The sequence below is a fragment of the Duganella sp. genome, from assembly GCF_039595735.1.
Lineage (GTDB): Bacteria > Pseudomonadota > Gammaproteobacteria > Burkholderiales > Burkholderiaceae_D > Rugamonas.
This window is the reverse complement of the sequence record NZ_JBCNLB010000005.1, coordinates 53,919-111,204: the sequence shown is the minus strand read 5'-3', so window position 1 is coordinate 111,204 and position 57,286 is coordinate 53,919. Positions and strand designations below refer to the sequence as shown.

Annotated in this window: 49 protein-coding genes (2 of these 49 only partly in view); 24 read left to right on the top strand and 25 right to left on the bottom strand. The window is 63.3% G+C overall.

The genetic code is table 11. The features are described from left to right. The 4 genes from pip to ABDW57_RS12000 form a co-directional block, all read right to left on the bottom strand. Window positions 1-596, bottom strand: partial view of a prolyl aminopeptidase gene (gene pip / locus ABDW57_RS12015; protein ID WP_343730433.1) — the 5' portion only. 361 nt of this gene lie to the left of the window's left edge; the window shows 596 of its 957 coding nt (coding positions 1-596); the start codon lies at window positions 594-596; its stop codon lies beyond the left edge, outside the window. 91 nt (window positions 597-687) lie between these two features. After that, on the bottom strand, window positions 688-1,428 hold the full coding sequence (gene phbB, locus ABDW57_RS12010; RefSeq protein WP_343730432.1) for an acetoacetyl-CoA reductase: 741 nt from the start codon (window positions 1,426-1,428) through the stop codon (window positions 688-690). A gap of 79 nt (window positions 1,429-1,507) precedes the next feature. After that, the gene (locus tag ABDW57_RS12005) at window positions 1,508-2,686 is read right to left on the bottom strand and encodes an acetyl-CoA C-acetyltransferase (protein ID WP_343730431.1); all 1,179 of its coding nucleotides are present in this window, start codon (window positions 2,684-2,686) and stop codon (window positions 1,508-1,510) included. A 249-nt stretch (window positions 2,687-2,935) separates the two neighbouring features. Further along, entirely contained in the window at window positions 2,936-3,844 is a 909-nt protein-coding gene (locus tag ABDW57_RS12000; RefSeq protein ID WP_343730430.1) for a LysR family transcriptional regulator, read from the bottom strand. 107 nt (window positions 3,845-3,951) lie between these two features. Between ABDW57_RS12000 and metE the strand changes: the two genes are divergently transcribed. The 4 genes from metE (at window position 3,952) to minE (ending at window position 8,263) form a co-directional block, all read left to right on the top strand. Further along, on the top strand, window positions 3,952-6,279 hold the full coding sequence (gene metE / locus ABDW57_RS11995; protein WP_343730429.1) for a 5-methyltetrahydropteroyltriglutamate--homocysteine S-methyltransferase: 2,328 nt from the start codon (window positions 3,952-3,954) through the stop codon (window positions 6,277-6,279). A 114-nt stretch (window positions 6,280-6,393) separates the two neighbouring features. Further along, window positions 6,394-7,167, top strand: a complete 774-nt coding sequence (gene minC, locus ABDW57_RS11990; RefSeq protein WP_343730428.1) for a septum site-determining protein MinC — start codon at window positions 6,394-6,396, stop codon at window positions 7,165-7,167. Between the two features lie 26 nt (window positions 7,168-7,193). Continuing rightward, window positions 7,194-8,009, top strand: coding sequence for a septum site-determining protein MinD (minD, locus tag ABDW57_RS11985; RefSeq protein WP_343730427.1), 816 nt, complete (start codon window positions 7,194-7,196; stop codon window positions 8,007-8,009). A gap of 2 nt (window positions 8,010-8,011) precedes the next feature. Beyond that, window positions 8,012-8,263 carry a cell division topological specificity factor MinE gene (minE, locus tag ABDW57_RS11980; RefSeq protein ID WP_154377244.1) on the top strand — a complete coding sequence of 84 codons (252 nt, stop codon included), beginning with the start codon at window positions 8,012-8,014 and terminating at the stop codon, window positions 8,261-8,263. On the opposite strand, the gene ABDW57_RS11975 is transcribed toward minE, so the two are convergent. Next, window positions 8,260-8,778 (bottom strand): hypothetical protein, encoded by a 519-nt coding sequence (locus tag ABDW57_RS11975; RefSeq protein WP_343730426.1) that lies wholly within the window; start codon window positions 8,776-8,778, stop codon window positions 8,260-8,262. The genes minE and ABDW57_RS11975 overlap by 4 nt on opposite strands. A gap of 247 nt (window positions 8,779-9,025) precedes the next feature. Here ABDW57_RS11975 and ABDW57_RS11970 point away from each other — a divergent pair, with 247 nt between their 5' ends. From ABDW57_RS11970 to prmC, 5 genes are all read left to right on the top strand, one after another. After that, the gene (locus tag ABDW57_RS11970; RefSeq protein ID WP_343730425.1) at window positions 9,026-9,715 is read left to right on the top strand and encodes a response regulator transcription factor; all 690 of its coding nucleotides are present in this window, start codon (window positions 9,026-9,028) and stop codon (window positions 9,713-9,715) included. A 99-nt stretch (window positions 9,716-9,814) separates the two neighbouring features. Further along, complete coding sequence (hemA, locus tag ABDW57_RS11965; RefSeq protein WP_343730424.1) at window positions 9,815-11,089, top strand: glutamyl-tRNA reductase; 1,275 nt, start codon at window positions 9,815-9,817, stop codon at window positions 11,087-11,089. Window positions 11,090-11,157: 68 nt separating this feature from the next. Continuing rightward, a complete protein-coding gene (gene prfA, locus ABDW57_RS11960; protein WP_343730423.1) occupies window positions 11,158-12,234 on the top strand; it encodes a peptide chain release factor 1 in 1,077 nt (358 codons plus the stop codon). A gap of 64 nt (window positions 12,235-12,298) precedes the next feature. Next, window positions 12,299-12,769, top strand: coding sequence for a disulfide bond formation protein B (locus ABDW57_RS11955; protein WP_343730422.1), 471 nt, complete (start codon window positions 12,299-12,301; stop codon window positions 12,767-12,769). Continuing rightward, window positions 12,766-13,581: a peptide chain release factor N(5)-glutamine methyltransferase gene (prmC, locus tag ABDW57_RS11950; protein ID WP_343730421.1), complete on the top strand. Its 816-nt coding sequence runs from the start codon at window positions 12,766-12,768 to the stop codon at window positions 13,579-13,581. The genes ABDW57_RS11955 and prmC overlap by 4 nt, the downstream gene beginning before the upstream one ends. Here prmC and ABDW57_RS11945 read toward each other — a convergent pair. Next, on the bottom strand, window positions 13,571-14,485 hold the full coding sequence (locus ABDW57_RS11945; protein ID WP_343730420.1) for a hypothetical protein: 915 nt from the start codon (window positions 14,483-14,485) through the stop codon (window positions 13,571-13,573). The two genes, prmC and ABDW57_RS11945, sit on opposite strands and share 11 nt — an antisense overlap. A 156-nt stretch (window positions 14,486-14,641) precedes the next feature. Between ABDW57_RS11945 and gshA the strand changes: the two genes are divergently transcribed. Further along, complete coding sequence (gshA, locus tag ABDW57_RS11940) at window positions 14,642-16,243, top strand: glutamate--cysteine ligase (protein WP_343730419.1); 1,602 nt, start codon at window positions 14,642-14,644, stop codon at window positions 16,241-16,243. Next, the gene (locus tag ABDW57_RS11935; protein WP_343730418.1) at window positions 16,243-17,286 is read left to right on the top strand and encodes a histone deacetylase family protein; all 1,044 of its coding nucleotides are present in this window, start codon (window positions 16,243-16,245) and stop codon (window positions 17,284-17,286) included. Before gshA ends, ABDW57_RS11935 begins: the two co-directional genes overlap by 1 nt. Here ABDW57_RS11935 and ABDW57_RS11930 read toward each other — a convergent pair. The 5 genes from ABDW57_RS11930 to ABDW57_RS11910 form a co-directional block, all read right to left on the bottom strand. Next, the gene (locus tag ABDW57_RS11930) at window positions 17,252-18,304 is read right to left on the bottom strand and encodes a serine hydrolase (protein WP_343730417.1); all 1,053 of its coding nucleotides are present in this window, start codon (window positions 18,302-18,304) and stop codon (window positions 17,252-17,254) included. The genes ABDW57_RS11935 and ABDW57_RS11930 overlap by 35 nt on opposite strands. 26 nt (window positions 18,305-18,330) lie before the next feature. Continuing rightward, window positions 18,331-20,694, bottom strand: coding sequence for a sulfite reductase flavoprotein subunit alpha (locus ABDW57_RS11925; RefSeq protein WP_343730416.1), 2,364 nt, complete (start codon window positions 20,692-20,694; stop codon window positions 18,331-18,333). Next, window positions 20,691-22,748 carry a TonB-dependent siderophore receptor gene (locus ABDW57_RS11920; RefSeq protein WP_343730415.1) on the bottom strand — a complete coding sequence of 686 codons (2,058 nt, stop codon included), beginning with the start codon at window positions 22,746-22,748 and terminating at the stop codon, window positions 20,691-20,693. Before ABDW57_RS11920 ends, ABDW57_RS11925 begins: the two co-directional genes overlap by 4 nt. Before the next feature lie 82 nt (window positions 22,749-22,830). Further along, on the bottom strand, window positions 22,831-25,779 hold the full coding sequence (locus ABDW57_RS11915; RefSeq protein ID WP_343730414.1) for a glycosyl hydrolase 115 family protein: 2,949 nt from the start codon (window positions 25,777-25,779) through the stop codon (window positions 22,831-22,833). Window positions 25,780-25,873: 94 nt separating this feature from the next. Beyond that, a complete protein-coding gene (locus ABDW57_RS11910) occupies window positions 25,874-27,457 on the bottom strand; it encodes a hypothetical protein (protein WP_343730413.1) in 1,584 nt (527 codons plus the stop codon). A gap of 375 nt (window positions 27,458-27,832) precedes the next feature. Between ABDW57_RS11910 and ABDW57_RS11905 the strand changes: the two genes are divergently transcribed. Both ABDW57_RS11905 and ABDW57_RS11900 read left to right on the top strand, forming a co-directional pair. Continuing rightward, window positions 27,833-28,258: an organic hydroperoxide resistance protein gene (locus ABDW57_RS11905; protein ID WP_343730412.1), complete on the top strand. Its 426-nt coding sequence runs from the start codon at window positions 27,833-27,835 to the stop codon at window positions 28,256-28,258. Between the two features lie 42 nt (window positions 28,259-28,300). After that, window positions 28,301-28,768 carry a GNAT family N-acetyltransferase gene (locus ABDW57_RS11900; RefSeq protein ID WP_343730411.1) on the top strand — a complete coding sequence of 156 codons (468 nt, stop codon included), beginning with the start codon at window positions 28,301-28,303 and terminating at the stop codon, window positions 28,766-28,768. Here the strand turns inward: ABDW57_RS11900 and ABDW57_RS11895 are convergent. Beyond that, complete coding sequence (locus ABDW57_RS11895; RefSeq protein WP_343730410.1) at window positions 28,752-29,999, bottom strand: sensor histidine kinase; 1,248 nt, start codon at window positions 29,997-29,999, stop codon at window positions 28,752-28,754. The genes ABDW57_RS11900 and ABDW57_RS11895 overlap by 17 nt on opposite strands. Further along, entirely contained in the window at window positions 29,989-31,440 is a 1,452-nt protein-coding gene (locus ABDW57_RS11890; RefSeq protein WP_343730409.1) for a sigma-54 dependent transcriptional regulator, read from the bottom strand. The genes ABDW57_RS11895 and ABDW57_RS11890 overlap by 11 nt, the downstream gene beginning before the upstream one ends. Before the next feature lie 164 nt (window positions 31,441-31,604). Between ABDW57_RS11890 and ABDW57_RS11885 the strand changes: the two genes are divergently transcribed. From ABDW57_RS11885 to ABDW57_RS11875, 3 genes are read left to right on the top strand one after another with little or no spacing between them, the layout of a single operon-like run. After that, complete coding sequence (locus ABDW57_RS11885; protein ID WP_343730408.1) at window positions 31,605-32,894, top strand: efflux RND transporter periplasmic adaptor subunit; 1,290 nt, start codon at window positions 31,605-31,607, stop codon at window positions 32,892-32,894. A 32-nt stretch (window positions 32,895-32,926) separates the two neighbouring features. After that, window positions 32,927-33,607 (top strand): ABC transporter ATP-binding protein, encoded by a 681-nt coding sequence (locus ABDW57_RS11880; protein WP_343730407.1) that lies wholly within the window; start codon window positions 32,927-32,929, stop codon window positions 33,605-33,607. Then, window positions 33,604-35,988: an ABC transporter permease gene (locus ABDW57_RS11875; RefSeq protein WP_343730406.1), complete on the top strand. Its 2,385-nt coding sequence runs from the start codon at window positions 33,604-33,606 to the stop codon at window positions 35,986-35,988. The genes ABDW57_RS11880 and ABDW57_RS11875 overlap by 4 nt, the downstream gene beginning before the upstream one ends. Window positions 35,989-36,032: 44 nt before the next feature. On the opposite strand, the gene ABDW57_RS11870 is transcribed toward ABDW57_RS11875, so the two are convergent. Continuing rightward, window positions 36,033-36,869: an FKBP-type peptidyl-prolyl cis-trans isomerase gene (locus ABDW57_RS11870; protein WP_343730405.1), complete on the bottom strand. Its 837-nt coding sequence runs from the start codon at window positions 36,867-36,869 to the stop codon at window positions 36,033-36,035. Window positions 36,870-36,982: 113 nt separating this feature from the next. Beyond that, window positions 36,983-38,863, bottom strand: a complete 1,881-nt coding sequence (locus ABDW57_RS11865) for a potassium transporter Kup (protein ID WP_343730404.1) — start codon at window positions 38,861-38,863, stop codon at window positions 36,983-36,985. A gap of 206 nt (window positions 38,864-39,069) precedes the next feature. On the opposite strand from ABDW57_RS11865, the gene rarD reads away from it, so the two are divergent. Next, on the top strand, window positions 39,070-39,945 hold the full coding sequence (rarD, locus tag ABDW57_RS11860; RefSeq protein WP_343730403.1) for an EamA family transporter RarD: 876 nt from the start codon (window positions 39,070-39,072) through the stop codon (window positions 39,943-39,945). A gap of 73 nt (window positions 39,946-40,018) precedes the next feature. Next, complete coding sequence (ettA, locus tag ABDW57_RS11855; RefSeq protein ID WP_176646737.1) at window positions 40,019-41,686, top strand: energy-dependent translational throttle protein EttA; 1,668 nt, start codon at window positions 40,019-40,021, stop codon at window positions 41,684-41,686. A 292-nt stretch (window positions 41,687-41,978) separates the two neighbouring features. On the opposite strand, the gene ABDW57_RS11850 is transcribed toward ettA, so the two are convergent. The 3 genes from ABDW57_RS11850 to ABDW57_RS11840 all read right to left on the bottom strand — a co-directional run bounded on the left by ABDW57_RS11850 (window position 41,979) and on the right by ABDW57_RS11840 (window position 45,156). After that, entirely contained in the window at window positions 41,979-42,587 is a 609-nt protein-coding gene (locus ABDW57_RS11850; protein ID WP_343730402.1) for an outer membrane beta-barrel protein, read from the bottom strand. A 185-nt stretch (window positions 42,588-42,772) separates the two neighbouring features. Then, window positions 42,773-44,476 (bottom strand): methyl-accepting chemotaxis protein, encoded by a 1,704-nt coding sequence (locus ABDW57_RS11845; RefSeq protein ID WP_343730401.1) that lies wholly within the window; start codon window positions 44,474-44,476, stop codon window positions 42,773-42,775. An 83-nt stretch (window positions 44,477-44,559) separates the two neighbouring features. Next, complete coding sequence (locus ABDW57_RS11840) at window positions 44,560-45,156, bottom strand: alpha-ketoglutarate-dependent dioxygenase AlkB (protein ID WP_343730400.1); 597 nt, start codon at window positions 45,154-45,156, stop codon at window positions 44,560-44,562. Between the two features lie 42 nt (window positions 45,157-45,198). Here ABDW57_RS11840 and ABDW57_RS11835 point away from each other — a divergent pair, with 42 nt between their 5' ends. Further along, window positions 45,199-45,780: a molybdopterin-dependent oxidoreductase gene (locus ABDW57_RS11835; protein ID WP_343730399.1), complete on the top strand. Its 582-nt coding sequence runs from the start codon at window positions 45,199-45,201 to the stop codon at window positions 45,778-45,780. On the opposite strand, the gene ABDW57_RS11830 is transcribed toward ABDW57_RS11835, so the two are convergent. The 7 genes from ABDW57_RS11830 to ABDW57_RS11800 form a co-directional block, all read right to left on the bottom strand. Next, on the bottom strand, window positions 45,771-46,133 hold the full coding sequence (locus ABDW57_RS11830; protein WP_176646742.1) for a hypothetical protein: 363 nt from the start codon (window positions 46,131-46,133) through the stop codon (window positions 45,771-45,773). The two genes, ABDW57_RS11835 and ABDW57_RS11830, sit on opposite strands and share 10 nt — an antisense overlap. A 233-nt stretch (window positions 46,134-46,366) precedes the next feature. Further along, entirely contained in the window at window positions 46,367-47,191 is an 825-nt protein-coding gene (locus tag ABDW57_RS11825; RefSeq protein WP_343730398.1) for a Rossmann-like and DUF2520 domain-containing protein, read from the bottom strand. Further along, window positions 47,191-47,769, bottom strand: a complete 579-nt coding sequence (locus tag ABDW57_RS11820; RefSeq protein WP_343730397.1) for a DUF924 family protein — start codon at window positions 47,767-47,769, stop codon at window positions 47,191-47,193. The genes ABDW57_RS11825 and ABDW57_RS11820 overlap by 1 nt, the downstream gene beginning before the upstream one ends. Before the next feature lie 2 nt (window positions 47,770-47,771). Then, window positions 47,772-48,518, bottom strand: coding sequence for an MgtC/SapB family protein (locus ABDW57_RS11815; protein ID WP_343730396.1), 747 nt, complete (start codon window positions 48,516-48,518; stop codon window positions 47,772-47,774). A gap of 11 nt (window positions 48,519-48,529) precedes the next feature. After that, window positions 48,530-48,778 (bottom strand): hypothetical protein, encoded by a 249-nt coding sequence (locus tag ABDW57_RS11810; RefSeq protein WP_343730395.1) that lies wholly within the window; start codon window positions 48,776-48,778, stop codon window positions 48,530-48,532. Next, complete coding sequence (locus ABDW57_RS11805) at window positions 48,775-50,589, bottom strand: aminopeptidase P family protein (protein ID WP_343730394.1); 1,815 nt, start codon at window positions 50,587-50,589, stop codon at window positions 48,775-48,777. Before ABDW57_RS11805 ends, ABDW57_RS11810 begins: the two co-directional genes overlap by 4 nt. A 323-nt stretch (window positions 50,590-50,912) precedes the next feature. After that, window positions 50,913-51,524, bottom strand: coding sequence for a Crp/Fnr family transcriptional regulator (locus tag ABDW57_RS11800; protein ID WP_343730618.1), 612 nt, complete (start codon window positions 51,522-51,524; stop codon window positions 50,913-50,915). 189 nt (window positions 51,525-51,713) lie between these two features. Between ABDW57_RS11800 and ABDW57_RS11795 the strand changes: the two genes are divergently transcribed. The 5 genes in view from ABDW57_RS11795 to ABDW57_RS11775 are tightly spaced (at most 19 nt apart) and all read left to right on the top strand, a layout consistent with a single transcriptional unit that may run on beyond the window. Next, window positions 51,714-53,657 carry an AMP-binding protein gene (locus ABDW57_RS11795; RefSeq protein WP_343730393.1) on the top strand — a complete coding sequence of 648 codons (1,944 nt, stop codon included), beginning with the start codon at window positions 51,714-51,716 and terminating at the stop codon, window positions 53,655-53,657. Between the two features lie 14 nt (window positions 53,658-53,671). Then, a complete protein-coding gene (locus tag ABDW57_RS11790; RefSeq protein WP_343730392.1) occupies window positions 53,672-54,496 on the top strand; it encodes an ABC transporter ATP-binding protein in 825 nt (274 codons plus the stop codon). Continuing rightward, a complete protein-coding gene (locus ABDW57_RS11785; RefSeq protein ID WP_343730617.1) occupies window positions 54,492-55,388 on the top strand; it encodes a branched-chain amino acid ABC transporter permease in 897 nt (298 codons plus the stop codon). Before ABDW57_RS11790 ends, ABDW57_RS11785 begins: the two co-directional genes overlap by 5 nt. Window positions 55,389-55,391: 3 nt before the next feature. Next, window positions 55,392-56,450: a branched-chain amino acid ABC transporter permease gene (locus ABDW57_RS11780; protein WP_343730391.1), complete on the top strand. Its 1,059-nt coding sequence runs from the start codon at window positions 55,392-55,394 to the stop codon at window positions 56,448-56,450. A gap of 19 nt (window positions 56,451-56,469) precedes the next feature. Then, on the top strand, window positions 56,470-57,286 hold the 5' portion of the coding sequence (locus ABDW57_RS11775; RefSeq protein WP_343730390.1) for an ABC transporter substrate-binding protein. Its footprint extends 488 nt past the window's final position; 817 of the gene's 1,305 nt are visible here — the first part of the coding sequence; its start codon is at window positions 56,470-56,472; its stop codon lies off the right edge, out of view.

Here is a 57,286-nt window from a genome sequence, read left to right as displayed (position 1 = left end):
GCGCGCACCGCCGGCAGGTGCACCGCCGGGTCATCGCTCATGATGCGCTTCACATACGCCTGCAGCAGGTTGCCGCGTTCCTCCTCGGGGATCGGTGCGATGAATTCGGCGTGCACTTCCGGGTGGAACCATTGCGCACCGTCGAGGAACCAGTCGATCTCGGTTTGGGTGCACAAAAAGATGCCGCGCAACACAAAGCCGAGGCAGCGTTGCGGATGCGCTTCGCCGTAGGCCAGTGCCAGCGTCGAGCCCCAGGAGCCGCCAAACACCAGCCATTGCTCGATGTTGAACAGCACGCGCAGGCGCTCGATATCGGCGATCAGCAGCTGGGTGGTGTTGTTGCGGCACTCGCCCAGCGGCAGCGACTTGCCGGCGCCGCGCTGGTCGAACAGGATCACGCGGTACTGTTCCGGATCGAAAAAGCGGCGGTGCTGCGGCGACAGGCCGGCGCCGGGGCCGCCATGCAAAAAGATCACCGGGATGCCGTCGGGATTGCCCACTTCTTCCCAGTAAATGGTGTGCAGGTCATCCACCGCCAGCATGCCGGAACGGCTGGGCGTGATGGGCGGGAACAAGGCGGAACTGGGGTCAAGCATGGCTATCCTTTGAGCATCGATAGCAGATTGTACGAAAAAAAAGCCGGGATCGCGAACGAACCCGGCCCCTGTGTCGTAACGATGCCGCCGCTTAGGACATGTGCTGGCCGCCGTTGATGGCGATGTTGGCGCCGGTCACAAACGCGGCCTCATCCGAGGACAGATAGGCCACCAGACCGGCCACTTCTTCCGGCTTGCCCAGGCGGGCCATCGGAATTTGCGGGATGATCTTGGTGTCCAGCACGTCCTGCGGGATCTCCATCACCATCTTGGTGCCGATGTAGCCCGGCGAGATGGTGTTGACGGTGACGCCCTTGCGCGCCACTTCCAGCGCCAGCGCCTTGGTGAAGCCGTGCATGCCGGCCTTGGCGGCCGAATAGTTGGTCTGGCCGAACGCGCCTTTCTGGCCGTTGACCGACGAGATATTGATGATGCGGCCCCAGCCGCGTTCAACCATGCCGTCGCACACCGGCTTGGTCAGGTTGAAGACCGAATCCAGGTTGGTCTTGATGACCGCGTCCCAATTGACCTTGTCCATTTTCTTGAAGGTCATGTCGCGCGTGATGCCGGCATTGTTCACCAGCACATCCACCGGACCGATGTCTTTTTCGATCGCGGCGATGCACGCCTGGGCCGACTCATAATCAGCCACATCGCAGGGGTAAGCGCGGAAGTTGTAGCCCTGGTCACGGGTGGTGGCCAGCCATTGCTCAACTTTAGGATTGCCAGGGGAATACGTGGTGACGACGCAATAGCCTAGCGCTGACAGCTTGAAACAAATCGCTTCGCCCAGACCACCCATGCCACCGGTTACTAATGCAACTCTTGCCATTTTCGTCCCCTTGAAAAAACACCAAAAAATCGGAAAACACGGGCCGGCACATGCCGGCCCGCTTACAGCTTGCTTGTAGTTATGGACGCTCGATTGCCAGCGCCACGCCCATGCCGCCGCCGATGCACAGCGAGGCCAGGCCTTTTTTCGCGTCGCGGCGGATCATTTCGTGGATCAGGGTCACCAGCACGCGCGCGCCGGAGGCGCCGATCGGGTGGCCGATGGCGATCGCGCCGCCGTTGACGTTGATCTTGCTGGTATCCCAGCCCATTTCCTTGTTGACCGCCACCGCCTGCGCGGCGAAGGCTTCGTTAATTTCCAGCAGGTCCAGGTCGTCCGGGGTCCAGCCGGCCTTTTTCAGGCACAGCCTGGTGGCCGAGACCGGGCCCATGCCCATGTAGGCCGGGTCCAGGCCGGACGAGGCGTAGGCCTTGATTTTGGCCAGCACCGGCAGGCCCAGTTCCTTGGCCCTGGTGGCCGAGGTCATGATGACGGCGGCAGCGCCGTCGTTCAGACCCGAGGCATTGCCGGCGGTGACGGTGCCGTCCTTGGCGAAGGCCGGGCGCAGGCCGGCCAGGCCTTCCAGGGTCGAACCCGGTTTGATGTATTCGTCGCTGTCGAAGACGATGCTGCCTTTCTTCTGCACGATTTCCAGCGGCAGGATCTCATCCTTGAACTTGCCGGCTTTTTGCGCGGCTTCCGCTTTCAGCTGCGATTGCAGGGCGAATTCGTCCTGCTCGGCGCGCGAGATCTCATATTTCCTGGCGACGTTTTCAGCGGTGGTGCCCATGTGGTACTGGTTGTAGACGTCCCACAGGCCGTCAACGATCATGCTGTCCACGGCCTTGAAGTCGCCCATGCGGAAACCGTCGCGCGAGCCGGGGATCACGTGGGGCGAGGCGCTCATGTTTTCCTGGCCGCCGGCAATGACGATCTGGGCATCGCCAGCCTTGATGGCTTGTGCCGCCAGGTGGGTGGCTTTCAGGCCGGAGCCGCAGACATGGTTGATGGTGAAGCCGGGAATGGTGTTGGGCAGGCCGGCCTTGATGACGGCCTGACGGGCCGGGTTCTGGCCGACGCCGGCGGTCAGCACCTGACCGAGGATCGCTTCGCTGATCAGATTCGGGTCGAGGCCGATTTTGGCCACCAGGCCCTTGATCACATGTGCACCCAGCTCGGACGCAGGGGTCTTTGCCAGGCTACCGCCGAATTTACCCACACCAGTACGGCCAGCGGCCACGATAACTACATCATCCATTTGATTCTCCAATGCGCCGGCAGCAGCCGGCTAAGTTGAGCAACAACGCGAACTTTTATCATACGCCGTCCACACGCAGGGTGTAGCAGGTTTCGATGGTGCGTCGCCGCGAGGAATCGCCAGGATTTTTAGCAGCATCCGTGCCAGACGCACCACCGTCGGGCACCAATCGTATGCGCAGGTTTCAGCGCTTACCTTGATGCGCATCAAACCCTTTCATCACTATTTTGAAGAAATAGTAATTATTTGTCACGATAATAATTTGATACCATCCAGCGCGGCCGCGCATTGCTCGCGTATCACGTTGACGAAATCCAGCACGTAAGCCCGCTGTTTCTGCGCCTCCGGGACCGACACGAACAGGTCGCTCCACAGGCCCTGCTCGCCGATCGGCCGGGCAATCACATAGTCGTAATCGACGTAATTCTTGATTGCCCAGTTCGGCAAGGCGGCAATCCCGCGGCGGCTGGCCACCAATTGCAGCACCGCCACCGTCAGCTCGGCCGTGCGGCGCTGGAACTGCACCCCGGCCGGCCGCAGCACCTCGCGGATGAGGTCGATGCGTTCTGCAGGCACCGGGTAGGTGATCAGCGTTTCGCCTTCAAAATCAGCCGCTTGCAGGCGGCGCTGAGCGGCCAGGCGGTGCTTTTGCGCCATCACGGTCAGGATTTCAAAGCGGAACAAGGGGAAGGTGGCAAACTCGGGGCCGTAGGGCGAGCCGATCACCAGGTCCGCCTCGCCGCTGCGCAGCAGGTCGGCCGGTTCGCTGTGGAAGCCCGACACCAGATCGATCTCCACTTCCGGCCAGCGCTTGCGGAATTCGTCCATCACCGGCATCAGCCAGTCGAAACAGGTGTGGCACTCCAGCGCCACCCGCAACTGCCCGCTATCTCCCTGCATCAGGCGGGCAACTTCGCGCTCGGCGGTTTCAATTTCGGGCAGCAGCAGGTCGGCCAGCTTGAGCAGGCGGGCGCCGGTGGCGGTAAAGCCGATCGGCACCGATTTGCGTTCAAACAGCGGCCCGCCGTAGCGATCTTCCAGCAATTTGATCTGATGGGACAGGGCGGACTGCGTCAGGTTGAGCAGTTGGGCAGCACGCACGAGACTGCCGGCCGAGCGCAGCGCGCTCAGGGTGCGTAAGTGGCGTATCTCTAGCATGGTCTATTAATATTTTTCATGTGAACCCGCAAAATCTTTCGTTTTGATTATAGACCGGTTTGCCGCACACTTTATATCACCAATATTAAATGCGGATGACAGGCATCATGACCAACACTCATACAGCGATACACACCCATATTCCCGGCTTCCCCCGCATCGGCGCGGCGCGCGAGCTGAAGTTTGCGCTTGAAAAAAACTGGCGCGGCGAGCTGGACGAAGCGGGACTGGAAGCGGTCGGCAGCGCGCTGCGCGCCCGTCACTGGGCCTTGCAGCGCGACGCCGGACTGGATCTGGTGACGGTGGGCGATTTCGCGTTTTACGATCAGGTGGCCAACCATATCCAGCTGCTGGGCTGCGAACCGGCACGTTATGGCTTCAGTGCGGCGCAGTCGCAACTGCAGCGCTACTTCACCATGGCGCGCGGCCGCAGCGGCCAGCACGACGCCGGCTGCGGTTGCGCCCACGCGCACGGCGATGATGCCGCCGCGCTGGAAATGACCAAGTGGTTCGACACCAACTACCACTACCTCGTGCCGGAATTCACGCCCGACACCAGCTTCACCCTGTCCTGCGAGCGCCTGTTCGACGAGGTGACGGAAGCGCAAGCACTGGGCCACAAGGTCAAGGCCGCCCTGATCGGCCCGCTGACTTTCCTGTGGCTGGGCAAGGCGCGCGGCGCCGACCACTTTGACCGCCTCAGCCTGCTGGAGCAATTGCTGCCGGTCTACAGCCAGGTGCTGGACCGCCTGAAAGCCATGGGCGTGCCATGGGTGCAGATTGACGAGCCCATCCTCGGCCTCGACCTGCCGCCCGCCTGGCGCAGTGCCTTTGAAAACAGCTACTGGCAGCTGAACCAGGTCGGCGTGCCGCTGCTGCTGGCAACCTACTTCTCGTCGCTGGAAGAAAACCTCAGCCTGGCATGCCGCCTGCCGGTGGCCGGCCTGCACGTGGACGGCGTACGCGCGCCGCATGAACTGACCAGCATTGCCGACTGGCTGCCGGTCCACAAGGTGCTGTCGGTCGGCATCGTCGACGGCCGCAACGTCTGGCGCACCGACCTCGACGCCGCGCTGGCGGTGCTGGCGCCGATTGTGGAGAAGCGCGCCGGCAAACTGTGGCTGTCGACCTCCTGCTCGCTGCTGCACACGCCGTTCACGCTGGCTGCCGAAACCGCGCTGGACAGCGGCATCCGCCAGTGGCTGGCCTTCGCCACCGAAAAGCTGGACGAGCTGCACGTCCTCAAGCGCGCGCTGCATGGCGGGGACGCCAGCGCGGCGCTGGCCATGTCCCGCGCCGCCAGCGCCGACCGCCGCGCCAGCCCGCGCGTGCACCAGCCGGCCGTGCGCGAGCGCCTGCAAACCCTGCCCGCCGACGCCGACCAGCGCCGCTCGCCGTTCGCCCAGCGTCAGGCGCAGCAGCGCGCGCGCTTGCAGCTGCCGGACTTCCCGACCACCACCATCGGTTCCTTTCCGCAGACGCCGGCCATCCGCAGCGCCCGCGCCAGCTTCAAGCGCGGCGACCTCAGCCTGACCGAATACGAAGCGCAGATGCGCGCCGAAATCGCCTACGCCGTGCAGCGGCAGGAAGCGCTGGGCCTGGATGTGCTGGTGCACGGCGAGGCCGAGCGCAACGACATGGTCGAATACTTTGGCGAACAGCTGGAGGGCTTCGTCTTCACGCAGCTGGGCTGGGTGCAATCCTACGGCTCGCGCTGCGTCAAGCCGCCCATCATCTACGGCGACGTCCGCCGTCCGAAAGCCATGACCGTGGACTGGACCGTACACGCGCAAAGCCTGACCGGCAAGCCGATGAAAGGCATGCTGACCGGTCCCATCACCATCCTGCAATGGTCGTTCGTGCGCGACGACCAGCCGCGCGCGCGCACCGCGCTGCAGATCGCGCTGGCCATCCGCGACGAAGTGGCCGATCTGGAGCAGGCCGGCATCGGCATCATCCAGATCGACGAGCCGGCCGTGCGCGAAGGCTTGCCGCTGCGCCGCAGCCGCTGGGATGACTACCTGGATTGGGCCACGCGCGCGTTCCGCGTGTCGGCCAGCGCGGTGGCGGACCAGACCCAGATCCACACCCATATGTGCTACGCCGAGTTCAACGACATCCTGCCGCAGATTGCCGCCATGGATGCCGACGTCATCACCATCGAGACCAGCCGCTCGGACATGGAACTGCTGAACGGCTTCGGCCAGTTCCGCTACCCCAACGAGATCGGCCCCGGCGTGTACGACATCCACTCGCCGCGCGTGCCGGCGCAGGACGACATGGTGCGCCTGCTGCAGAAAGCCAGCGCCGTGATCCCGCCGGCCAACCTGTGGGTCAATCCGGACTGCGGCCTGAAGACGCGCGGCTGGGCGGAGACGGAAACCGCCTTGCGCAACATGGTGGCGGCCGCCCGCCAACTGCGCGCCATCTACTAAAACCCGCATATTTAAAGGCCCGCACGCGTGGCGGGCCTCCCCTTTCCGCATTTTCCACAGTAGAATGCTGGTGCCCGCGCATGCGCGCGAGGATAACCACTGATACTGTCGCCCATGTCCAAGAGCCTGTTTCAAAAGCCCATAGAAATCAAGATTTCCACCGTCGTCGCCGTTTCCGCCATCTTGTCGACGGCTGACAGCATCGCTCTCGACGCCGCGCTGGCCGAAATGACCGGCGGCACCGCCGACTTCTTCGAAGATGACCTGACCGTGATCGACGTTGCCGCCCTGCCCTCCGGCTGCGGCCAGATCGACTGGGGCAGCCTGATCGCGCTGCTGAAAAAATACCGCCTGAAACCGGTCGCCGTGCGCAATGCGCCGCCCGAGCTGGCGGAAGAAATCGCCGCCCACGGCCTGACGCTGGAACCGGCCAACGCCAAACCACGCGAAGAGGAAGCGGCGCCGGCGCCGAAACCGGCGCCGGCCCCGGTGGCCGTGGCTGCCGCCCAGGCCCAGCCGCCGGCGCCCGCCAGCAACGGCACCGACGTCATGATCATCGACACCCCGGTGCGCGCCGGCCAGCGCATCTATGCGCGCGGCTGCGACCTGGTGGTCACCGCCGTGGTCAACAACGGCGCCGAAATCATTGCCGACGGCAGCATCCACGTGTACAACACGCTCAACGGCCGCGCCCTGGCCGGCGCCTCGGGCAATGCCCAGGCCCGTATTTTTGCACTGAACATGGCGCCGGAGCTGGTCTCCATCGCCGGCGTCTACCGCACGTTTGAAGATGGCTTCCCCACCGAATATGCACGCGCGCCGGCGCAAATTCGCCTGGTCGGGGACCGAATCGATATATTATCTGTCAATACTGCTAACCGCGCTTAAGCACACCTCTCTGAAAAGGATTATTTGTGGCAAGAATTATTGTTGTAACGTCCGGCAAGGGCGGTGTAGGTAAAACGACGTCCAGCGCCAGCTTCTCCACCGGCCTGGCCATGCGCGGTCACAAGACCGCCGTCATCGACTTCGACGTCGGCCTGCGTAATCTGGACCTGATCATGGGCTGCGAACGCCGCGTGGTGTACGACCTGATCAATGTGATCAACAAGGAAGCGACCCTGACCCAGGCGCTGATCAAGGACAAGCACTGCGACAACCTGTTCATCCTGCCGGCGTCCCAGACGCGCGACAAGGATGCGCTGTCGGAAGACGGCGTGGAAGAAGTGCTGCACGAGCTGATCAACATGGGCTTCGAGTTCATCGTCTGCGACTCGCCGGCCGGCATCGAGCATGGCGCGCTGATGGCGCTGACTTTTGCCGATGAAGCCATCATCGTCACCAACCCGGAAGTGTCGTCGGTGCGCGATTCGGACCGCATCCTCGGCATCATCCAGGCCAAGTCGCGCCGCGCCCAGACCGGCGGCGAACCGGTCAAGGAGCACCTGCTGATCACCCGCTACTCGCCGAAGCGCGTGGAAGCGGACGAAATGCTGTCCTATGAAGATGTGCAGGAAATCCTGCGCATTCCCCTGATCGGCATCATTCCGGAATCGGAACAGGTGCTGCATGCTTCGAACCAGGGCAACCCGGCCATCCACTTCAAGGGCACCGACGTGGCGGAAGCTTACGAAGACGTGGTATCGCGCTTCCTGGGCAAGGAAATGCCGCTGCGCTTCACCACCTATGAAAAGCCGGGCCTGCTGCAGCGCATCTTTGGGAGCAAGTAATCATGGCACTGCTTTCTTTCCTGTTTCCGCCGAAACCGAAAACCGCCACCGCGGCCAAGGAACGGCTGCAGATCATCATCGCGCGCGAGCGCAACGGCCGCGCCGGCCCGGATTTCCTGCCGGCCCTGCACAAGGAACTGATCGAGGTGATTTCCAAGTACACCAAGGTCAACGCCGACGACATCAAGATCTCGCTGGACCGCCAGGGCAACCTGGAGGTGCTCGACGTCAACGTGGTGCTGCCGGACGCTTAAGCCTCGGCGGGCCGGTGCACGCCGGCCGCCAGTAATTCCTGCGCCACCTTGGCGCAGGCGTCCACGTGCTGGTAACCGATCTGGCGGAAGGCGAAAAAGCCGATGCCGGCCGAGGCCAGCTGACCGGCCAGCGGCACCAGCTTGCCGGCCTGGCGCGCCACCGCCTTGAAACCGGTCTTGCGCAACACCTGCATCACCACTTCCCGCGTCACCAGCTTCCCCACCAGCATGCCGCCAACGCCGATCGCCGCTTCATAGGCAATCAGGCGGAATTTCGGCTGCAAACGCTCGATTTGCTGTTCGGACAGACCAAATTCCTGATTGATATCGTCGATCAGCACGGCAAACAGGCGCAGGTCCGACACCACGTCCAGTCCCGGTATCGGCACCGCGGCCACCCCGGCCGACACCATGGCGCGGCGCCGCACCAGCTGGCGGCAGCGTTCGCGCACGCTGGCAATGTCACGTTCCGAGCCCGGCACCAGGGTCCAATTTGTGTCTTTTTTGCTGCTCATGCGCTCTCCCGGCCCGCACTGGGCGTTCTTGCCATTTTTCAACTTCTACATTGAATTCAGGGTTTTTCCAGTGTACCGTGTATTGAATGTGCTGAATGTGCGGGCACGCACGGGGGAAAACAAGCATTGCCAGAAAACCAATTATAGTGTCCATAGAAAAAATAAATTGGCTGTTTTGTTAATTCATTTGTAAATCTCTGTTATATTTGGCGTGACTTCTCCTTAACATTTTCCAGCAGGCAGCAGGATGAGAATTGCCGTACTCGACAACGACCGCAGTCAAGCCGATCTGATCTGCCAGGTGCTCACCTCGGCCGGCCATATATGCCACAGCTTCCAGACCGCCAAGGACGTGCTGGCGCAGCTGCGCAAGGACAGTTACGACATGCTGATCCTCGACTGGCAGGTGGTCGACCTGGGCGGTGCCGAGGTCATGCGCCGCGCCAAGGAAAAGCTGCCGGAAAACGCGCCCGTGCTGTTCCTGACCACCAGCTCCGGCGAGGACGACATCGTGGCCGGGCTGGCCGCCGGCGCCGACGATTACATGATCAAGCCGCTGCGCCGCAGTGAAATGGTGGCCCGCGTGCAAGCGCTGTTGCGCCGCGCCTACCCGGCGCAAAACGGCGCCGAATCGCTGCAATTTGGCCAATATGTGTTTGAAACCCGTCCCGGCCGCCTGCTGATGGATGGCATAGTGCTGGATGTAACCCACAAAGAGTTCTACCTGGCACTGTTATTTTTCCGCAACATCGGCCGTCCGCTGTCGCGCGCCTACATCCATGAGGCAGTGTGGATACGCGAAACCGCCGTACCGTCGCGCACCATGGACACCCACGTTTCGCGCGTGCGCAACAAGTTGCAATTAAAGCCAGAAAACGGCTTCCGCCTGGTGCCGGTCTACAGCTACGGCTACCGCCTGGAAAAGCTCGGCGCCTGAGCGGCGCTGGCTTGATGCTGCTATCGCTTTAGGCAGTCCATACGGCAACACCGGGGCACTCACGGTATAATGTCCGCATATCCATCGCCTGGACCCGAAATGCAGCTGCTTGCCGTCGGCCTCAACCACACCACCGCACCGGTCTCGCTCCGCGAGCAGCTGGCGTTCGCCCCTGAGCAGCTGGGGCAGGCGGTGATGGCGGCGCGCTCGTGGTTTGAGCGCATCGACCACCGCGGTTCCGACGAAGCGGCCATCCTCTCGACCTGCAACCGCACCGAGTTGTACGCCGCCAGCACCGTGCCCGACCCGCTCGACGCCGGCGCCCATTTCCTGGCCGATTTCCACCAGCTCAATTACGCCGAACTGCGCCCGCACCTGTACATGCTGCCGCAGCACGACGCCGTGCGCCACACCTTCCGCGTCGCCTCCGGGCTGGACTCGATGGTGCTGGGCGAAACCCAGATCCTCGGCCAGATCAAGGACGCCATCCGCACCGCCGATGAAGCGGGCGGCCTCGGCACCTATCTGCACCAGCTGTTCCAGCGCTCGTTCTCGGTGGCCAAGGAAGTGCGCAGCACCACCGAAATCGGCGCCCACAGCGTGTCGATGGCGGCCGCCGCCGTGCGGCTGTCGCAGCGCATCTTCGACAAGATCTCCGAGCAGAACGTGCTGTTCATCGGCGCCGGCGAAATGATCGAATTGTGCGCCACCCACTTCGCCGCGCAGAATCCGAAAACCATCACCATCGCCAACCGCACGCTGGAACGCGGCGAAGTGCTGGCGCACCGCTTCGGCGGCCGCGCCATCCGCCTGGCCGATCTGCAGGACAAGCTGCACCAGTACGACATCGTGATTTCCTGCACCGCCTCCTCGCTGCCGCTGATCGGCCTGGGCATGGTGGAGCGCGCCATCAAGGCGCGCCGCCACAAGCCGATGTTCATGGTCGACCTGGCCGTGCCGCGCGATATCGAGCCGGAAGTGGCACGCCTGAACGACGCCTTCCTGTACACGGTGGACGATCTGGGCAAGGTGGTCCAGACCGGCATTGAAAACCGCCAGGCCGCCGTGGCGCAGGCCGAGGCCATCATTGAAACCCGGGTGCAATCGTTCATGCACTGGATCGACGACCGCGCCGTGGTGCCGGTCATCCAGCACCTGCAGGAAAACGGCGAAGCGCTGCGCCAGATGGAACTGGAGCGCGCCCGCAAGATGCTGGCCAGGGGCGAAGATATCGACGCCGTGCTGGAAGCCCTGTCCAAGGGGCTGACCGCGAAATTCATGCACGGCCCGCAGCAGGCGCTGCACCGTGCACAGGGCGAGGAACGCGCCCAGCTGGCGGAACTGCTGCCACAGATGTTCCGCGGCCGCCGTTAGCGGCAGCATCCCCGCTCTACCCTCTTCCGCTGCCGCTCCGCGCGGCCTACCATTTTTAAGAACACGCTATGAAACCATCCATGCTGGCCAAGCTCGATCAACTGGCAAACCGCCTGGTCGAACTCGATGAATTGCTGATGTCCGAAGGCGCCACCGACAATATGGACGCCTACCGCAAGATGAACCGCGAGCACGCCGAGATCGGCCCGCTGGTGGCGGTCTACAAGTCCTATCAGGATGCGCTGGGCGATATCGACGCGGCGCAGGAAATGCTGGCCGATCCGGACATGAAGGAATTCGCCCAGGAAGAAATCGAAGCGGCCAAGGCCCGCACCGCCGAACTGGATCTGGCGCTGCAGAAAATGCTGCTGCCGAAGGACGCCAACGACGAGCGCAACATCTTCCTCGAAATCCGCGCCGGCACCGGCGGCGACGAATCGGCCCTGTTTGCCGGCGACCTGCTGCGCATGTACACCCGCTTTGCCGAACGCAATCGCTGGCAGGTGGAGATGGTGTCGGAATCGCCGTCCGACCTGGGCGGCTATCGCGAAGTGATCGTGCGCCTGGTCGGCAATGGCGTGTACTCCAGGCTCAAGTTTGAATCCGGCGGCCACCGCGTGCAGCGCGTGCCGGCCACGGAAACCCAGGGCCGCATCCACACCTCGGCCTGCACGGTGGCGGTGATGCCGGAAGCGGACGAGGTGGAAGACGTCAACATCAACCCGTCCGAGCTGCGCATCGACACCTTCCGCGCGTCCGGCGCCGGCGGCCAGCACATCAACAAGACCGATTCCGCGGTCCGCATCACCCACCTGCCGACCGGCATCGTGGTCGAGTGCCAGGACGACCGCTCGCAGCACAAGAACAAGGCCCAGGCCATGAAGGTGCTGGCGACCCGCATCAAGGACGTGCAGCTGCGCGAGCAGCAGGCCAAGGAAGCGGCCACCCGCAAGAGCCTGATCGGTTCCGGCGACCGCAGTGAACGGATCAGGACTTATAACTACCCGCAGGGCCGCATGACCGACCACCGCATCAACCTGACCTTGTACAAGCTGGACTTCATCATGGACGGCGACCTGAATGAACTGGTCAACGCCTTGACCACCGAGCACCAGGCCGAGCTGCTGGCCGCGCTGGGTGATTAAGAAGGCCCTAAGGCTGAAATAACAACTTTGTGCGAGAATGCCCCGATTCACCCGAGGACATCCCATGATACATACCCGCTCCCTGCTGCTTTCCATCGCCATCGCCGCCTTTGGCCTGATCGGCGTCGCCCTGTATCTGCAGCACGGGCTGGATATGCTGCCTTGCCCGCTGTGCGTGATCCAGCGCTACCTGTTCATCGCCATCGGCGTGCTCGCGCTGATCGGCGCCTACAGCAGCAAGCCGAAGGCGCTGGCCGGCGTTGGCCTGCTGGCGGCCCTGGGCGGCCTCGGCACCGCCGGCAAACACCTGTGGGTGCTGGCGCATCCGGGCCTGTCGTGCGGCATCGATCCGATGGAGACCTTCCTCAACAAGATCCCGACCGCCACTTACCTGCCCTTCCTGTTCAAGGCCGACGGCCTGTGCGAAGACGCGCTGGCGCCGTGGTTCGGCCTGTCGATTCCGCAGTGGTCGTTCCTATGGTTTGGCCTGTTCACGCTGTCGCTGGGCTGGCTGCTGATCCGCCGCGTCAAATGAGCGCCACCATCGCATCCCTGCAGCGGCAGTCCGTGCTGGATGCGCTGGATAACCGCGTGCTGCTGTGCCACGCGCTGGGCCTGAACCGCATCGCCCTCATCACCCAGTCGGAGCGCGTGCTGACGGCGGCCGAGGCGCAACGCTTTGCCGCGCTGGTGCAGCGCCGCCTGGCCGGCGAACCGATCGCCTACATCGTCGGCCGGCGCGAATTCTTTGGCCTGCCGTTTGAAGTCAACGATGCCGTGCTGATTCCACGCCCCGACACCGAACTGCTGGTGGAGCTGACGCTGGACCGCCTGCCGTTCAAGGGCCGCGTGCTGGACATGGGCACCGGCAGCGGCGCCATTGCCGTCGCGCTGGCGCACACCCGCAAGGATGCCGACGTCACCGCGCTTGACGTCAGCCCGGCAGCGCTGGCGGTGGCACAGCGCAACGCCGCCACCAATGGCGCCCGCATCAGCTTCCTGCAAAGCGACTGGTATGCGGCGCTGGAAGACGCTGCGCCGTTCGACGTCATCGCCTCCAATCCGCCCTACATCGCCAGCGGCGACCGTCATTTGTCGGAAGGCGATCTGCGCTACGAACCGGTGGGCGCGCTGACCGACCATGCGGATGGCCTGTCGGCGCTGCGCACCATCATCGCCGGCGCGCCGCGGCACCTCAAGCCGCAAGGCTGGCTGCTGATGGAACACGGCTACGACCAGGCAGCAGCGGTGCGCGAACTGCTGACCGCAGCCGGCTACCAGGAAGTGCAAAGCTGGCGCGACCTGGCCGATATCGAGCGCGTGAGCGGCGGTCGCCTCACAGCCTGATTTCCAGCCGCCGGCGCAGGGCCGACAACAGCATGGGCGCCGGCGCCGGCTTGTACATCACCTCGACAAAATCCTGCGGCCGCGCCGGCGGCAGCAGGGTATGCAGCAGCACCGGCGGCGCTTCCTCGCGCGGCCAGATATCCCACACGCTTTCGTCGGCACACAGGATCAGCGCCGGATCGCGGTCGCCCGGCTCGTACTGCACGTCGAACTCCGCGCTTTCCAGGACCTCGCTCAGGTAATCCTGCATCGGCTGGTGCGGTTCCAGCAGCAGAATGGCATGGCCGGCGCCAAACGGTTCCGGCCAGTCGAAATACGGCGTCGGCGGCATGGCATCCTGCTCTTGCGCCAGCGGCGCGCGGATCGTAAAACGCAAGCTGTCGCCGCTCTGCCGCAAGATGCCGCCCATGGCGCGCACCAGGTGCGCCGCCACCATCACGCCGGGCAGAATGCGCTCATCGGCCAGCGACGCCGTCACCTCGCACCACGGGCCATCCGCCTGGCCGGCCTGGAAGGTCAGCTCCACCGCGCCCGGCAAGCGCCGCGCCTTCAGCGCCAACTGCCCGCCCGCATGCTCGCGGATGCGCGCCATCACCTGTGACAGGCGACGCGCATCGAGCAGCGCCAGCGCCGGCAGTTCGGCATGGTCATGCGACACATGGCGCATCAGGGCATGCAGATAGGCCGGCGCCACGGCCAGCTCCGGCGCCTGCAGCTCAAAGCGGGCACACTCTTGCAAGTCGGACAGCCACTCCAGCTGCCGCTGCGCCTCGCCTTCCAGCGCGTTCAAGTCGGCAAAACCGGTCCTGGCGCTGGTGGCAATGCGCGCCAGCGGCGCCCGCAGGTCGTGGTTCAGCGCCGCCAGCAGGCGCGCGCGAATCTGGGTGGCGGAGGTCGGCTCCATAGCGCTCCCGTTCAGGAATGTGATCCATTATTGCACCAACCGGGGCCGTGTGCGGCATTTGTTAAAATGCGCTTTTTGCCGCCTTCCGGCGAGTTCGGCCAATTTCGGTTAATCTCAGCACCAATAATTTTTTGCTGCACCAGAAAGGATTTCAAATTGCCAACTCTTTTGACACGACGCCTGGCCCTGCTGGCCGAAGAAAAGCACCGCGCCGTGCTGGCTGGCGGCTTGCGCGGCATCGAGCGGGAGACCTTGCGCGTGGACCGCGCCGGCCATCTGGCGCACACGCCGCATCCGGTGGCCATGGGTTCGGCTCTGACGCATCCGCAAATCACCACCGATTACGCTGAAGCCCTGCTGGAATTCATCACCCCGGCCGAAAAAGACATCGCCGACACCGTGGCCAAGCTGGACGGCATTCACCGCTACGCCTACAGCAAGCTGGGCGACGAGCTGCTGTGGAGCCAGTCCATGCCATGCCAGCTGCCGCCGGAAGACGAGATCGAAATCGCCTGGTACGGCACCTCCAACCTCGGCACCCTGAAGCATGTGTACCGCCGCGGCCTGGCGCTGCGCTATGGCAAAGCCATGCAATGCATCGCCGGCATCCACTATAACTACTCGCTGGACGAACGCCTGTGGCGCGTGCTGGCCGAAAATGAAGTCAGCGGCAAGCGCCTGACGCCGCGCTCCTTCCAGTCGGAAGCCTACCTGGCCACCATCCGCAACTTCCGCCGCTACAGCTGGGTGCTGATGTATTTGTTCGGCGCCTCGCCGGTGTTGTCGAGCGGCTTCCTGCGCGGCCGCCCGCACAAGCTGGAAACGCTGTCCGACGACACGCTCTACCTGCCCTACGCCACCAGCCTGCGCATGAGCGACCTCGGTTACCAGAACGACGCGCAATCGGGCCTGAGCCCGCACGAGAACTGCCTGGACAGCTACGTGGCGGCGCTGACCAAGGCCGTCAACCAGCCTTACGAGCCCTACGCCAAACTCGGCACCAAGCGCGATGGCGAATGGATCCAGCTGAGCACCAACGTGCTGCAGATCGAGAACGAGTACTACTCCACCATTCGTCCGAAGCGCGTGATCCAGACCGGCGAGCGTCCGATCCAGGCGCTGTGCGCGCGCGGCGTGCAGTACATCGAAGTGCGCTGCATGGACGTCGATCCGTTTGAGCCGGTGGGCATCAGCGTGGCGGCTGGCCGCTTCCTCGACGCCTTCCTGCTGTTCTGCGCACTGGAAGAAAGCCCGACCATCACGCCGGAACAGGGCGCGGTCTACACCGAGAACTTTGCCCGCACCGTGAAGGAAGGCCGCCGTCCGGGCCTGACGCTGCGCCATGGCGACAGCGAAGTGCCGCTGCCGGTGTGGGGCGCGGAACTGCTGGAGCGCATCCGCCCGGTGGCGGCGCTGCTCGATGCGCTGCGCGGCGACAGCGTGCACGCCGACGCCATCGCGGCGCAGGCGGCCAAGCTGGCCGATCCCGAACTGACGCCATCGGCCAAGGTGCTGGCGGCACTGCGCGCCAACGGCAAATCATTTGCCGCCTTCGGGCTGGCGCAAAGCGAAAAGCACGCGGCCTACTTCCGCAGCCATCCGCCCACCGCTGAAGAAGCAGCCTACTTCGACAACCTGGCCGCCATCTCGCTGGCCGAGCAGGCCGAAATGGAAGCGGCGCCGCAATCCAACTTTGACGATTACGTCGCAGCCTACCGCGCTTCCAACCTGTGCCAGTCGCGCCAGGACTGTGACTGATGCTCACCTTCTACAACGAACAGCACGCGCAGCATCGTGGCCGCCACGAGTTCTTTCGTGGCGAGCAGGTGCCCTGCTTTGAAAAGCCGGAGCGTGCCGATTCGGTGCTGGCGGAACTGGGCCGGCGCGGTCTGGGGCGCATCGTCACGCCGCACGGCGTGCCGCTGATGTCGCTGGAACGCATCCACACGCCGCGCTACCTGCACTTCCTGCGCAACGCATGGAGCGAGTGGGTGGCGCTGGACCCGGCCAATGCGCAGAAGGACGCCTTTCCCTCCGTATGGCCGGTGCGCACCCTGCGCAGCGATATCGAACCGGAGAACTTTGCCGCCCGCATGGGCCTGTACTCGATGGACAGCGGCACGCCGCTGACCGCCGGCACCTGGACCGCCGCTAAGACCGGCGCCGATTGCGCCGTCAACGCGGCGCACGCGCTGCGACTGGGTGAGCGCGGCACCTTTGTCCTGAGCCGCCCGCCCGGCCACCATGCCGGCGCCGACTTCTTCGGCGGCTACTGCTTTCTGAACAACGCGGCGCTGGCGGCACAGCACCTGCTGGACGACGGCGCGCGCAAGGTCGCCATCATCGACATCGACTACCACCACGGCAACGGCACGCAGAGCATCTTCTACAACCGTGACGACGTGCTGTTCATTTCGATCCACGCCGACCCGCGCAGCGAATACCCGTTCTACCTCGGCCACGCGGACGAACGCGGCGAAGGCGCCGGCATGGGCTACAACCTGAATCTGCCGCTGGCCGCAGGCTGCAGCGCGCAAGCGTGGCTGTCGGCGCTGGAAACGGCCTGCATCCGCATCGGCAGCTTTGCGCCGGATGCGCTGGTGGTGTCGCTGGGCGTGGACACGTTTGCCGGCGATCCGCTGTCGCGTTTCAAGCTGCAAAGTGCGGATTACCTGAAAGTCGGCGAGCGCCTGGCCTGGCTTAACCTGCCAACCGCCTTCATCTTCGAAGGCGGCTACGCAGTGAAGGAGCTGGGCGTCAACGTGGTCAACGTGCTTGAGGGCTACGAGACAGCGCTTTGAACACGTAGTCGGTCAGCAGCTTCTCGCTGATGGCGTGCGGCTGCCGTACCTGGAAGTTGGTGGTAGTGATGACCACCACCGCACGCTGCTCCGGCAGCACCACCACCTTGTTGCCGCCGCTGCCCGACATCATGGCGGTGCGCCAGACTTGCCCATCCTGTTTGAAGCGCTTCAGCCACCACAGGTAGCCGTAGTCGGTATCGTCATCGACTTGCGCGTGCGGCGACAGTGATTGCCTGACCCATTCGGCCGAGACCACGCGCTTGCCTTCCCATACGCCGTTGTTCAGATAAAGCTCTCCCAGCTTGAGCAGATCGCGGCTGCGCAGTCCAAGCCCGCCGCCCGTCATGGCAGGCCCGGTGGGGGAGTATTGCCACTTCAGTTTCGTGATGCCCAATGGACCGAACAGGGTGCGTGCCGCGAACTGATCGACTTTTTCGCCGGTGGCTTTTTCCAGCACAGGGCCAAGCATGGTCGGGCCGGCGGTGCAGTAGGAGAAGCTGCGGCCATACGGCGAGTCTTTCGGTTTGGTGACCCAGTCGGGGAAGCCGCGGATCGGCAGGTCCATGGCAAACTGGGTCCAGTCTTCCAGCAGGTACATGGCTTCCTCGTTCCCGCGCGAGAACTGGTTCTGGTCATCGCACTCCAGCAAGGAACTCATGGTGAGAAAATCTTCGACCGTGATTTTCTCCTTGCGCGGATCGGGATAGCGCACCGGATGTTTTTCGGGGAAGTAGCTGAACACCGGCGCGCCGAGTGTCAGCTTGCCGTGGTCGATGGCGATCCCCACCAGCATATCGGTGACGCTTTTGCCGACAGAGCGCGTGTTGCGCAAGCCCTCGGCGCCATCGTTATCGAAATAAGATTCGTGTACCAGCTTGCCGTCCTGCGAGATCAGGACACTGGTGATTTGCTTGAAGTCGCCCTTGCGAATGGCGGCGTCCATATCGGACAAAGGATCGGCCGCCGCAGCGGCCGTGTACAGGATAAAAACCAGAGGGAGAAACTTACGCATCATTGCTGCTCCAATCGAGTTAGGTCAAATCAGTATACATCGCGCCGGTAGCGGCCCTCTTCCGTCAATTGATCCAGTTGCGCGCGGCCGAGAATCTCGGCCAGCGCATCATCCACGCCGCCGGCCATGCCTTGCAGGCTGCCGCAGACGAAGATGGCGGCGCCGTCCCTGATCCACGTGCGCAGCATGTCGGCGCGTTCACGCAGGCGGTCCTGCACGTAACCGCCGCCCTCGCGCGAATACACCAGATCCAGCTCCGGCAAAAAGCCGCGCGCGCGCCAGCTCTGGATTTCTTCGGCGCAGATGGCGTCATAGGCCTGCTGGCGTTCGCCGAAGATCAGCCAGTTGCGCCGCTCGCCCTCCAGCACGCGTGCGCGCAGGTGCGAACGCAGGCCGGCGATGCCGGAGCCGTTGCCGATGTAAATGGCCGGCGCCGGCTGCTCATACACATCAAACGATGGATTGGCGATCAGGCGCACGCGCACCTCATCACCGATCATCGCCTGCGCGGTCAGCCAGCCGGACGCCAGCCCCACCTTGCGCACCACCAGCTGCATGCTGCCATCCTGCGTGATGGACGCCAGCGAATAGCGGCGCGGCGCCACATCCTTGCCATAGTGGCCCGGCCAGATATCGACCAATGCGCCTGGGCGCCAGCCCGCGCCGACCGGACCATCCAGCGTGATCTCGTACAGCGGCGCGCCCATGCTGCCGGGATTGAGCAGGATGCGGCCGGTCAGACGCCAGCTGGCGTAATCGCCATCGTCCACGGCGGCGTTGAGCACCACCTCGGCGGCACCGTGCCCCATCAGGCCGCGCAGCGCATTGCCCCAGCGCGCCAATGCGCCGGCGTCGCCTTTATCGACTTCAATGATCGGATGCAGCGGCTGCGCGCCCATCAAGGCCAGGCGCTGATCCAGCGTGCGGCCAAAGCCGCAGAACTGGTTGTAATTGCGGTCCCCCAGCGCCAGCACGGCGTATTGCACATGCTTGAGTTCCTCGCGCGCCGCGTGCAGCAGGCGGCTGAAGCGGCGCGCACTGTCGGGCGGCTCGCCCTCGCCAAAGCTGCTGGCCACGAACAGCGCGCGGCGGTATTTGCCCAGCTGCGGCGGCGTCAGTTTTTCCAGCGAATGCACATGCACCGCCACGCCGGCTTTCTGCAAAGCGGCCGCGCTTTGCAGCGCCAGGCGTTCTGCCTGGCCGGTCTGGCTGGCGTAAGCCATCAGCACCGGATCGTCCTGAGCACCGGACGGCGCCGCGGCGGCAAACTGCGCGCGCTCGGCGCGGGCGATGCGCTTCTGCTTGCGGCGGTCCAGATACAGCATCCAGCCCGTGATGCCAAAGCCCGGCAGCGCCAGCGCGGCGATGAACACAATCAGCTGCCCGGCCACGCCGAAGTAAGTGCCGATGTGCAGCGGGTAGATGGTCGACTGGAAGCGCGCGCCCAGCGGCTTGTCGTTATACAGCTCCTGCTTCACCAGATCGCCGGTCTGCTGATTGATGGTCATGCTGCTGCGCGCGCGCACATGCGGTGCATCCTTGGCCACCCACAGAATCTGCAGCGGCGCGTTGGCGCGCTCCGGCGGACGCAGGAAAGCCATCTGCCAGTTCGGCGCATGCTTCTGGAAGGTTTCCCAGCTCGGCGTCAGATCGGCCGGCGCGGCCTTGGGCGGCTTGGCGCCTTTCGGTTTCGGCGCGGACGCTTCGCGCGGCGGGCGCAATGTGCCCATCCAGCCATCCGCCATGTCGCGGATCGGATCGAAGGCCCAGTACACGCCGGAGGCGGTGAACATCAGGAACACCGCCATCACCCAGGTGCCCGCCACCGAGTGTAGGCCCCACAGGAAGGAGCGGCCCTTCATGCGCGCATCGAAGGTCAGCCAGGTGCGCCAGTCCCACACGCGGCGCGGCCAGCGCAGATACAGGCCGGTGAGCGCGAGCCCCATCAGGCAGAACGCCAGCGTGCCGCTGACCATCTTGCCCGGATCGCGCGGCAGCAGCAGGAAGCGGTGCAGCTGCTCGGTCCATTCGAAGAAACCTTCGCCGGCCAGTTCCGGCAGCAGCGCGCCGGTGTAGGGATTGAAGTAAATCGTTTCGCCCTTGCGCTGTCCCGGCGCCGGCGCCAGGCCGACACGCGCACTGGAACCAGGCGTATCGTAGAAGATGATGCTGGTCACACGCTCGTGCGGCCGGGCCGCCTGCGCGGCCAGCATGATCTGCTGCGGTCCCAGCGTTGGCAAATCCTGCACCGCGACGTTGCGCACGCCGGGATTCAGGGCATCCAGTATCTGTTCGCGGAATGCGAGGATGGCGCCAGTCAGCCCGATCACCATCAGGACCGTGCCGGCGGTGATGCCGACAAACCAATGCAGCTGGAACCAGAGCTTTTTCACAGGTCCACCTTCATGCTCAATTTGATCAGGCGTGGTGCGCCGGAAGCGAGGCGCGTGCCGGCGCCAGCCCAGTATTGCTTGTTGGCGGCGTTATCGATATTCACCTGCCACACCATGTTCTTGTACGCATAGCGGCTGCCCACGCTGAACAGCGTCACGCCGCCCAGGAAGGCCTGATTCAGGTCGTTGACCGGACGACGGCCGGTGTAATATGCGCCACCGTTGAGCGACAGGCCGGGCGCCAGTTCATACGACAGGAAAGCGCTGCCCGTCTGTCTGGACGCATTCTCCGGCAGCTTGCCGTTGTAGTCCGCATTGATATGGCGGAATTCAGGATCGATGAACTGCGCCGAGGTCTGCCACGACAACTGGCGCGTCAGCCTGCCCTGCGCGGACAGCTCCAGGCCGCGATAACGCTGCTCGCCATCGGCGGTGAAAATGTTGGCGGTGTTGGTGTAATAACCAGGGCGGCTGATATCGAACAGCGCCGCCTGCACCAGCGAACCGCCCGCCACACGCCAGCGCGTGCCGACTTCCTTCTGACGGCTGACCCCGGGCGCCATGCGCACGCCGACGTTGGCGCTGCCGGTTGGCGCGGTCTCGCCCTCCTCCAGCCCTTGCGAGGACGAGGCGTAGAACGACAAATCGTTATTCAGCTTGTAGATCAGCCCCGCCATCGGCGTGGTCTTGCTGACGTCATAGTGATTTGTCCCCTGGTCGCTGCGATACTGCACGCTGCGCACGCCGGCCACCAGCTGCCAGTTGGGCGAGAAGGTCAGGCGGTCAAGCGCGTACACACCGCTGTCGCGCGAATCCAGCGCCGCCGTAGTGGGCGTGGCCGGGTAAGCGCTCACGGTATAGCTGGTGACCGGTACCGGCTTGTACAGATTTTGCGCGGCGATGGTGTAGTTGGCCTGGTAGATCGGATCTTGTCCCTTGTCGGTGCGGGTGGCGCCAAAGGTAAGGTCGTGCTGCACCGGACCAGTCGCCACCGTGCCCGCCAGTTCGGCGCGCAGCATGTCCGAATCGACCACGCTGTGCTGCAGATTGCCGGTGATGCGGCCGGCGCCAGTCGCCAGCGCCGCCGCATTCGTCAGGCGGAAGATGGGCAACGCGCGGTCGCGCGCCGTTTCCGAATGGCCGGCCTCCACCGTCAGGGCCCAGTCGTCGCTCAGCGCATAATCGGCGCGCAGCAGAATGTTTTTGGTCTCTGCTTCAAACCTGGCCCAGTCAGGACCAATCAGGCGTTTCGGATCGACCGCCGGCGGCAGCTTGATGACGCCATTGACGGCGGCCGGCAAGGCGATGCCCGCCTGCTCGGTGACGCGGCGCTTGTCATATTCCAGATCGGCCTTCAACAGCAGGCGCGCATTCACGCGCCAGTCCAGCGCCGCCGAGGCGAACTTGCGATTGCCGCTGCCGACATTGTCCAGGTAAGAACCCAGCGTGCCGCCGGCCGCATTGACGCGCACACCCACATCGCCAAAGCGGCGCGCCACATCGGCGGTGGCGACCGCGCTGCCGTTCTGGTCGACCGCCACGCCCACCGTGCTGACCGGCGTGGCGCCGGCGCGCCTGGTGACGAAGTTGACCACGCCGGCCGGCGAGGTAAAGCCGTAATACAAGGCGGTGGCGCCCTTCAGCACTTCCACCCGCTCCTTGTCCTCCATCGGCACCTGCGAGAAGTTCATGATCGGCAGCGAGCCGTTCAAGCGGTAATTGGTGCGGTTCTCGACCGCGATGCCACGAATCACCAGCTGGTCCCAGGTCTCGCCGCCGTTCTGCTGGCGGGTGACGCCGGCGGTATTCTTCAGCGCGTCGTACAAGCCGCCGGCCGCCTGCAGTTCCAACACCTCGCGCGTGACCACGTTGACGGTGGACGGCACGTCCATGATGTCCGCGCCGCGGAAGCTGCCCGCCTCCACCGTCCTGGGTTCAAAGCCGTCCGCGCGCGCGGCCGTGACCTTTACAGCATGCAGGACTTGATCATCCTGTGCAAAGGCAGGAAATATGGCCGAAACGGCAAGACAGACCGGAAGCAGACGGAGCGACATGAATAGGTGCGGGTAAAAGAAGCAATGCGCATCATTCTATAGATAATGCGAATCATTATCAATTACTCCGCACCTACAAGTTTTACCGGCTTGGGCGTTGTGCCGGAATGTAGGGGCTTTCCTGCGGGCCGAGATAACTTGGCTTCAGGCCGCCCGCGTCCACCACCACCCGTTGCAGCACCAGCCCCGGGTCCAGCGCCCAGAACTTGACCGTATGCTTGCCCGGGCGCTCGACGCGGTGCCTGGTCACGAATCTGGCCACGCCATCGGACACCAGCTTGCGCCAGTAAGCCTCGGACTCGTCCGCATGCACATTGACGATTTGCGGCGCCTCGTCATCGATGGCGATCGCGTAGCGGAAGCCTTTCCCCGGCTGGAACTTCAGCGTCGGGCTGAGGACGGCCTCGACCTGCAACGCACCGCTGCTGAACAGGTGGACGTCATATTCCAGCCGCATGCCATCTTGCACCGACAGCGCGGCGGCTTGCGCCGGCATCGGCGTCACACCCGACAGCGTGTGGCCGTAATCCGGAATCGTCAGCCAGCGGCGTCCTTGCGGTGCATGGGCGCGGCTGTAATGCTCGGCCTCGATCGCCACCACGCCGCCGTTTTCAATATGGCCGCGCACCGAGGCCAGTTCCGCCGCGGGGCGGTTATGCAGCGTGACCTTCACTGCGACTTTTGCCTTGTCCGGGCCACTGATGACCAGCTCCGCCTCAGTAGTGCCCGCCGGCGCCGCTTTCCAGTCGACGTCAACCCACACCCGCTGCTCCTTGCTGATGCTGCCGCCCGGCTGGCTCACACGCAGCCATGGATGGCTGGCGGCGATGCTGTAGTCAAACGCCGGGCCGCCACGGCTGAACACATCGATATAGCGCGCCTGCTTGTCGACTGAATCGAAGGCCGGCAGCGCCAGCTTGTGAATCGGGAACACCGGCCACGCAACCGGATCGCCCTCCACCGCAATGCCCATCAGGTCCGACGGATGAATCCCGTTCGGCGCTGCCAGCTGCCCCGCCTCCGGCACGCGCAGCTCGGACACGGCCGGCATGATGTCGCGATAGGGCTGATCCCAGTTGGTGTAGCCGAAACGGGTCTGCGACATCATGTGATTCCATTTGCCGCCGGCGATCTCGCGCTGATAGCGATGGGTCAGCTCGGCGTCACGGGCGAACAGGCTGCGCACGCGGGCGGCCGTATCGTTGGTGGTCAGCCGTCCCTGCCGGGCGTACAGGCGGTTCTGGCCGGTGGTCACATACATATCGAGCGCGTTGGCGGAGGCCAGCACCGGATATTCGACCAGCTGGAAATACGCGTCGCGCACGGCCGGCGGCAATTGCTGGGCGATGCGGCTGGCCTGCTCGCCCAGCGCGCGATAGTCAGCCACCACGCGCTCCGCTTCGTTATAGTTGGTGAGGCTGAAAGTGTCCGGTTCCAGCTGCTCCGGCCGGCGGCGCGCGTTATAGCGCGTATAGCGCGTGACGATGGAGGCAATCTCGGCCGCATGGGTGGCGCCAAATTCGCGCTCGGCCCACTGGCGCAGGTATTGCGGCAGACGCTCAGCCGGCCAGGCGGCCGGATTCCAGGCATACGCCAGGAAGAACTCGGTCGGCACCTCCATCGGTTTCAGGTCGCCCACGTTCACCACCCACAGCCGGTTGGCGCCGTACTCATTGGCCAGATTCATCTGCTCCCAGACCTTGCCGATCTGCGTCACGTTCAGCCACTTGTACGAACGCGGCACGCCCACGTAGTCGAAGTGATAGTAGACCCCGGCGCCGCCGCTGCGCTTGCGCTCTTCGGCGGTCGGCAGGCGGCGGATATTGCCCCAGTTGTCGTCGCACCAGAGCAGCAGCATGTCGTCCGGCACGCGCATGCCTTTTTCGTAATACTCCTGGACCTCCTTGTACAGCGCCCACAACTGCGGCACCTTCCGCGGATCCTGGCCCAGTTCCTGGCGGATCAGCGCGCGCTGGTCGGCGACGATGTTTTGCAGCAGCTCGACATTGGCGCTGGCCGACATCGGCTCATCGCCGTCGCCGCGCATCGCCGTGGTGATCACTTTTTCCTGATCGCGGGTGTTGCGCAAACCACCGGCCCAGAACTCCTGCAGGCCCTGGCGATTATGCTGATAGTCCCACGGTCCCTTGCCGTAGCGGTGCCATTCCTGCTGAGAGCGCATCATCGGCTCGTGGTGCGAGGTGCCCATCACAATGCCCATGCGATCGGCCAGCGGGCCGTTTTCCTTGTCATCGTCGTAGAACGCGGAATACCACATGGCCGGCCACAGGTAATTGGCGCGCATGCGCAGCATCAGCTCGAACAGACGCTCATAGAACGCGCGGTTGAAGCCGCCGAAACGCTCCTTGGCCCAATTGGTCAGCGCCGGCGCCTCGTCATTCAGGAAAATGCCGCGGTACTGCACCGTTGGCTTTTCAGCGATGCGGGTGGTCAGCGGCACGCTCAGCGCCTGGTGCTTTTGCACCGGCACGTCGGCCCACCAGTACCACGGCGACACGCCGATTTGTTCGGACAGGGTGTAGATGCCGTAGATAGTGCCGCGCTTGTCGCTGCCGGCAATCACCAGCGCGCGCTTCACGCCGGGCAGCGGATCGCGCACCGCCTGGATCACGAAGCCTTCCCATTGGCCGGCCAGCTTGCCGGCGTCCAGCTTGCCCTGCTTTGCCAGCTGGTCGATCAGCGCATGGCGGCCCAGCGTACCGGCGATGATCAGATCCTGTGCCGCCGGCGCGTTGCCGCTGACCGTCTGTGGCGTGGTGCCGCTGACGGCGCCGATGTCACGCTGCAGATCGCGGGCGGCGCGCAGCACGCCTTCATACTCATCCTTGCCGAGCACGATCGTGGCGGCGCGCCCTGCGGCGGCAATCACCACCCCATCGGCCTGATCGGTTTTCACAAAGCGCTCCGTCCCGATGGCCAACGCGCCCGCGCAGCTGGTGCCGAGTATTACCGCCGATAACACGCGCAAAGCGCGCTGCACGAGCGCGCCGCTCAATCGGTGTGATGCCATGTCTCCTCCAATGTTAGCTAACATATGTTTTAACACCAATGATAGCGCAATCATTTTCGGAATAGGCAAAGTATTTTCGGTTTCACTACGGCAATCAGCTGGAACTGCTGCTGGAATCCGTCGCGGCAGCCTTTTTCGGCGCACCTTCGTCCAAGGGCAGGAAATCCGGCGTCCGCGTGATCATGTCTTCATTGAAATTCCCGGCCCTGATAGCTTTGGCGATCTGATCCAGCGTCGTGTTGAACGCTCGGGCCACCTGCTCTGCTTGGACTTTCCCAACACCAAGCTCTTCGAGAGACTTTCCTTGCAGGTAACCCTCTACCGTGCATTGCTTCTTCGACCGTCCGGTCAACGCCCTGTTCGCGATGCCGGGATTTTTCAGCGATTCGGTGGAGTCGAATCCCACCCGCTCTCCTATAAGCGCGTCTTTTTCGTGATACCCAGGGATAACCAGCGTCGGGCCTGTCTGCACCATCGTATGCGCAGTAGGCGTATCGTTTCCTTGCACGGTCAAGGAAGTATGAATGCGCTGAAATGCGCCCTCCATCGTGCCCAAATAGCAGCGTATTTCTTGATCATTGCCTTTTTGAAGATAAAGGTGGCTAACCACATGCACCTGACCATAAACTTTGTATTGGAAGGTCGCCTTCAGAGGAACCTTGGCCATTTTTACGCTATGGTGCCCGTCCCCTTTGGCTAGCTTCATCGCGGCTTTCAGACGGTTAAAAAGCTCTTTCTGCGGAACGTGAGGGACGCCGGAATTGTCCGCCACGGGCACCAAGGTGTCCACGTCCCGTTGGGCCGCTGACTTTTTGACAAAATTATTGTATTCATGCAGGAATACCGGATGGGGTGCAGCGTTAGTTGGATGTTTACCGGGCGCTAAGGGGTTGATACCCATGGCTTTCGCGATCGTGGTGCTTTCCCCGCTAGCTTTGATAACGGACGCCATCACGTTTTCCTCTTCTTTGTCAAACGCATTAAGCAAAGCAAGTTGGAACTTTTTGTCTTTTTTTGTGATTCTTAACGCAACTATTGTTATCCTCTTCAAATGTCGCGCCTCGGCATCGTCCGCAGCAGTCGCCGGGACCTGCGCTGGAGCCGCTTCCCCCTTGGTCTCGTAAGTATCATGGTCGGATGCGCCTACCGCATTAGGCTCTGCGGCGTCCACCGCATCATCCGTTTCAACTGGTGCATCATGACGGAATTTCACACCCGACTCCTGGCTCTCTTGCGGCAACTTATCAGACAGCAGCGGCAAAGAGTGGCGGAGCAAGATACTATTCATAAGGGGAATTACCGCCGAATCTGGGGTCAACCCGACAGCCTCATAATGCTCCGCCCGCTCCCCCTCATTCATCGCGGAAAACCATTTTGCCCAAGCTAAGGTGGGGCTGAATGCGCCTTCTGGGCGATCTCCGACCACGCGTTGAACGGTATTCGTCGAGATGCCGCCGCGCACTGACGGAGAGGTGCGGGACCGAGTCATTTCCGCCATTTGCACCAGGCGCTGCGTTTGTGGGGACTCGTTCGCGATTGTCTGCAAGCGCTGCAAAGTGTGGCCCGCCTCACCTCGTGCCGGGTCCGCCAGCTTCAGGGATGAAGTCAAGTGTTCCGAGGCGCTGCGCCGTCCAACATCCGCGTTGGCGGCCGGCTGAGTTTCGCCAATAACTTTCATTGATGTCGTCCTTGGGCTTGTGAAAAGATTGAGCCAACTGGCAGACTTGTGCCAATGCCGCTCAGTTAGCGCCTGAAATGTCGTTCCGGCGAACGCCGGAACGACAGGCAACAGGCCTGGTGCCCAGGCTATCAAACAGCTTCAGTGTCAGTAAGTGTCGTATCAGTAACATCACAAATTGATCGACTCATGGTTCTCACAAAATACTCAAAAAATAGCTTGCTATTAGATCGCACACTATGTATAGTACCTACATCGGCGCTGCAAACAGCGCAGACTGTAGTAAATTAGCAAGCTGTTATGCCAGAAGGTAGATAGCAAGCGATTGAATAGTCAACTAAACTTTTGAAGTCTTACTCACTGAAAGGATTCATCATGTCGCTCGAAAAAGTACTGTACACCGCACACGCTAAAACCACCGGCGGCCGCGAAGGCCAATCCGCTTCGACGGACGGCAAACTGAGCGTGAAACTGAGCACCCCGAAAGAACTGGGCGGCGCCGGCGGCGATGGCACCAACCCGGAACAGCTGTTCGCCTCGGGCTACGCAGCCTGCTTCATCGGCGCCATGAAATTCGTTGGCGGCCGCGACAAAATCGCCGTGCCGGCCGACCTGTCAGTGGAAACCTCGGTGGGCATCGGTCCTATCCCGACCGGCTTCGGCATCCAGGTGGAGCACAAAATCTCGCTGCCGGGCCTGGACCGCGAAACCGCGCAGAAACTGGTCGATGCAGCGCACATCGTGTGCCCATACTCGAACGCCACCCGCGGCAACATCGACGTAACCCTGACCATCGTCTGATTTCACTTACAATCATTGCTTTGATCACGAACGAGAAAAGCAATGATTGAGTGGCATTGGCTGGCATTTGATGATATTCCGCGCGCTGACTGGTACGAGGTACTACGTCAGCGCCAGGCGGTTTTCATTCTCGAACAAACCTGTTTATACCCCGATATCGACGGCGCCGATCCGCTCTGCCATCACCTGATGGGCTGGCGCGAGATCGACGGCCAGCGCACGCTGGTGGCCTACCTGCGCGTGGTGCCGCCGGGTGTGAAATTCGATGAGATGTCGCTCGGCCGTGTGCTGACCACCCAGGCCGGCCGCGGCTCCGGCGTTGGCCGCGAACTGCTGGCCAAGGCAATTCCTCTGGCTGAAAAGCTGCACCCCGGCTGGGATATCCGCATTGGCGCGCAGGCGCACCTGGAAAAATTCTACGGCAGCTTTGGCTTCCAGACCGTGACCGATCCGTACGACGAAGACGGCATTATGCACATCGATATGGTGCGCGTTAAAACGTCAGGATAAAGCGCGCGCCGGCGCCGACCGCGCGCGCGTAACGCACGGTGCCGCCGTTGGCGTGCACCAGGTGGCGCACCATCGCCAGTCCGATGCCCCTGCCCTGTTTTTTGGTGGAGAAGAACGGGGTGAAGATGTGGGCGACCAGTGCGTCCGGCACGCCGGGGCCATCATCCGATACTTCAATGCGCAGGCGTCCGCCCCGGCTCAGGCGCGCGCTGACTTGCGCGTGCGAGGCCGCTTCGGCGGCGTTCTTCAACAGATTGATCAGGGCCTGCTCCAGCTGGCCGGGATCGATCATCACTTCCAGTGACGCTGGTTCGACCGAGAAGGTCAGCCGGCCCTGCCACTGCGGTTCAAGCAGCGCGTGCAGGCGCTCGAATAATTCTTCCAGCAGTACCCGTTGCGCTTGCGCCTGCGGCACGGTCGACAGGCTGCGATAGCTGCTGACGAAATCCACCAGGCTGGCGGCGCGCCGTGCGATGGCATCCAGCGCGATGTCGAGATCCGCGTGGATGTCTTGCGGCAGCTGTGCTTTTGCCTCGTCCAGCAGGCTGCAGGCGGTGCGCGAGAGCGAGGCGACCGGGGTCAGGGAATTCATGATTTCGTGGGTCAGCACTTGCACCAGTTCGCGCCAGGCGTTGAGGGCTTCCGCTTCCAGTTCGCTTTCCACCGGCATCAGGGCGGCCAGGCGGTGTGTCGCGCCTTGCAGGGTCAGCGAGGAGATGGCGACCAGCGCGCGCTCGGCGCCGCGTTCGGTGTCGAAGCTGACCAGGCGGCGTTGCCCGGTGGGCTGGGCCGCCAGCAGTTGATGCAGCTCTTGCGGAGCGCTGGCGCGGCCGGGCGCCAGCAGCCGGCGCGCGCTGGCATTGAGCGGCGCAACCGCGCCTTCGCCGCTGGCGTGGTCGATGCGGAATAGCGCTATCGGTGCGTGTTCAAGGCGGGCTTCCAGTGCCAGCATGGCGTTTTCCAGCGCGGGGGCGCCGTCAAGCGGCAGTGCACGCGATGACGCGCCTGTGCTGTCTGGGGCGGCGCTGGCGGTTTCCATGCGCGGCATCCGCGCGGCGAGGCGGCGCAGGCATTGCCACATGAGGGTGGCCGGCGCCAGCGCCAGCAGGCCGCAGAGGACAATGCGTCGCGGTTCCGGCGCCGGCGCCAGCGCATCCGCAGCGACCGATAGCGCCATCAGGCCGAGTGCACCGGCCGCCACGCCCCACTTGAGCGTGCGCTCAGATGCCATGCTTGCCCAGTTTGCGATACAGCGCTGCACGGCTGATGCCCAAGGTCTTGGCCGCGTGGCTGATGTTGCCGTTGAATTGCGCCAGCGTCGCCGCAATCGCCGCGCGTTCGATGGCGTCCAGCGTCAAGTCGCCGCCGGCACTGGCGTTTGCCGCCGGCGCCCCCGTCATCGCCGCCAGCGCCGTGCCGCCGGGAGCCCGATCTGCTGCTGATGCGCTGGCGACAGCAACTCCCGCCGGAACGTTGCCCGGCGTACCGCTGGCCGCACTGGCGCCAGGCAGCGCCTGCGCCGTTGTCAGTCCAAAATCGCTGATCACGTATTCGGCCCCTTGGGCGAGGATGGCCGCGCGCTCGCAGGCGTGGCGCAGCGCGCGTACATTGCCGGGCCAATCGTGCCGCATCAACGCATCCAGCGCTGCCGCACCGATATGCCGCGCCGGCCGCTGGTACTGAGCCTCGTACAGCTTCAGATAATGCCGCAACAGCAGCGGCACATCCTCGCGCCGCTCGCGCAGTGGCGGCACGCGGATCACGATGGTATTCAGGCGAAACAGCAGATCAGCCCTGAAGACCGACGGGTCGAACAAGCGCTCCTCTTCCAGATTGGTGGCGCTGATGATGCGCACGTCGATCGCCTCCGGCTTATCCGCGCCGATCGGCGTCACCTCGCGCCGCTCCAGCGCCGTCAACAACTTGGCTTGCGCCGCCAACGGCATGTTGCCGATTTCATCGAGGAACAAGGAACCGCCGCGCGCGGCCTGGAAGCGCCCTGCCCTGTCGGCCCTGGCATCGGTGAACGAGCCTTTGCGATGGCCGAACAACTCGCTCTCAAAGGTCGATTCGGGCAGCGCGCCCATGTCCACCGCCAGCAAGGTGCCGGCCGCACGGCGCGAAGCGGCGTGAATCGCGCGCGCCACCAGTTCCTTGCCGACGCCGTTCTCACCCAGCACCATCACATTCGCTTCAGTCGGCGCCACGCTGGCGATCAAGCCTTTCAGCTCGCGCATGGCGCGCGACTCACCCATCAACTCCGGCGCGCCGGCCGCGCCACCCCGCACCGCTTCGCGCCGCGCCAAGGCCTGATCCACCGCCGCGATCAGACGCGCGTTATCCCAGGGCTTGGTGATGAAGTCTCCGGCGCCGCGCTTGAGCGCCTCCACCGCCAGCGGCACGTCGGCGTACGCCGTCATCGCAATCACGGCCGGCGGTTGCGCCTGCGCGCGCAACAGATCGAGCAAAGCCAGTCCCTCCGCGCCGTTGATGCGGCCCGGTGTGAAATTCAGATCCAGTAGCACCACATCCGGCACGGCGCGCGCCAGCAGCGCGGGCAGGCCCGCCGGATCGGACAGCGTCGCCACCTGGCCATAGCGGCGGCGCAGCAGCAATTGCGCGGCGGTGGCCACATCGGCATCGTCATCAAGGATCAGGATATAGGCAGACATGCGGCCATTCTAGCAGCCGCGTTGATGCTGTAAACGCCCACTCGCGGCGCCTGTTCGCTAGCGAACAGCGGCCAGTGTTCATTTCCGGACACTGGCCCGCTTCCAGCGCACGAAAACCCCGATTTCAGCCATGGCACAGCGTTTGCAGTAAGACCGCCATGCACATGAAAAAAAAATTTGAAGCCGCCACGCCGCATACCGGCGCTGCCATGGACATGGTGGTGCCGCGCCGTCGCGGCAAGCGCTACGCCATCATCGCTGCGGTGGTCATTGCGATCGCCGCTGCGATCGGCGTGCTCTGGTCATGGATGCCGCGCGGTCTGCAGATTGATGGCGCCGACCTGCGCATCGGCCAGGCCACGCGCGGCGTGTTTGTCGACGAAGTGATCGTGCGCGCCAGCGCCGAACCGCTCAACTCGGTCATCCTCGACGCGGTGGAATCCGGCCGCGTGGAAGAGGTCTTCGCCACCGATGGCGCGCTGGTGAAAAAAGGCCAGCTGCTGTTCCGCATCTCCAACCCGCAGCGTAACCTGGAACTGCTGGCGCGCCAGTCCGAGCGTGCGGTCAGCATCTTCAATCTCTCCAACCTGCGCGTAGCGCAGGAAGCCAGCGCCAGCGAACACCGGCGGCGCCTGGATGACCTGCAATTCGCTCTGGACCAGGCCAGCAAGCAGCATGCGCGCAACGTCAAACTGGCGGCGCAAGGCTTTATCTCCGCAGTGGCGCTGGAAGAATCGGCCGACCGGCTAGCGCAGCAACAACGTGCGCTCACGCAGGAACAGCAGGCCGCGGCAGCCGAGTCGCGCGTGCGCGATCAGGCCGACCAGCAACTGGAAAGCGCGGTGCACGGCTTGAACTCCGGCCTCAAACTGGTCTCCGCCACGGTGGAGGCGCTGGCCGTGCGCGCGCCGGTGGAAGGGCGCCTGACCAACTTCCGCCTGCAAGTGGGCGAATCCATCGCCACCGGCAAGAACATCGGCCGCATCGATGATCCGGTGCGCTTCAAGCTGTCCGCCAGCGTGGACGAATATTACCTCAACCGCATGGCGGTCGGGCGCCATGCCAAGGTGCAGCAGGATGGCCGCAACTACGCTGCCGACATCAGCACCATTTACCCGCAGATCAAGGATGGCCGCTTTACCGTGGAGCTGGTGTTCACGCAAGGGCAGCCGCCGGTGCTCAATCCCGGCCAGAGCCTGGATGCGCGCATCACGCTCGGTGAACCGGCCAGCGCCCTGCTGCTGCCCCACGGCGCCTTCATCAACGACAGCGGCGGCGCCTGGGTCTACGTATTGGATACAGCAGGCCGCAACGCCGAGCGGCGCGCGATAAGCATCGGCCGGCGCTCCAACAGCCAGATCGAAGTGCTGGATGGCCTGAACACGGGCGAGAAAGTCATCCTGTCCAGCTACGCCGCTTATGGAAATTCTCCACGGCTGCAAATTTCGCAGTAACCTCTCACTACAACAGCACAAGGTAGACACACATGCTTAAACTCGTCGGCGTCAGCAAAATTCATCAAGCGGGAGAAATCCAGACCACGGCGCTGGACCGCATCGACCTCCACATCGAGGCGGGCGAATATGTCGCCATTACCGGTCCTTCCGGCTGCGGCAAATCCACCATGCTCGGCATCCTTGGCCTGCTGGATGTGCCGACGCGCGGCGAGTACTGGTTCGAAGGCCAGAACGTGGCCGGCTGGAGCGAGGCGCAGCTGAACAAGCTGCGGCGCGGCCGCATCGGCTTCATCTTCCAGAGCTTTAACCTGATCGAAGAACTGACCGTGTTTGAAAACGTGGAACTGGCGCTGGAATACAACGGCACACCTGCGCGCGAGCGGCGCGAGCGCGTGACGGCAATGCTGAACAAGCTGGGGGTCGGCCACCGCGCCAGCCACCGTCCTTCGCAACTGTCGGGCGGCCAGCAGCAACGCGTGGCGATCGCACGCGCGCTGGTGTCCGGGCCCGCCGTATTGCTGGCTGACGAACCGACCGGTAACCTCGACAGCGCGCATGGCGATGAAGTCATGCGCCTGCTGCGCGACATCAATGCCGAAGGCACGACGGTGGTGATGGTCACCCACTCGCCCGACCACGCCGCGCAAGCCTCGCGCACCCTCAACCTGCTGGACGGCCGCGTGATGGTGGACGCGCTGCAGGCCGCATGATGTTGCGCGACTTTCGCCTTGGCTGGCGGCTGCTCTTACGCCACCCTCTCAACACTGCGGTGGAACTGCTGGGCCTTGCGGCCGGCTTTGCCGTCTGCTTTGTGCTGCTGGCGTTTGTGCAGTACTCGTTCAGCTACGACCGCGAGGTGCCGCAGCGCGAGCAGGTGTATGTCATCAAGCACCGGCTGAACTTTATTCCGCAGCCGCAGTGGATGGAATATACGCCGTTCGCCCTGCGTGGCGTCGCCTTGCAAACCGGCCTGCCGCTGCAGGTAAGCGCATGGTGGCCCAGCCAGGCGGCCGTGCAGCAGGATGGGCGCGTGCGCATGCTCGACATCACCGCCGTCGATCCGGTCTTTGAACAGATCGCCGGCCTGCACACACTGCAGGGCGACCTGCAGGCGGCACTGACCCGGCCCGATGGCCTGGCGCTGACGCGGCAGGCTGCGCTGCAACTGCTGGGCAGCACCGACGCACTTGGGCGCACTGTGGTGCTGAATAATCAAACGCTGCAAGTGCGGGCGCTGCTGCCTGACCGGCCTTCCAACAGCACCATGCAGTTCGCCGCGCTGGTCGGCACCGGCAGCGCGCTGTGGACGGAACAGGAGCGGCAGCAGGTGCTGTCCAACTGGATGGGCATCAGTGGCCGCATCTACGTCAAGACCGCCACCGCGCCGCAGCAGCTGCAGGCGGCGCTGCAACGCGCTGTCGACACGGCGCCATGGGCCAGTCTGGCGACGCCGGAAATGAAGGCGGCGCTGGGTGAACGCAAGATGGTCGATATCGCAGTCGGCCCGCTGGCCGATGCCTACTTCGACCGCAGCGTGGCCAACACCATGGGCACCGGCCCGCGCGGCGACATGCGCATGGTGCTGGCGCTCGGCGCGGCCGGCCTGCTGATCCTGATGCTGGCGATGATCAACTACATCAACCTGGCGACGGTGCGCACCGTGCGCCGCCAGCGCGAAATTGCCGTGCGCCGTGTGATGGGCGCATCCACCAGCCAACTGCTGATGCAGTTCATGACCGAAGCGCTGCTGCTGTCGGTGTGTGCCGCCGCCTTGGGCGTGCTGCTGGCATGGCTGCTGCTGCCGCTGGCGTCCGAATTGCTGCAGCGGCCACTGGAGGGCATGCTGACACCGGCGGCGATCGCGGCCTGTCTCGCGCTGGGGGCGCTGGTGGGCGCGGTGGCCGGCATTTATCCGGGCTGGCTGGCGCGCGGCGTCGATATGCGCGCCACGCTGGCGCAGCGCAGCGGCGAGACGGCCGGCGGCGCATGGTTGCGGCGCGCGCTGACGGCCTTGCAGTTCAGCGCCGCCATCGGCATCGGCAGCGTGGCCCTGGCCATGCTGTGGCAGACGCAATTTGCCAGTGCCGCGTCGCCCGGCTTTGATCCCTCGCCATTGCTGGTGGTGGACATGCCGATCGCCATGGACCAGCCGCCGGCGGATGCGCTGCGCGAGGCGCTGGCGCGCTTGCCTGGCGTGGCCGGCGTGGCCTTCAGCCGCAATGTGCCTGGCCGCGATGATCACACCGGCACGCGCGCCAGCACCACTGTCAAGCGGGTCGATGGCAGCAGCGTGGCAATGCCCATGCAATTGGTCGGCAAGGATTTCTTCAAGGTGTACGGCGTGCAGCCGCTGGCCGGCCAGATGTTCGAAGTGGACGGCGAACACAGCGTGGTGCTCAATCAGGCCGCGGTGCAGGCGCTGGGCTTTGCCTCCGTCCGCGAAGCGGTCGGACAGCGCATCAACGGCACCCAGCTGCGCGTGGCCGGGGTGGCGCCGGATCTGCGCTGGGAGACTTTGCGCGAGCCAGTCGGGCCGCTGATGTACCAGCTGGCGCGCGACAGCGGCCTGTTCACGGTGCGCCTGAGCGGTGCGCGGGCCGATGTGGAGTCGTCTATCGCCGCCGTCTGGCAGCGCTACTTCCCGGCCCAGCCGGCGCTGATCCGGCCAGCGGCCAGCTACTACGCGCTGGCCTATGCCGACGATCTGCGCCTGATCCGCCTGCTGGCCTGCGCCACGGCCGTGGTGCTGATGCTGGCAGCTTTCGGCGTCTACGTGCTGGCGGCCCACAGCGTGCAGCGGCGCGCGCGCGAAATCGTGCTGCGCAAGCTGCACGGCGCTGGCCGCGCGGCGATTGCGCTGCTGGTCGGGCGCGAGTTCCTGCTGTTGACGGCGACAGCGGCCCTGATCGCGCTGCCGCCGGCCTGGCTGGCGATCGCGCGCTACCTGGCGCCGTTCACCGAGCGCTCGCCACTGGGTGCGTGGGCGCCGCTGGCCGCGCTGGCACTGGCGCTGCTGGTGGTGGCGGCAGCCACCGCGCGCCACACCTGGTCCGCCATGCGCATCGCACCGGTGCAGGTGCTGCGCGCATAAAAAAAGCAGCCCGAGGGCTGCTTTTTCTTCCGATGCGGGGCGGCTTACTTCACGCTCAGCAGCTCGATATCGAACACCAGGGTGGCATTGCTTGGGATCTTGCCGTCGCCGCTGCCGTTGAAGCCATAGCCCTGGGTCGGCGGGATGATCACGGTGCGCTTGCCGCCCACCTGCATGCCGGTGATGCCGATGCTGAAGCCGGTCACCACGCCGGTGCCGACGGTCACCGCGAGCGGCGTGCCGCCCACGTTGGTGTCGAACTGCGTGCCCTTGAAGTCCGGCTTGGTGGCGTCGTACAGCCAGCCGGTGTAGGTCACGGTCACCTGGGAATTCAGGTAGGCGGTGGCACCGGTGCCGACCTTGACGTCGGTGAAGGTGGTGGTCGGCTGGAACACGGCCTTGGTCACGTTGATCATCTCAAAGTCGTACACCAGCGGCGTATTGACCGCGATATCGACCAGGATGCCGGTAGTAGCCGATTGCGGGATGGTATATGCGCCAAACGCCAGATTGGCTGGCAGCACCACGGTGCGCTTGCCACCCGGCTGCATGCCCAGCAGGGCCTGATCCCAGCCGGCAGCGACCGGCAGGCCGCCGCCCGGCAGCGCACCCACGCCCACCGTGCCGGTTTTCGGCGCGCCGGCGTCCACGCTGCTCTGGACCTTGGTGCCCTTGCCGTCGGGCTTGGTCGAGTCATACTTGTAACCCACATAATTGAAGGTCACGGTATCGCCGGCTTCCGCCGTCAGGCCGGTGCCGACCACGGTGGTGGTCAGCTTGTAGTCCGGCTGCGGCACCACAACTGCCGTCGGCGTCTTGGCGCCGCCGCCGCAGGCGGTCAACACGGCCACGCAGGCCGCAGCGGCGATAAATTGCAACATCGATTTCATTGTTTACCTTTGATGAGTATTCGTATTCGGTAGTCCCGGCGCAGAAGTTTATCAGACGACAGCACTTCCACTCCCGGCACTACATTCAGTTACATTATTTTGTCTCAAATTTCCACTTGCGTGCCAAGTTCAATCACACGGTTGGGCGGAATCTGGTAATAGTCGGCGGCGCCGCGCGCGTTGCGCGACATGGCCACAAACAGGTGCTCGCGCCAGGTCGACATGCCGGAGCCGGGCGCCGAAATCACGGTCTGACGGGCGATGAAGAAGGAGGTCTCCATCATCTCGAACGGCAGGCCCAGGCATTCGCACAGCTGCAGCGCGCGCGGAATATCCGGTTCGTCCTTGAAGCCGTAGTAGACATTCAGCTGGTAGCACTGGTGGCCCAGATCCGTCACCTTGGCCTGCTCGCCCTCCGCCACATACGGCTCCTCGATGATGTGCACCGTCAGGAACACCACGCGCTCGTGCAGCACCTTGTTGTGCGACAGGTTGTGCAGCAGCGCATGCGGCACGCCGTCACTTTCGCCGCGCATGAAGATAGCGGTGCCGTACACCCGCGTCGGCGGCGCCACAAACAACGAGGACAGGAACTCTTCCAGCGGAATCGCGTGCTTCTGCAGGTTTTCAAATACCAGTTCGCGGCCGCGCTTCCAGGTCAGCATGACGGTAAACAGCACGATGCCCAGCAGCAGCGGGAACCAGCCGCCGTGGAACAGCTTCAGGGTGCTGGCCGAGAACAGCGAGATATCGATGGCGATGAAGAAACCGGTGGCGCCAAAGCACAGCGCCAGCGGCAGATGCCAGCGGTAGCGGATCACGAAGAAGGTCAGCACGGTGGTGGCCAGCATGGTCGCGGTCACGGCGATGCCGTAGGCGCCGGCCAGCTTGTCGGAGGAGCCGAAACCGACCACCGCCAGCAGCACCACGCCCAGCTGCAGCCAGTTGACCGCCGGGATGTAAATCTGGCCGATCTCGCTGGCCGAGGTGTGCAAAATGCGCATGCGCGGCAGCAGGCCCAGTGCAATGGCTTGCTTGGTCATCGAGAAAGTGCCGGAGATGGTGGCTTGCGAGGCAATCACCGCCGCCAGAGTCGACAGCACCACCAGCGGGTACACGCTCCAGTCGCCCAGCTGATGGAAGAAGGGATTGTCCACCGCGCCCGGATGCATCAGCAGCAGCGCGCCCTGGCCCAGGTAGTTCAGCGCCAGCGCCGGGAACACGATCATGAACCAGGCAGCGCGGATCGGTTTCTTGCCGAAGTGGCCCATGTCCGCATACAGCGCCTCGGCGCCGGTCAGCGCAAGCACCACGGCGCCCAGCGCCACGAAGGCGATCATGCGGTTTTCGTACATGAAGCGCAGCGCGTGGAAGGGGTTGAGCGCATACAGGATTTGGGGCGCCTCGACGATGTTCACCACCCCCATCACCGCCAGCGCGGCAAACCAAACCACCATGATCGGGCCGAAGAAGCGGCCGATGCCGGCGGTGCCGTGGCGCTGCATGGCGTACAGGGTGATCAATACGATGATGGTCAGCGGCACGATGTACTGTTCCAGCCCCGGCGCCGCCACTTCCAGACCCTCGATCGCGCCCAGCACCGAGATGGCCGGGGTAATCACACTGTCGCCGTAGAACATGGTGGCGCCGAACACGCCCAGCAGCATCAGCGGGTAGTGCCATTTCGGCGCGGCCCTGGTGACGGAATTGAGCGCCAGCGCCATCAGCGCCATGATGCCGCCCTCGCCGCGGTTGTCGGCGCGTAGCACCAGGCTGACGTATTTGAGCGAAACGATGATGGTCAGGCCCCAGAAAATCAGGGAGATGATGCCCAGCAGATTGCCTTCGCTCAGCGCCAGGCCATGCTCCGGATCAAAGACGGTTTTGAGGGTGTACAGAGGACTGGTGCCGATGTCGCCGTAGACGATGCCGACAGCGGCCAGGGTGAGTGCCGCAAGACTGCTTTTCTTGTGTTGCTCGGTCAAGATTGCACCTGTTGTTGTTTTGGTGCATTGCACAATAGGCCATCAATCAGCAAAAGGCAAGCATATTTTGGCATGGGAAGTCGTTCCAAATGATCAATATCCAGAGTGTACGCCGCTGCGCCCGCAAGCGCGAGTGCGGCGCCAGCGGAGCGCGCCCGGATGAGCGATAATGCTCGACCTCCTCTCACTTTTTGCAGTTGCACCCCATGAATTCAGGTATTTTGTACGCGACCTCGGCGTTTCTTTGCTGGGGCTTGTTCCCGCTGTACTTTCACGCCATCGATGAGGTGCCGCCGCTGGAAATCCTGGCGCACCGCATGCTGTGGTCGCTGTTGTTCCTGGCGATCGTGCTGACTGCGCGCCAGCAGTGGAAATGGCTGCCCAAAGTGCTGCAACAGCCGCGCGTGCTGCTCAGTTTTGTGGCCAGCGCGCTGCTGCTGACGGCCAACTGGGGCGTCTACATCTGGTCGGTCAACCACGGTCACGTGATCGATGCCAGCCTGGGCTACTTCATCAATCCGCTGTTCAACGTGCTGCTGGGGCTGCTGGTGCTGAACGAGCGCCTGCGCCGCGGCCAGTGGATTTCGGTCGGCGTGGCGGCGGCCGGGGTGGCCTGGCTGACCTGGCAGGCCGGCCAGGTGCCATGGATTGCCTTAATTTTAGGCATCACCTTCGGCGGCTACGGCTTGCTGCGCAAAACGGCGGCGCTGGCGGCGCTGGAAGGCTTATCGCTGGAAACCATGATGCTGTTCCCGCTGGCGATGATTTATGTGTTGTGGCTCAGCTTTCATGGCCAGAACGCCTTCATCAACACGCCGCATGACAGCACCCGCTGGCTGCTGGCGGCCGCCGGGCCGATCACCGCGATTCCGCTGCTGCTGTTCGCGGCCGGCGCGCGCCGGATTCCGATGGCGGTGCTGGGGCTGCTGCAATACCTGTCGCCCACCATGCAGGCGCTGCTGGGCGTGTGGGTGTTCCATGAAGCCTTCACGACCGACCGCCTGATCGGCTTCCTGATCATCTGGGCGGCGCTGATCCTGTACGTGGCCGAAGGGCTGTGGGGCAGCAAACGCGCTAAATAGTGGGAAGATGGCGGGATTTATCGTATCCTGTCGTCCTTCCCTGCATTTCCACCAATTTTCACCGAGATTCTCAATGGCAAATTACGTCTATACCATGAACCGCGTGGGCAAAATCGTCCCGCCCAAGCGCCAGATTCTGAAAGATATTTCGCTGTCCTTCTTCCCGGGCGCAAAGATCGGCGTGCTGGGCCTGAACGGCTCCGGTAAGTCGAGCTTGCTGAAAATTATGGCAGGCATCGATACCGACATCCAGGGCGAAGCGCGCCCGATGCCGGGCCTGAGCATTGGCTACCTGCCGCAGGAACCGCAGCTGGACCCGGAAAAAACCGTGCGCCAGGAAGTCGAGTCGGGCCTGGGCGAAGCGTTTGAAGCGCAAGCCAAGCTGGAAGCCGTGTACGCCGCCTATGCCGACGAAAACGCCGACTTCGACGCCCTGGCCAAGGAACAGGAGCGCCTGGAGTCGATCATTGCCGCCGCCGATGGCGGCAACCTCAACCTGCAGCTGGAAATGGCCGCCGACGCGCTGCGCCTGCCGCCGTGGGATCAGAAAATCGGCGTGCTGTCGGGTGGTGAAAAGCGCCGCGTGGCGCTGTGCAAGCTGCTGCTGTCCAAGCCGGACATGCTGCTGCTGGACGAACCGACCAACCACCTGGACGCGGAATCGGTGGAATGGCTGGAGCAATTCCTGGTGCGCTTCCCGGGCACCGTGGTCGGCATCACCCACGACCGCTACTTCCTCGACAACGCCGCCGAATGGATCCTGGAACTGGACCGCGGCCATGGCATTCCATGGAAAGGCAATTACTCATCGTGGCTGGAGCAGAAACAGGACCGCCTGAAGCAGGAGGAAGCCACCGAATCGGCACGCCAGAAAGCGCTGCAAAAAGAACTGGAATGGTCGCGCCAGAATCCGAAGGCGCGCCAGGCCAAGTCGAAAGCCCGTCTGGCCCGCTTCAACGAGCTGAGCGAATACGAATACCAGAAGCGCAACGAGACCCAGGAGATCTTCATCCCTGTGGCCGAACGCCTGGGCAATGAAGTGATCGAATTCAAGAATGTGTCGAAAGGCTTTGGCGACCGCCTGCTGCTGGACAACGTCTCGTTCACGATTCCGCCGGGCGCCATCGTCGGCATCATCGGCCCGAACGGCGCCGGTAAGTCGACCCTGTTCAAGATGATTGCCGGCCTGGATACGCCGGACAGCGGCGAAGTGGTGATCGGCAAGACCGCGAAAATCTCGCTGGTGGACCAGAGCCGCGACAAGCTGGCCGATGCCAAGACCGTGTTTGAAGACGTCTCGGGCGGTGCCGACATCCTGAGCGTGGGCCGCTTCGAAATGCCATCGCGCGCCTACCTGGGCCGCTTCAACTTTAAGGGTGCGGATCAGCAGAAGATCGTTGGCAACCTGTCCGGTGGTGAGCGCGGCCGTCTGCACCTGGCCAAGACCCTGCTCAAGGGCGGCAACGTCCTGCTGCTGGACGAACCGTCGAACGATCTGGACGTGGAAACCCTGCGCGCGCTGGAAGATGCGCTGCTGGAGTTTGCCGGTTCCGTGATGGTGATCTCGCACGACCGCTGGTTCCTCGACCGCATCGCCACCCACATCCTGGCATTTGAAGGCAACTCGCAAGTCACCTTCTTCGACGGCAACTATCAGGAGTACGAAGCCGACAAGAAGAAACGCCTGGGCGAAGAAGGCGCCAAACCCAAACGCATCCGCTACAAGCCGCTGACCAACTAATCAGCTGCCGGCATGCGATCAACGCTCGTCATTCCCGCGAAAGCGGGAATCCATACTGCGTCGGCACGCTACTGACCTATGGATTCCGGCCTGCGCCGGAATGACGCTGCCGGGCTCCGGCACCGGTATCCCTTCTTTACCCACATCACCGCTTTCTCTCGCCGGCAATGCGGGCGTTCATCGACTGGTCGGCGCCGGTGCTGTCGGAGTTGGCTGACGTTCTACACCAAGCAAAAGGACCGGAAGCGATGCCCCCGGCCCTCTGAACGTAATGAATTATCCCGCGATGCGCTTAGAAGTTGTAGCGCAGGCCAGCGGTAATGGCGCCGGCTTTGCGGCCGGTGTCGATGTCGTTCTTGCCGTAGTTTTCATACTCCAGCGAGACCTTGACGTTTTTGTTGATGGCATACTCGCCGCCCACCGAGGCGTACAGCGCGGTTTTGTTTTCGCTGCCGCTGACCGATGCGATACCGGAGGTGGTCACATCGTTGTGGTTGCGTGCCACGCCCAGTTTGCCGAACACGGCAAAGTCGCGGGCCACCGGCCAGGTGCCTTTACCGGCCAGGTAGTACGAGTGCGCGTCGGTGTTCAGGCCACCGGCCGCCCCACCCTGGGTGTAGTTGTAGCTGCGTTTGCCGAAGTCGGTATAGCCGGCTTCCACAGCCCAGGTGCTGTCAATGTTGTAGCCACCGTAGATTTTGCCAGCGGCTTTGGTGCCGCTGTGGTTGTCGCTGCTCAGGGCGCCGGCGCCGGCCGCGTCACCGAAGTCGTAGCGGCTGCCGACCACGCCAGCACCGATGTAAGCGGTGCCGGCGGCGTCCTGCGTATTGGATTGTGCGTAAGCTGCGGTGCCACCCAGGGCGGCTGCGGAAGCGACTAAAGCAAACAGAATTTTTTTCATGATTTTGATCTTTCAGCAAAATGGTTGAAGCGGACTTGCTTGGGATCGCAGTTGCTATGAATTGCGATGGGTTCAAGATAGCACTCCAACCAACATCTGTGGCCACCGAATTAGTAAGAAGTGTGACGAGATGTAAGCCAAACGATCATTGGCAAATTTCAAGATGCGCCAAACTTAAGGCGAGCTTAAAATTCCTCCCAATCTGTTGCCATCTCTTTAACAGCGGCCTTGCCGAGCGCCGGTTTGGGCAGCTTGGCTACCGGTTTAGGGGCCACACGCGGCGTTGGCGCCGGACGTGGCCGCGAGGGCGCCGCCAGCGCCGTGGCCGACTGCTCGACACGGAACACGCTGACCAGCTCGGCCAGTTTGCGCGCCTGTTCCTGCATGGCTTCCGACGCCGCCGCCGATTGTTCCACCAGCGCGGCATTTTGCTGCGTCACCTGGTCCATCTGGATGATGGCCTGGTTGATTTGCTCGATGCCCGTGCTTTGTTCGCTGTTGGCGGCCTGGATGTCGGCCATGATGTCGGTCACGCGCTGGATGCTGGCCACGATCTCGCGCATGGTCACGCCGGCTTCGTCCACCTGCCGCGCGCCGGCCCCCACCTTGCTGACCGACTCGTCGATGAGCTGCTTGATTTCCTTGGCCGCCGTGGCCGAGCGTTGCGCCAGCGTGCGCACTTCCGACGCCACCACCGCAAAGCCGCGTCCCTGTTCACCGGCGCGGGCCGCTTCCACCGCCGCGTTCAAGGCCAGGATATTGGTCTGGAAGGCGATGCCATCGATCACGCCGATGATGTCGGCAATCTTGCCGGACGATTCGTTGATGGCGCCCATGGTGCCAATCACCTCGTCCACCACGGCGCCGCCCCGTTGCGCCACGGTGGAGGCCGAACGCGCCAGCTCGTTGGCCTGGCGCGTGTGGTCGGCATTCTGCTTGACGGTGGAGGTCAGCTGTTCCATCGACGACGCGGTTTCCTCCAAGGCGCCGGCCTGCTCCTCGGTGCGCGCCGACAAGTCCTGGGTGCCGCTGGCGATTTGCGCCGACGCCGTGGCAATCATGTCGGTACCGCTGCGCACCTGCCCGACGATGCCGCCCAGGCTGTCGCGCATGGATTTCATTGCATGCAGCACACTGCGCTCATCGTTCTGCCGCACCGCCACGTCGACGGTGAGGTCGCCGCCGGCAATCTGGCCTGCCACCTTGGCCACCTCGGCCGGTTCGCCGCCCAGTTGCCGCGTCAGTGCGCGCGTGATCAGCAAGCCCAGCACCAGGCCGCCGGCCAGGCTGGCAAGCACCAGCACGATCATCAGGCCCAGGCTAAAGCGGTACAGCTCGCTGGTGGCGGCAGCCTTGTTGCCGGCGCGCTCTTCCTTGAGATCGGTCATGCCATCCATCAGCTTGTCCAACCGGTCGGCCTGCTGGCGCGCCGCCACTTGCGCGCGCTGCGATTCCTCCGAGCGCTGCGCCAGCGGTTCATTGCCGGCAGCGTCCAGCGCGGCCGTCATCAGGCGCGCATATTCGCGGGATGGTTCGACGTAATCGTCCAGCAGTTTTTGCCCCTTGGGCGTGACGAACAGCGGCCGCGCCTTGACCAGGTAATCGTCCATGGCCGCCAGGTATTGCTTGATGTCGGCGCGCTGCTTGTTGCGTTCTTCAGCGGTCTGGGCCGCAAGGAAAGTGTTCCGCGCCCGGCCGGCATAGATCAGGTTGATATTGGCTTCCTTGATGTAAGAGAGTCCAACCAGATCTTCCCGATACATGGTGTCCGCCGCGTCATTCAGCTTGCTCATGCTGACGATGCCCACGCACGCCACGATCGCGCCAACGACCGCAATGCTGCTGAAACCTATGATGAGTTTGGTACCGACTTTCATGTTGCTAAACATAACGTCCTCCCCATAGTGAAGAAGATTACGATAGCAGCCTGCGGCGCGACTTGCTTCACTTCTTCGCGCGAGTGTGGCCCGATTCACACAATCAAACGAAAGGTCAGGTTGATGCGTGGTCCGCGCGCCGTGCGCTCCTTGTTGATGCCATGCAGCCAGTGCTGCTGCAGGGCGCCCGCCATCAGCAGCAGACAGCCGTCGCCGAGCGCCAGCTTGACGGTTTTCGGCAAGCGCCGGTGCTTGAGGATGAAGGTGCGCGGCGCGCCAAAACTGACCGAGGCGATGGCGGGCTCCGGTCCCAGCTCGCGCTCGTCGTCGGCATGGAAGCCCATGCTGTCGCGCTCATCGCGGTAGTAGTTGAGCAGCACGCTGTTGAAGCGCCGCCCGGTGACGCGCTCGACCGCCTGCTTGATGTGCAGCTGCAGCGCGCTGAACGGCTGCGGATGAAAGGTCTTGCCGGAATAACGGTAGCTGGCCTCGCCATGCCAGGCCGACAAACGCGGCTGCATGTGCAGCTTGCCCCATACCTGAATCTGCTCCTCGCGCCAGTCGGTCTCGGCCAGCAGGCGGCGCATCACCTCGTCAGGCGGCAAGTCCAGCGGCAGGCGCTGCTGGAACCACAGTTCGCCGTCCTCGATCGGGATCGGCGTCAGGCTGGTGTCATCGGCAAATAAGTCCATGCGCGGTATGATACCGGCACCACGCATTCAAGGAGTCATTGCATGAAAAAACGCCAGTTCCTGGGCACGGCCGCGCTGGCCGGGCTGTCCGCCGCTGTGACGCTGCCGGCGCGCGCCGCTGCCGCCGCCGGCCCAACCTTGCTGACCGTCACTGGTGCAATCGGCAACGGCAATCGCGGCAAGCTGGACCCGGTGCGCGATCAGATGATGTACAAGCAAAAGCTCAGCTTCGACAAGGCCTACGCCTTCGACTACGCTGCGCTGACGGCGCTGCCCGCGGTCACCATCAAGCCCACACTGGAATACGACAGCAGGCAGCACACGCTGCGCGGTCCTTTGCTGCTGGATGTGATGAAGGCGGCCGGCGCCAGACTGAATGACAACAGCAAGCTGGTGCTACGCGCTATTGATGGCTTTGCCGCCACCGTGACGGTGGCGCAAGCGAAGGCGCAGCGCTACATCGTCGCCACCCAGCTGGATGGCGCACCGATGGCGCTGGGCGGACTGGGACCGCTGTGGGCCGTGTACGAAGCCGATAAAGTCCCCGAGATGGCGGCCAAGCCGGTCGCTGACCGGTTTGGCTTATGCCCTTGGGGGCTGTATCACATCGAGGTTCAGGCGTAAGCTTCGGCCAGGCTCATTACCCGCGGGGTGATGGTGATGCCGATGCCGTTGAACAGCGCATTGATGGCGGCCATGTTGGCTTCCAGCTCTTCCGCCTTCCAGCCTTCGAACAGGTCGGTGCCGGCTTTCTGGAAGTGCAGATCCAGCACCTTGCCGCGGTCCTTGTGGGTGTAGCCGCCGCTATAGGTTTGCTTGAAGCCCAGCGCCGCCAGCTGCGCCAGCACTTCGGTTGGAGGATTGTCCGGATCGGTGGCGATGAACACGCCAAAGGTTTTGCCTGGCGGTTTGGCAGCGACGTCGACGTCGTAAATTCCTGGCGCTTTCGTTACGGTCGTACTTTTCAGAAATAACATGTTCTTACCCCTACTATCCAGTTTTTGGCGCCGGTTAAGCTTGCAGATTGATTCTTGTAGAAAACATTCTAAGAATCAAGCTTATTGCTAATTCAGAGGTTTGTCGACTGATCCGGGTACTTATTTTGTGAATTCGTCGCATTACAACTGCAAAACGTCGACTGAAGTGCGGCTGCATCTACTTAAAATATAGTTGTTAAGTAGTAATTTGCAAGGAGTTGCGTGCTGATGCGCTATTTCTGCTGCTTTCTGTGCGCCAGATCTGTAGTCGGCGCGACAAGAGCCCGATACAACGCTCCCGTTTCCGCATCCCAGGCGCTGACCGCCTGCTGCTGGCGCGCCACGGTGGCCAGATCGCCGCGCGCGATGGGGCCGCTCAGCGCGGCGGCCGCACCCAGGCGGAATACATTGGCCATCGATTCGCTGGCCAGCGGCTGCGCCAGCTGCCGCGCCACCGGCTCCGGAATGCCTGCGGCCTGATAAGCGCGCAAGGCCGCGTCCAGCACCGTCACCAGGTAATTGCTGGCGAACACAGCGGCCGCGTGGTACACGGTCTTGGCTTCCGCCTTGATCGGCACCGGCTGTGCGCCGATGGCCTGCAGCGCCGGCGTCAGCACTGCCAGCGCGCCCTCATCGCCCTCGATGCCGCAGAAGGTGCCGGCAAACTGCGCCGCCACCGCGGCCGGGTCGGCAAAGCTGCGGATCGGATGCACGCTGGCGACCAGAGCCCCGGCGGCACGCGCGGCCTGCAGGCGGTCCGAGGCCAGCGCGCCGCTGCAATGGAAGACGATGCTGCCGTTCAGCGGCACGGCCTGGGCCAGCGCTGCGCAGGCCGGCACAATCTGGTCGTCGCCCACCGCCAGCACATGCACATCGGCCGGCTGCAGCTGCGCGCAAGCCGTGGCCACGCTGCCGGCGCCAATAAATGCCACCGCCTCCTGGGCCGAACCGGCCGAACGCGTCAGCACCTGCTGGATGCGGAAGCCATGCGCCGCCAGCAGGCGGCCCAGCACGCGGCCAACGTGGCCGGCGCCGATCAGGTTGACGCTGGCCGACATCAGAATCCCGATCCCGGCTGCTTGAGGAACTCCACCTCGGCTGGGGTCGACGCGCGGTTCAGGATGGCGTTGCGATGCGGGAAGCGGCCAAAGCGCTGAATCACTTCGCGGTGGCGCTTGGCGTAGTCGAGCATGCCGGCCAGGCCTTGATTGCCCGGCTGCGCCTCGGCCAGGCGCGTGAACAGGGCCACGGCCTGCTCCTGCATTGCCATGCTTTCCGCGTGCTCCAGCGGCAGATAGACAAAGGCGCGTTGCAGGGGCGCCAGTTGCTGGTCCTCGCCAGCCTCGATCATGTCGAGCGCGGCCTGCAAGGCCAGATGGTCGCCGGCAAACGCCAGCGGCGTGCCGCGATAGACGTTGCGGCAGAACTGGTCCAGCAAGATGATGCGCGCCAGCGCCGCTTGCGGCCCCTCGGCGTCCCATTGATGCAGGCCGCCCTCCAGCGCCTGTGCGATCTGCTCGCCAAAGCGCTGTTCGATTTCGCGGTCGAAAGCATCATCTTTTTGAAACCATTCGCGGCGCGGTGCGTCAGCGCCGGCGAACCAGAAATCAAATACGGCCTGTGCTTGTGGGTTCATGTTCAATTGCGTGCGTGCGTGAGCTGGAAGCTGTGGATGCCTTCAAATTCGGCCAACTCCGCCGATAATACCGCCATCGGCGCGCCACTGCGTTTACTCAAGGCGATGGCGACAAAGCGCCACTCCTGCATGCCGCCTTCGCTGCCGATCATCAGCGAGCCGCCGGCGATTTCATAACCGCGCTGCAGCGCCATCGCCCTTAGCGCCGGCTCCTGCGGCTTGTAGCCGGCCTTGAACCGCATGGTGATGGCAATCGCATGACGCGACGGCAGCCAGGCTTCCACCCGGGTCAGGAAAATCATGGAGCTGGCGCACAGGGCCGCCAGGCCCATGGCCCCCATGTAGAAGCCCACGCCCACCATCACGCCGATCACCGACGAGGCCCAGATCGAGGCGGCCGTGGTCAGGCCGCTGATGTTGAAACCCTCGCGCATGATGACGCCGGCACCCAGGAAACCGATGCCGGTGACGATGCCCTGGATGACGCGGGTCGGGTCCGAATTCACCAGGTATTGCGAGACATGGCCGCCAAACCAGTGGCCCGGATAGCCGCCGATCACGGTCAGCGCGGCCGAGGCCATGCACACCAGGCCGTAAGTCCGCATGCCGGCCGCGCGCCCGTGATAGGAGCGTTCATACCCCACCAGCAAGCCCAGCGCCAGGGCGCCCAGCAAGTTCAGCAGGACGACGGCGTTGGTGGCGATCTCCGAATGCGACCAGTACGCTTGCAGGAATTCCATGGCGGGCATGATGAGCCTCTTTATTTTTTAAGTTGTTTTTCGAAGGCGATATCCAGTTTGCTCACGCGCTTGGGCGCGGGCGGCTCGATGCCGTTGACGAAGGCAACGAAGTCGTCCAGTTCCATCGGCGCGCACAGCGGCGGATTGCCGGCGCCTTCAGACAGGAAGAAATGACCGCTGCCGGTCACTGACATCGAGTATTTCTGGTTGCCGGTGCGGCGCTTCAGGCGATCTACCGCCGAGGTGGCTTTGGTGGCGCGTCCACTCATAGGGTCTCCGTTCGGGTCTGCAGCCACGCCAGCGGCGCGCCGGACAGCAGCGGCGACAGGCGCTGGCGCACGGTGGCGTGGTAATCGTTGAGCCAGCGCTTTTCATCGTCGCGCAGCAGCGATGGTTCGATGCAGCGGGTGTCGATCGGGCACAGGGTCAAGGTTTCAAAATCGAGGAATTCGCCAAACTCGGTCTGGCCGGCGGCGCGGTTCAGCACCAGGTTTTCGATGCGGATGCCCCAGCGGCCAGGCCGGTACAAGCCCGGCTCGATCGAGGTGATCATGCCCGGCTCCATGGCCGTGTGCGCTTCCGGCATGGTCGACGGCGAGATCGATTGCGGGCCTTCGTGCACGTTCAGGAAATAGCCGACGCCGTGACCGGTGCCGTGGCCGAAATCCAGGCCCTCGGCCCACAGCGGCGCGCGGGCAATGGCGTCCAGCATGGGCGACTTGGCGCCGCGCGGGAAGCGGGCGGCGGACAGGGCGATCATGCCTTTCAGTACCAGCGTGAAATCGCGGCGCTGCTGGTCGGTGATGCGGCCGACCGCCACCACGCGGGTGATGTCGGTCGTGCCGCCCAGATACTGGCCGCCGGAATCGATCAACAGCAGATTATTGCCTTCGATGACGGAATGGCGTGCTTCGGTTGCTCTGTAGTGCATGATCGCACCGTTCGGACCGAACCCGGCGATGGTGGCAAAGCTCGGGCTGATGAAGCCGGGGCGGCGGGCGCGGGCGGCGGTGATTTGCCTGTCGATCTCGACTTCGGTCAGTGGCGCGCGGTCGGGGTTGGACAGGGTTTGTTCCAGCCAGGTGAAGAATTCGCACAGGGCGGCGCCATCCTGTTCCATGGCGGCCCGCACATGGACGGCGTCGGCCTCGCTCTTGCGCGACTTGGCCAGCGTGGTCGGGTTGATGGCTTCAATTACCTTGACCGTCGCTGGAATCCACTGGCGGGTGCCGTAGGTGATGCGGCGCGGATCGAGCAGCACGACGGCGTCGGCCGGCAGCGCGGCCAGCGCTTCCGCGGCCGCGGCGTAGGGGGCGACCTCGATGCCTTCATCGGCCAGCGCGGCGCTCAGCGCGGCGGAAATCTTGCCATCCGCGACATATAACGTGGCGCGGGTGGGGGTGATCAGGGCGTGCGACAGGAAAATCGGGTTGAAGTTGACGTCGGCGCCGCGCAGATTGAACAGGTAGGCAATGTCGTCCAGCGTCGAAATCAGGTGGCGGTTGGCGCCGGCTTGCTGCATGGCGCCGCGCAGATCGGCCAGCTTGCCGCTGCGGCTTTTCGAGGCGTATGGGGGCAAGTGTTCGTAGACCGGCGCGGCCGGCAGCGGCGGACGGTTTTGCCAGACCTGGTCCAGCAGGTCGAGGTCGGTGCGCAGGCGGACGTCTTTGGCGCCCAGCGCGGTTTGCAGCAGGCGGGCGATGGCCAGGCCGAGCACGGCACCGTCCACGGCCAGGGTCTGGCCAGCTTTCAGATGGCTTGCCAGCCAGTCAACGTATTGGACACTGGCGCCCGAGGTCAGCTTCATCAATTGAATCCCGGTGCCGGCCAGTTGCTGCTCGGCCTGGGTCCAATAACGGGCGTCGGTCCAGATGCCGGCGAATTCCGGGGTGATGATAAACGTGCCGACCGAGCCGGTAAAACCGGACGCCCACTCGCGGCCTTGCCAGCGCGCGGGCAGATATTCGGACAGGTGCGGATCGGCGGATGGCACCATCAGCGCATCAATATGCAACTGACGCATCGCGGCACGCAACAGCGCCAAACGTTCGATGACTTGGGAAGGGTCTGGAGTATCCATGAGAAATTTCAAAATAGCTTGCCTCCATGATACCGCGATTGCTTGATCCACTGCCAAATAGCCGTGTACGTCAATGATTCAATGGCTCAGCTTGTTGTGTAAACCACGCCGACCTATATTAATTATGATGAAAGGGATACAAACTCATGAGGATTATCGCCAATGGAAATGTGCAGTCCAACTCCGCCGGGCGAATTTATCGTTGAATTTTATCTGAGACCGAATAATGTCAGTGCCGGTAAATTTGCTGAGCAGCGGCTTAGTGTGCCGATAGTTGGCGAGTTCGTGCCAATAATTGGCATGAAAAGGACAAAAAAAACCGCTCAGGCCTGATAACGTCGTAATCCTTCCAGATCCAGAATGCGGATGCCGCCGTAGTCAAGACTCAGCAATCCCTGTTTTTCCAGAAGCTGCAATGCCTGGTTGGCACGCTGGCGCGAAGCGCCGGATAATAAGCCCAGTTCCTCCTGCGATATATGTACGATCTTTTCCAGGCTCGGATATAAATGCGCATGGTATAAAGATGCCAGACAACGCGCCACGCGGGTATCCGGATTTAATAGCCGGTCGTTTTCTACCATGCCGATAAACTGCCCCAGCCGTTCGTTTAATTGCATCAGCAAAAATCGGGTAAACGGCAGACTATTATCGAGCAGCCACATAAACGTGGCTGCCGGCATGCGCGCGATCCGGCTATCACGCAAAGCCATGGCATCGTATTTTAAAATCTCGTTTTTTAAAACCGTGCCCTCGCCAAACCAGCCACCCGGCGGCACGCCGGTAAAAGTCACGCTTTTACCATCGGAAGAGAAATTATTCATCTTCACCATGCCGTCGATAATACCCAGCCAATTCTCCACCATATCGCCCTTGCGGCACACATAACCGCCTTTCGGCACAAAGGTTTCAAAGGTATCGGCCTCGACGCGTGCCATTTGTTCCGGCGTCAGGTCTTTGGCCCAGATCGCCGAACGCAATGCTTCCTTCAACGTAACTTGGTTTCGATCAGACATTTTTTGCAACGCATCATAGAAAAGTCGGTGAATTGTCGTCGAAAAGACAACCTGCCTTCTCGCGGCACGCTAATATCATCACACAAAAAGAATCAGCAACAGGAGACACTGGTGCAAACTGAATTCGAGACTTTTCCTCGCCGCTTGCTCGCGCACGGCCAGGTCAGGCCGGGGAAACCCGCGTTTCGCGAAAAGTATCTGGGCATCTGGCAAAGCTGGAACTGGGCCCAGGTCAACGACGAAGTGCGCGCCCTCGCCTGCGGTCTGGCCGCGCTCGGCTTCGAACGCGGCATGAACCTGGCCATCATCGGCGACAACCGCCCGCGCCTGTACTGGTCCATGCTGGCCGCCCAATGCCTGGGCGGCGTCCCGGTACCACTGTATCAGGACGCGCCCGCCGCGGACATGGCCTACGTGCTGGAAAACGCCGAAATCCACTACGCCATTGTCGAAGACCAGGAACAAGTCGACAAGTTGCTGGAATTGCAAAATTTATATCCCCACATCCGCCACATCGCTTACGACGATGAACGCGGTATGCGCCACTACCGCCAGCAAGGCCTGCTTTCCTTCGCCAGTCTGCAGGAAATGGGACGCGAATGGGACAGGGCGCATCCCGGCTTTTTCGACGCCGCCATTGCCGCCGGCCAGGCCAGCGACAACGCCATCATCCTGTACACCTCCGGCACCACCGGCAAGCCCAAGGGCGTGTGCCAGACCCACGCGGCGCTGCTGGCGGCCGGCGACGGCGGGGTCGGCTTTGAAAAGCTGACCGATGAAGAAGACATCCTGTCCTACCTGCCGATGGCCTGGGTGGGCGACTGCCTGTTTTCCTTTGCCCAGGCGATGACGGCCGGCTTCACCGTCAACTGTCCGGAATCCGGCGAAACGGTGATGACCGACATGCGCGAAATCGGACCGACCTATTATTTCGCCCCGCCGCGCGTATTCGAGAACATGCTGACCACGGTGATGATACGGATGGAAGACGCCGGCGCCATCAAGCGCAAGCTGTTCCACTACTTCATGGGCGTGGCGCGCCGCTGCGGTGCTCAAATTTTAGACAACAAGCCGGTGCCGCTGGCCGACCGCGTGCGCTATGCCGTCGGCCGGGCACTGGTTTACGGGCCGCTGAAAAACGTGCTGGGCATGTCGCGCATCCGCGTCGCCTACACGGCCGGTGCAGCGATCGGCCCCGATCTGTTCCGCTTCTATCGCTCAATTGGCGTCAACTTGAAGCAATTCTACGGTTCGACCGAAACCTGCGCCTACATTTGCCTGCAGCCGGACGGCCAGATCAAGTTTGACAGCGTCGGCCTGCCGGCGCCGGGCGTGGAGGTGAAATTGGCGGAGAACGGCGAAGTTCTCGTGAAATCCCCGACGTTGATGGACTGTTACTATAAGCGGCCCGACGCCACCGCTGAAGCCATCGACGCGCAAGGCTATTTCCACACCGGTGACGCCGGCCTGTTCGACCACGAAGGCCACCTGAAAATCATCGACCGTGCAGCCGACGTCGGCCGCATGAACAGCGGCGCCATCTTCGCGCCCAACTATGTCGAGAATAAGCTCAAGTTTTTCCCCTTCATTAAAGAAGCGGTGGTGTTCGGCCACCAGCGCGACGAGGTGTGCGCCTTCATCAATATCGACATGGAAGCGGTCGGCAACTGGGCCGAGCGGCGCAGCATCGCCTATTCCGGCTACACCGACCTGGCGGCGCATCCTGCCGTGTACGGGCTGGTGCGCGACTGCATCGAACAGGTCAACGCTGATCTGGCGGCGGAAGCAGGCATGAGCGACACGCAGATCCACCGCTACCTGGTGCTGCACAAGGAGCTGGATCCGGACGACGATGAGCTGACCCGCACCCGCAAAGTGCGCCGCAAGTTCATCGCCGAAAAATACGCGGTGCTGATCGCCGCACTCTACGAAGGCAAGGCTTCGCAATACATTGAAACGCTGGTGAAGTTTGAAGATGGCCGCAGCGGCGTGGTCGCGGCGGACCTGAAAATCGAAAGCTGCAAGACCTACCCTGCCATGCAGGCAGCGGCATGACCGAGGAGGCGCACATGCAGATGAACGAGCCAGAGGCACACTTCGGCGCGACACGCCGTCCCACCGGTCCGGTGATCCTCGACCTGAAAAATATTTCGCTGTCCTTCGGCGGCGTGAAAGCGCTGACCGATATTTCGTTCGACGTGCGCCAGCACGAAATCCGCGCCATCATCGGCCCCAATGGCGCCGGCAAAAGCTCCATGCTCAACGTGATCAACGGCGTGTACCGTCCGCAGCAAGGCCAGATCGTGTATCGCGGCGAGGTACGCAAGAATATGGACTGCTACGCCGCCGCCAAATCCGGCATCGCCCGCACCTTCCAGAACATCGCCCTGTTCAAAGGCATGACGGTGCTGGACAACATCATGACCGGCCGTAACCTCAAGATGAAATCCAACTTCCTGATGCAGGCCCTGTACTGGGGACCGGCCCGGCGCGAAGAGATCGCCCACCGCATCAAGGCCGAGGAAATCATCGACTTCCTGGAAATTCAGGCCATCCGCAAAACGCCGGTGGGCCGCCTGCCCTACGGCCTGCAAAAACGCGTGGAGCTCGGCCGCGCACTGGCCGCCGAACCGGAAATCCTGCTGCTGGACGAACCCATGGCCGGCATGAATGTCGAAGAAAAGCAGGACATGTGCCGTTTCATCCTCGACGTGAACGACCAGTTCGGCACCACCATCGTGCTGATCGAGCATGACATGGGCGTGGTGATGGATATTTCGGACCGCGTGGTGGTGCTGGACTACGGCAAAAAGATCGGCGACGGCACGCCGGACGAAGTACGCAGCAATCAGGACGTGATCAACGCTTACCTGGGGGTGGGCTGTGAACATTAACTTCTTTTTCGAAGTGCTGATCGGCGGCTTGCTGTCCGGCGTGATGTATGCGCTGGTGGCGATTGGTTTTGTGCTGATCTATAAAGCCTCCGGCGTGTTCAATTTTGCGCAGGGCGCGATGGTGTACTTCGCCGCGCTGACCTGCGTCGGCGTGATGGACAAGCTGGGCGTGTCGCTATGGATCGCGTTGCCGATCACGGTGGCGGTGATGATTTTGCTTGGCCTGTCGATCGAGCGCGTGGTACTGCGGCCTTTGGTGAACCAGCCAGAGATCACGCTGTTCATGGCGACCATCGGCCTGGCTTTCTTCATCGAAGGCCTGGCCCAGCTGGTGTTTGGCGCGCAGGTACGCAAGCTGGAGCTGCCGATTGAAGACGTGCCATCGCAGTACCTGATGGACAACTACAACATCCTGGTTTCGCAGTTCGACATCATGGCGGCGCTGGTGTGCGGCCTGCTGGTCACCACGCTGGCCCTGCTGTTCTCGAAAACCAAAGTAGGCCGCGCCCTGCGCGCCGTGGCGGACGACCATCAGGCCGCGCTGGCGGTCGGCATTCCGCTGCAGCGCATCTGGGCCGTGCTGTGGGCGGTGGCAGGTTTGGTGGCGCTGGTGGCGGGCATGCTGTGGGGCGCGCGCAATGGCGTGCAGTTCGCGTTGACGTTCGTGGCGCTGAAAGCGCTGCCGGTGCTGATCCTCGGCGGCTTTACCTCGATGCCGGGCGCGATTGTGGGCGGACTGATTATCGGCGCGTCCGAAAAACTGGCCGAGGTATATATCGGGCCGATCGTCGGCGGCGGCATCGAGGGCTGGTTCCCGTACGTGCTGGCCTTGTTGTTCCTGCTGGTGCGGCCCGAAGGTCTGTTCGGCGAAAAAATCATCCGGAGAATCTAAGCCATGTTCTACCGCGAAGCAGGACAATTCAAAACCAGTTACCAGGCCGATGGCCAGATCTTCCCGATATTGCAGGACCGCCTGGCGCTGCTTGCACTGCTGGCAGTGGCCATCGTGATCGTGCCGCTGGCCGCGTCGCCCTACGTACTGTCGGCCATCCTGATTCCGTTTCTGATTTTTTCGCTGGCCGCGCTGGGACTGAATATCCTGACCGGCTACGCGGGCCAACTGTCGCTTGGCACGGCCGCCTTCATGGCGGCGGGCGCGTTCGCATCGTATAACTTCATCCTGCGCATCCCCGGCTTGCCGGTGCTGCTGGCCTTTGTGCTGGGCGGCTTGAGCGCGGCACTGGTCGGGATTGCGTTTGGCCTGCCGTCGCTGCGCATCCGCGGCTTTTACCTCGCGGCCGCCACGCTGGCGACGCAGTTCTTCGTGGTCTGGTGCCTGACCAAGATTCCCTACCTGACCAACTACAGCGCCTCCGGCGTGATCACTGCGCAGCCCATCGTCATCCTCGGCTATGCCTTCGATACGCCGGACCGCAAATACCTGCTGGTGCTGGGCGTGGTGGCGGTGATGGCGCTGCTGGCCAAGAACATGATCCGCTCCAACGTCGGCCGCTCCTGGATGGCGGTGCGCGACATGGACGTCGCGGCCGAAGTGATCGGCTTCCGCCTGATGCGCACCAAGCTGCTGGCATTTGCGGTCAGCTCGTTCTACTGCGGCGTGGCCGGCGCGCTGTACGCGTATGCTTACCTCGGCACGGTGGAACCGGAGGCGTACAACCTCGATCTGTCGTTCCGCATCCTGTTCATGATTATCATCGGCGGCGTGGGCTCGGTACTGGGTTCCTTCCTCGGCGCCGCCTTCATCGTGCTGCTGCCGGTGCTGCTGAACGTGATCGCGCACAGCCTCGCGCTGCCGACCAGCGTTGCGTCCAATCTGGAATTGATGGTGTTTGGCGCGCTGATTATATTTTTCCTGATCGTCGAGCCCCACGGGCTGGCGCGTCTGTGGCAAATTGGTAAAGAGAAGTTGCGTTTGTGGCCGTTCCCCCATTAAAAGATCAGAGGAGACACATATGAAACGCTTTGCATCCATCGTCGCCGGAATCACACTTGCCGCCAGCGGCGCGGCCATTGCGCAGCCGGCGGAGCAGTATGTCGCCCTGCCCTCGTATCGCGTAGGCCCTTATGCGGCGGGCGGTTCCGGCTTTTATGGCGGCATCATCGACTACTTCAACCTGGTGAATTTATCCGGCGGCGTGAATGGCGTGAAGATTTCCTGGGAAGAGTGCGAGACCGAATACAACCCGTCGCGCGGCGTGGAATGCTATGAGCGTTTGAAAACCAAAAATGGCGGCGCAACGCTGGTCGAGCCGTTGTCCACCGGCGTCGCCTATGGCATTCTCGATCGCCTTGCGGTGGACAAGATCCCGATGACGATGATCGGTTACGGCCGTTCGGACGCTGCCAACGGCAAGGTCTTCCCCTACGTCTTCCCGCTGATTACCAGCTACTGGAATCAGGCTGCGGCCATGATCAAGTACCTGGGCGACAAGGAAGGCGGCGTCAATAAGCTTAAGGGCAAAAAGATCGTCCACCTGTATCACGACTCGGCATTCGGCAAGGAACCCCTGCCAGTGCTGGAAGCCCTGGCCAAACAGCATGGCTTTGAGCTGATCAGGATTCCCGTCACGCCGCCGGGCAGCGAGCAGCAATCGCAATGGCTGCAGATCCGCCAGGCGCGGCCCGACCATGTGATCCTGTGGGGCTGGGGTTCGATGAATGCGGTCGCCATCAAGACCGCGCAGCGCAACGGCTTCCCGCGCGAGAAAATCCTCGGCGTGTGGTGGGCTGGCTCGGAAGAAGATACCGTGCCTACCGGCGATGCGGCCA

What these genes read in the sequence shown, in the direction of transcription:
- ABDW57_RS11975 (WP_343730426.1), bottom strand. Translation starts at nt 8,778, where the DNA reads ATGAGCAGCAAAAAAGACACAAATTGGACCCTGGTGCCGGGCTCGGAA.
- ABDW57_RS11810 (WP_343730395.1), bottom strand. Translation starts at nt 48,778, where the DNA reads ATGAGTGGACGCGCCACCAAAGCCACCTCGGCGGTAGATCGCCTGAAG.
- phbB (WP_343730432.1), bottom strand. Translation starts at nt 1,428, where the DNA reads ATGGCAAGAGTTGCATTAGTAACCGGTGGCATGGGTGGTCTGGGCGAA.
- ABDW57_RS11910 (WP_343730413.1), bottom strand. Translation starts at nt 27,457, where the DNA reads ATGAAAGTTATTGGCGAAACTCAGCCGGCCGCCAACGCGGATGTTGGA.
- ABDW57_RS11850 (WP_343730402.1), bottom strand. Translation starts at nt 42,587, where the DNA reads ATGAAAAAAATTCTGTTTGCTTTAGTCGCTTCCGCAGCCGCCCTGGGT.
- ABDW57_RS11870 (WP_343730405.1), bottom strand. Translation starts at nt 36,869, where the DNA reads ATGTTGCAATTTATCGCCGCTGCGGCCTGCGTGGCCGTGTTGACCGCC.
- ABDW57_RS11845 (WP_343730401.1), bottom strand. Translation starts at nt 44,476, where the DNA reads ATGTTTAGCAACATGAAAGTCGGTACCAAACTCATCATAGGTTTCAGC.
- ABDW57_RS11825 (WP_343730398.1), bottom strand. Translation starts at nt 47,191, where the DNA reads ATGTCGGCCAGCGTCAACCTGATCGGCGCCGGCCACGTTGGCCGCGTG.
- ABDW57_RS11880 (WP_343730407.1), top strand. Translation starts at nt 32,927, where the DNA reads ATGCTTAAACTCGTCGGCGTCAGCAAAATTCATCAAGCGGGAGAAATC.
- ABDW57_RS11945 (WP_343730420.1), bottom strand. Translation starts at nt 14,485, where the DNA reads ATGGAGCCGACCTCCGCCACCCAGATTCGCGCGCGCCTGCTGGCGGCG.
- ABDW57_RS12005 (WP_343730431.1), bottom strand. Translation starts at nt 2,686, where the DNA reads ATGGATGATGTAGTTATCGTGGCCGCTGGCCGTACTGGTGTGGGTAAA.
- ABDW57_RS11935 (WP_343730418.1), top strand. Translation starts at nt 16,243, where the DNA reads ATGCTCACCTTCTACAACGAACAGCACGCGCAGCATCGTGGCCGCCAC.
- ABDW57_RS11790 (WP_343730392.1), top strand. Translation starts at nt 53,672, where the DNA reads ATGCAGATGAACGAGCCAGAGGCACACTTCGGCGCGACACGCCGTCCC.
- ABDW57_RS11970 (WP_343730425.1), top strand. Translation starts at nt 9,026, where the DNA reads ATGAGAATTGCCGTACTCGACAACGACCGCAGTCAAGCCGATCTGATC.
- ABDW57_RS11895 (WP_343730410.1), bottom strand. Translation starts at nt 29,999, where the DNA reads ATGGCATCTGAGCGCACGCTCAAGTGGGGCGTGGCGGCCGGTGCACTC.
- ABDW57_RS11815 (WP_343730396.1), bottom strand. Translation starts at nt 48,518, where the DNA reads ATGCCCGCCATGGAATTCCTGCAAGCGTACTGGTCGCATTCGGAGATC.
- minE (WP_154377244.1), top strand. Translation starts at nt 8,012, where the DNA reads ATGGCACTGCTTTCTTTCCTGTTTCCGCCGAAACCGAAAACCGCCACC.
- ABDW57_RS11920 (WP_343730415.1), bottom strand. Translation starts at nt 22,748, where the DNA reads ATGTCGCTCCGTCTGCTTCCGGTCTGTCTTGCCGTTTCGGCCATATTT.
- ABDW57_RS11840 (WP_343730400.1), bottom strand. Translation starts at nt 45,156, where the DNA reads ATGGACTTATTTGCCGATGACACCAGCCTGACGCCGATCCCGATCGAG.
- ABDW57_RS11900 (WP_343730411.1), top strand. Translation starts at nt 28,301, where the DNA reads ATGATTGAGTGGCATTGGCTGGCATTTGATGATATTCCGCGCGCTGAC.
- ABDW57_RS11830 (WP_176646742.1), bottom strand. Translation starts at nt 46,133, where the DNA reads ATGTTATTTCTGAAAAGTACGACCGTAACGAAAGCGCCAGGAATTTAC.
- ABDW57_RS11915 (WP_343730414.1), bottom strand. Translation starts at nt 25,779, where the DNA reads ATGGCATCACACCGATTGAGCGGCGCGCTCGTGCAGCGCGCTTTGCGC.
- ABDW57_RS11955 (WP_343730422.1), top strand. Translation starts at nt 12,299, where the DNA reads ATGATACATACCCGCTCCCTGCTGCTTTCCATCGCCATCGCCGCCTTT.
- ABDW57_RS11905 (WP_343730412.1), top strand. Translation starts at nt 27,833, where the DNA reads ATGTCGCTCGAAAAAGTACTGTACACCGCACACGCTAAAACCACCGGC.
- ABDW57_RS11890 (WP_343730409.1), bottom strand. Translation starts at nt 31,440, where the DNA reads ATGTCTGCCTATATCCTGATCCTTGATGACGATGCCGATGTGGCCACC.
- ABDW57_RS11930 (WP_343730417.1), bottom strand. Translation starts at nt 18,304, where the DNA reads ATGATGCGTAAGTTTCTCCCTCTGGTTTTTATCCTGTACACGGCCGCT.
- rarD (WP_343730403.1), top strand. Translation starts at nt 39,070, where the DNA reads ATGAATTCAGGTATTTTGTACGCGACCTCGGCGTTTCTTTGCTGGGGC.
- metE (WP_343730429.1), top strand. Translation starts at nt 3,952, where the DNA reads ATGACCAACACTCATACAGCGATACACACCCATATTCCCGGCTTCCCC.
- ABDW57_RS11800 (WP_343730618.1), bottom strand. Translation starts at nt 51,524, where the DNA reads ATGGCACGCGTCGAGGCCGATACCTTTGAAACCTTTGTGCCGAAAGGC.
- hemA (WP_343730424.1), top strand. Translation starts at nt 9,815, where the DNA reads ATGCAGCTGCTTGCCGTCGGCCTCAACCACACCACCGCACCGGTCTCG.
- minC (WP_343730428.1), top strand. Translation starts at nt 6,394, where the DNA reads ATGTCCAAGAGCCTGTTTCAAAAGCCCATAGAAATCAAGATTTCCACC.
- prfA (WP_343730423.1), top strand. Translation starts at nt 11,158, where the DNA reads ATGAAACCATCCATGCTGGCCAAGCTCGATCAACTGGCAAACCGCCTG.
- ettA (WP_176646737.1), top strand. Translation starts at nt 40,019, where the DNA reads ATGGCAAATTACGTCTATACCATGAACCGCGTGGGCAAAATCGTCCCG.
- ABDW57_RS11885 (WP_343730408.1), top strand. Translation starts at nt 31,605, where the DNA reads ATGAAAAAAAAATTTGAAGCCGCCACGCCGCATACCGGCGCTGCCATG.
- ABDW57_RS11835 (WP_343730399.1), top strand. Translation starts at nt 45,199, where the DNA reads ATGAAAAAACGCCAGTTCCTGGGCACGGCCGCGCTGGCCGGGCTGTCC.
- ABDW57_RS11805 (WP_343730394.1), bottom strand. Translation starts at nt 50,589, where the DNA reads ATGGATACTCCAGACCCTTCCCAAGTCATCGAACGTTTGGCGCTGTTG.
- ABDW57_RS11780 (WP_343730391.1), top strand. Translation starts at nt 55,392, where the DNA reads ATGTTCTACCGCGAAGCAGGACAATTCAAAACCAGTTACCAGGCCGAT.
- ABDW57_RS11875 (WP_343730406.1), top strand. Translation starts at nt 33,604, where the DNA reads ATGATGTTGCGCGACTTTCGCCTTGGCTGGCGGCTGCTCTTACGCCAC.
- ABDW57_RS12000 (WP_343730430.1), bottom strand. Translation starts at nt 3,844, where the DNA reads ATGCTAGAGATACGCCACTTACGCACCCTGAGCGCGCTGCGCTCGGCC.
- prmC (WP_343730421.1), top strand. Translation starts at nt 12,766, where the DNA reads ATGAGCGCCACCATCGCATCCCTGCAGCGGCAGTCCGTGCTGGATGCG.
- ABDW57_RS11820 (WP_343730397.1), bottom strand. Translation starts at nt 47,769, where the DNA reads ATGAACCCACAAGCACAGGCCGTATTTGATTTCTGGTTCGCCGGCGCT.